This window comes from Amycolatopsis sp. NPDC049691 (assembly GCF_040675005.1).
Taxonomy (GTDB): Bacteria; Actinomycetota; Actinomycetes; order Mycobacteriales; family Pseudonocardiaceae; genus Amycolatopsis.
In genome coordinates, this window is the sequence record NZ_JBFANX010000014.1 from 166859 (window position 1) to 222987 (window position 56129).

The 56129-nt window shown below is 72.3% G+C and carries 54 protein-coding genes, 1 pseudogene and 1 riboswitch (2 of these 56 running past the window's edge); of the genes and pseudogenes, 10 read left to right on the forward strand and 45 right to left on the reverse strand.

The features are described 5' to 3' along the window. Positions 1–872 carry the 3' end of a glycosyl hydrolase family 65 protein gene (locus tag AB0J40_RS29485; protein WP_364458984.1) on the forward strand. The gene continues 1537 nt to the left of window position 1, outside the view, so 872 of the gene's 2409 nt are visible here — the last part of the coding sequence; its start codon lies off the left edge, out of view; its stop codon occupies positions 870–872. Between the two features lie 4 nt (positions 873–876). On the opposite strand, the gene AB0J40_RS29490 is transcribed toward AB0J40_RS29485, so the two are convergent. Both AB0J40_RS29490 and AB0J40_RS29495 read right to left on the reverse strand, forming a co-directional pair. Then, on the reverse strand, positions 877–1059 hold the full coding sequence (locus AB0J40_RS29490; protein ID WP_364458987.1) for a hypothetical protein: 183 nt from the start codon (positions 1057–1059) through the stop codon (positions 877–879). Between the two features lie 40 nt (positions 1060–1099). Then, positions 1100–2044 carry an exopolyphosphatase gene (locus tag AB0J40_RS29495; RefSeq protein WP_364458989.1) on the reverse strand — a complete coding sequence of 315 codons (945 nt, stop codon included), beginning with the start codon at positions 2042–2044 and terminating at the stop codon, positions 1100–1102. 225 nt (positions 2045–2269) lie between these two features. Between AB0J40_RS29495 and AB0J40_RS29500 the strand changes: the two genes are divergently transcribed. Next, entirely contained in the window at positions 2270–2854 is a 585-nt protein-coding gene (locus AB0J40_RS29500; protein ID WP_364458992.1) for a class F sortase, read from the forward strand. Positions 2855–2869: 15 nt separating this feature from the next. Here the strand turns inward: AB0J40_RS29500 and AB0J40_RS29505 are convergent, their stop codons facing one another. The 3 genes from AB0J40_RS29505 to AB0J40_RS29515 all read right to left on the reverse strand — a co-directional run bounded on the left by AB0J40_RS29505 (position 2870) and on the right by AB0J40_RS29515 (position 5931). Then, a complete protein-coding gene (locus AB0J40_RS29505) occupies positions 2870–3910 on the reverse strand; it encodes an LLM class F420-dependent oxidoreductase (protein WP_364458995.1) in 1041 nt (346 codons plus the stop codon). Between the two features lie 102 nt (positions 3911–4012). Next, positions 4013–5002, reverse strand: a complete 990-nt coding sequence (locus AB0J40_RS29510; RefSeq protein ID WP_364458998.1) for an LLM class flavin-dependent oxidoreductase — start codon at positions 5000–5002, stop codon at positions 4013–4015. A 26-nt stretch (positions 5003–5028) separates the two neighbouring features. Beyond that, the gene (locus tag AB0J40_RS29515; protein WP_364459000.1) at positions 5029–5931 is read right to left on the reverse strand and encodes an SMP-30/gluconolactonase/LRE family protein; all 903 of its coding nucleotides are present in this window, start codon (positions 5929–5931) and stop codon (positions 5029–5031) included. 120 nt (positions 5932–6051) lie between these two features. On the opposite strand from AB0J40_RS29515, the gene AB0J40_RS29520 reads away from it, so the two are divergent. Further along, on the forward strand, positions 6052–6738 hold the full coding sequence (locus AB0J40_RS29520) for a TetR/AcrR family transcriptional regulator (RefSeq protein ID WP_364459003.1): 687 nt from the start codon (positions 6052–6054) through the stop codon (positions 6736–6738). 96 nt (positions 6739–6834) lie between these two features. Here the strand turns inward: AB0J40_RS29520 and AB0J40_RS29525 are convergent, their stop codons facing one another. From AB0J40_RS29525 to AB0J40_RS29535, 3 genes are all read right to left on the reverse strand, one after another. Then, positions 6835–7767 (reverse strand): YhjD/YihY/BrkB family envelope integrity protein, encoded by a 933-nt coding sequence (locus AB0J40_RS29525; protein WP_364459005.1) that lies wholly within the window; start codon positions 7765–7767, stop codon positions 6835–6837. Between the two features lie 67 nt (positions 7768–7834). After that, positions 7835–9031, reverse strand: coding sequence for a fumarylacetoacetase (fahA, locus tag AB0J40_RS29530; protein ID WP_364459008.1), 1197 nt, complete (start codon positions 9029–9031; stop codon positions 7835–7837). A 172-nt stretch (positions 9032–9203) separates the two neighbouring features. Beyond that, positions 9204–14159, reverse strand: coding sequence for a DUF885 domain-containing protein (locus tag AB0J40_RS29535; RefSeq protein ID WP_364459011.1), 4956 nt, complete (start codon positions 14157–14159; stop codon positions 9204–9206). A gap of 123 nt (positions 14160–14282) precedes the next feature. Between AB0J40_RS29535 and AB0J40_RS29540 the strand changes: the two genes are divergently transcribed. Further along, positions 14283–15275: an AsnC family protein gene (locus AB0J40_RS29540; protein ID WP_364459013.1), complete on the forward strand. Its 993-nt coding sequence runs from the start codon at positions 14283–14285 to the stop codon at positions 15273–15275. On the opposite strand, the gene AB0J40_RS29545 is transcribed toward AB0J40_RS29540, so the two are convergent. The 11 genes from AB0J40_RS29545 to AB0J40_RS29595 all read right to left on the reverse strand — a co-directional run bounded on the left by AB0J40_RS29545 (position 15272) and on the right by AB0J40_RS29595 (position 29518). After that, complete coding sequence (locus tag AB0J40_RS29545; protein WP_364459016.1) at positions 15272–16201, reverse strand: RluA family pseudouridine synthase; 930 nt, start codon at positions 16199–16201, stop codon at positions 15272–15274. The genes AB0J40_RS29540 and AB0J40_RS29545 overlap by 4 nt on opposite strands. Continuing rightward, entirely contained in the window at positions 16198–16797 is a 600-nt protein-coding gene (gene lspA / locus AB0J40_RS29550; protein WP_364459231.1) for a signal peptidase II, read from the reverse strand. Before lspA ends, AB0J40_RS29545 begins: the two co-directional genes overlap by 4 nt. A 74-nt stretch (positions 16798–16871) precedes the next feature. Next, positions 16872–17501, reverse strand: a complete 630-nt coding sequence (locus tag AB0J40_RS29555; RefSeq protein WP_364459018.1) for a hypothetical protein — start codon at positions 17499–17501, stop codon at positions 16872–16874. Continuing rightward, positions 17501–18109 carry a hypothetical protein gene (locus AB0J40_RS29560; RefSeq protein WP_364459021.1) on the reverse strand — a complete coding sequence of 203 codons (609 nt, stop codon included), beginning with the start codon at positions 18107–18109 and terminating at the stop codon, positions 17501–17503. Before AB0J40_RS29560 ends, AB0J40_RS29555 begins: the two co-directional genes overlap by 1 nt. Positions 18110–18125: 16 nt before the next feature. Then, complete coding sequence (locus AB0J40_RS29565) at positions 18126–19505, reverse strand: aminotransferase class V-fold PLP-dependent enzyme (protein WP_364459023.1); 1380 nt, start codon at positions 19503–19505, stop codon at positions 18126–18128. Between the two features lie 37 nt (positions 19506–19542). After that, positions 19543–19657, reverse strand: a riboswitch (SAM riboswitch). Between the two features lie 82 nt (positions 19658–19739). Further along, the gene (locus tag AB0J40_RS29570; protein ID WP_364459024.1) at positions 19740–20339 is read right to left on the reverse strand and encodes a M23 family metallopeptidase; all 600 of its coding nucleotides are present in this window, start codon (positions 20337–20339) and stop codon (positions 19740–19742) included. A gap of 455 nt (positions 20340–20794) precedes the next feature. Continuing rightward, entirely contained in the window at positions 20795–22273 is a 1479-nt protein-coding gene (locus AB0J40_RS29575; RefSeq protein WP_364459027.1) for a potassium/proton antiporter, read from the reverse strand. A gap of 95 nt (positions 22274–22368) precedes the next feature. Beyond that, positions 22369–23052 (reverse strand): metalloregulator ArsR/SmtB family transcription factor, encoded by a 684-nt coding sequence (locus AB0J40_RS29580; RefSeq protein WP_364459030.1) that lies wholly within the window; start codon positions 23050–23052, stop codon positions 22369–22371. Positions 23053–23095: 43 nt separating this feature from the next. Further along, entirely contained in the window at positions 23096–24712 is a 1617-nt protein-coding gene (locus tag AB0J40_RS29585) for a penicillin-binding transpeptidase domain-containing protein (RefSeq protein ID WP_364459033.1), read from the reverse strand. Between the two features lie 86 nt (positions 24713–24798). Further along, positions 24799–27960 (reverse strand): isoleucine--tRNA ligase, encoded by a 3162-nt coding sequence (gene ileS, locus AB0J40_RS29590; RefSeq protein ID WP_364459036.1) that lies wholly within the window; start codon positions 27958–27960, stop codon positions 24799–24801. A 247-nt stretch (positions 27961–28207) separates the two neighbouring features. Further along, positions 28208–29518: an MFS transporter gene (locus AB0J40_RS29595; RefSeq protein ID WP_364459038.1), complete on the reverse strand. Its 1311-nt coding sequence runs from the start codon at positions 29516–29518 to the stop codon at positions 28208–28210. Between the two features lie 64 nt (positions 29519–29582). On the opposite strand from AB0J40_RS29595, the gene AB0J40_RS29600 reads away from it, so the two are divergent. Continuing rightward, positions 29583–30329 (forward strand): metalloregulator ArsR/SmtB family transcription factor, encoded by a 747-nt coding sequence (locus AB0J40_RS29600; RefSeq protein ID WP_364459041.1) that lies wholly within the window; start codon positions 29583–29585, stop codon positions 30327–30329. On the opposite strand, the gene AB0J40_RS29605 is transcribed toward AB0J40_RS29600, so the two are convergent. From AB0J40_RS29605 to AB0J40_RS29655, 11 genes are all read right to left on the reverse strand, one after another. After that, entirely contained in the window at positions 30326–30925 is a 600-nt protein-coding gene (locus tag AB0J40_RS29605; protein ID WP_364459044.1) for a hypothetical protein, read from the reverse strand. The two genes, AB0J40_RS29600 and AB0J40_RS29605, sit on opposite strands and share 4 nt — an antisense overlap. Before the next feature lie 122 nt (positions 30926–31047). Further along, entirely contained in the window at positions 31048–31902 is an 855-nt protein-coding gene (locus AB0J40_RS29610) for a DivIVA domain-containing protein (protein WP_364459047.1), read from the reverse strand. A 52-nt stretch (positions 31903–31954) separates the two neighbouring features. Then, positions 31955–32230, reverse strand: coding sequence for a YggT family protein (locus AB0J40_RS29615; protein ID WP_072477845.1), 276 nt, complete (start codon positions 32228–32230; stop codon positions 31955–31957). A 116-nt stretch (positions 32231–32346) separates the two neighbouring features. Then, on the reverse strand, positions 32347–32943 hold the full coding sequence (gene sepF / locus AB0J40_RS29620) for a cell division protein SepF (protein WP_364459050.1): 597 nt from the start codon (positions 32941–32943) through the stop codon (positions 32347–32349). A 97-nt stretch (positions 32944–33040) separates the two neighbouring features. Continuing rightward, entirely contained in the window at positions 33041–33751 is a 711-nt protein-coding gene (locus AB0J40_RS29625; protein ID WP_364459053.1) for a YggS family pyridoxal phosphate-dependent enzyme, read from the reverse strand. Beyond that, positions 33748–34452 (reverse strand): peptidoglycan editing factor PgeF, encoded by a 705-nt coding sequence (gene pgeF, locus AB0J40_RS29630; RefSeq protein ID WP_364459056.1) that lies wholly within the window; start codon positions 34450–34452, stop codon positions 33748–33750. Before pgeF ends, AB0J40_RS29625 begins: the two co-directional genes overlap by 4 nt. Before the next feature lie 75 nt (positions 34453–34527). Continuing rightward, positions 34528–35829 carry a cell division protein FtsZ gene (gene ftsZ / locus AB0J40_RS29635; RefSeq protein WP_364459059.1) on the reverse strand — a complete coding sequence of 434 codons (1302 nt, stop codon included), beginning with the start codon at positions 35827–35829 and terminating at the stop codon, positions 34528–34530. A 243-nt stretch (positions 35830–36072) separates the two neighbouring features. Then, entirely contained in the window at positions 36073–36828 is a 756-nt protein-coding gene (locus AB0J40_RS29640; RefSeq protein WP_364459234.1) for an anti-sigma factor, read from the reverse strand. 11 nt (positions 36829–36839) lie between these two features. Then, positions 36840–37445, reverse strand: a complete 606-nt coding sequence (gene sigK / locus AB0J40_RS29645; protein ID WP_364459062.1) for an ECF RNA polymerase sigma factor SigK — start codon at positions 37443–37445, stop codon at positions 36840–36842. Beyond that, on the reverse strand, positions 37438–38172 hold the full coding sequence (locus AB0J40_RS29650) for a DUF1365 domain-containing protein (protein WP_364459065.1): 735 nt from the start codon (positions 38170–38172) through the stop codon (positions 37438–37440). Before AB0J40_RS29650 ends, sigK begins: the two co-directional genes overlap by 8 nt. Beyond that, the gene (locus AB0J40_RS29655; protein WP_364459068.1) at positions 38166–39434 is read right to left on the reverse strand and encodes an FAD-dependent oxidoreductase; all 1269 of its coding nucleotides are present in this window, start codon (positions 39432–39434) and stop codon (positions 38166–38168) included. The genes AB0J40_RS29650 and AB0J40_RS29655 overlap by 7 nt, the downstream gene beginning before the upstream one ends. A gap of 82 nt (positions 39435–39516) precedes the next feature. Here AB0J40_RS29655 and AB0J40_RS29660 point away from each other — a divergent pair, with 82 nt between their 5' ends. Together AB0J40_RS29660 and AB0J40_RS29665 are read left to right on the forward strand one after the other, a co-directional pair. After that, on the forward strand, positions 39517–40782 hold the full coding sequence (locus AB0J40_RS29660) for a cyclopropane-fatty-acyl-phospholipid synthase family protein (protein WP_364459070.1): 1266 nt from the start codon (positions 39517–39519) through the stop codon (positions 40780–40782). Further along, positions 40782–41543: a DUF1295 domain-containing protein gene (locus AB0J40_RS29665; RefSeq protein ID WP_364459073.1), complete on the forward strand. Its 762-nt coding sequence runs from the start codon at positions 40782–40784 to the stop codon at positions 41541–41543. The genes AB0J40_RS29660 and AB0J40_RS29665 overlap by 1 nt, the downstream gene beginning before the upstream one ends. Here AB0J40_RS29665 and AB0J40_RS29670 read toward each other — a convergent pair. Next, complete coding sequence (locus AB0J40_RS29670; protein ID WP_364459076.1) at positions 41530–42033, reverse strand: DinB family protein; 504 nt, start codon at positions 42031–42033, stop codon at positions 41530–41532. The two genes, AB0J40_RS29665 and AB0J40_RS29670, sit on opposite strands and share 14 nt — an antisense overlap. Positions 42034–42109: 76 nt before the next feature. Between AB0J40_RS29670 and AB0J40_RS29675 the strand changes: the two genes are divergently transcribed. Together AB0J40_RS29675 and AB0J40_RS29680 are read left to right on the forward strand one after the other, a co-directional pair. Continuing rightward, the gene (locus AB0J40_RS29675) at positions 42110–42568 is read left to right on the forward strand and encodes a MarR family transcriptional regulator (protein WP_364459079.1); all 459 of its coding nucleotides are present in this window, start codon (positions 42110–42112) and stop codon (positions 42566–42568) included. Next, complete coding sequence (locus AB0J40_RS29680) at positions 42555–42989, forward strand: OsmC family peroxiredoxin (protein WP_364459082.1); 435 nt, start codon at positions 42555–42557, stop codon at positions 42987–42989. Before AB0J40_RS29675 ends, AB0J40_RS29680 begins: the two co-directional genes overlap by 14 nt. A 43-nt stretch (positions 42990–43032) precedes the next feature. Here the strand turns inward: AB0J40_RS29680 and AB0J40_RS29685 are convergent, their stop codons facing one another. The 6 genes and pseudogenes from AB0J40_RS29685 to AB0J40_RS29710 form a co-directional block, all read right to left on the reverse strand. After that, positions 43033–43392, reverse strand: coding sequence for a hypothetical protein (locus tag AB0J40_RS29685; protein ID WP_364459085.1), 360 nt, complete (start codon positions 43390–43392; stop codon positions 43033–43035). A gap of 95 nt (positions 43393–43487) precedes the next feature. Then, a complete protein-coding gene (locus AB0J40_RS29690) occupies positions 43488–43646 on the reverse strand; it encodes a hypothetical protein (RefSeq protein ID WP_364459088.1) in 159 nt (52 codons plus the stop codon). A gap of 35 nt (positions 43647–43681) precedes the next feature. Beyond that, positions 43682–44289: pseudogene (locus AB0J40_RS29695) on the reverse strand (Scr1 family TA system antitoxin-like transcriptional regulator). Then, entirely contained in the window at positions 44276–44791 is a 516-nt protein-coding gene (locus AB0J40_RS29700; protein WP_364459091.1) for a DUF6879 family protein, read from the reverse strand. The pseudogene AB0J40_RS29695 and the gene AB0J40_RS29700 overlap by 14 nt, the downstream one beginning before the upstream one ends. Continuing rightward, complete coding sequence (locus tag AB0J40_RS29705; protein ID WP_364459094.1) at positions 44775–44969, reverse strand: hypothetical protein; 195 nt, start codon at positions 44967–44969, stop codon at positions 44775–44777. Before AB0J40_RS29705 ends, AB0J40_RS29700 begins: the two co-directional genes overlap by 17 nt. Positions 44970–45045: 76 nt before the next feature. Continuing rightward, the gene (locus AB0J40_RS29710) at positions 45046–45582 is read right to left on the reverse strand and encodes an ABATE domain-containing protein (RefSeq protein WP_364459097.1); all 537 of its coding nucleotides are present in this window, start codon (positions 45580–45582) and stop codon (positions 45046–45048) included. Between the two features lie 74 nt (positions 45583–45656). Here AB0J40_RS29710 and AB0J40_RS29715 point away from each other — a divergent pair, with 74 nt between their 5' ends. Continuing rightward, positions 45657–46826, forward strand: a complete 1170-nt coding sequence (locus AB0J40_RS29715) for an MFS transporter (protein ID WP_364459100.1) — start codon at positions 45657–45659, stop codon at positions 46824–46826. Between the two features lie 244 nt (positions 46827–47070). Here AB0J40_RS29715 and AB0J40_RS29720 read toward each other — a convergent pair whose 3' ends face one another. From AB0J40_RS29720 to mraY, 8 genes are all read right to left on the reverse strand, one after another. Next, the gene (locus AB0J40_RS29720; RefSeq protein ID WP_364459103.1) at positions 47071–48039 is read right to left on the reverse strand and encodes an IS481 family transposase; all 969 of its coding nucleotides are present in this window, start codon (positions 48037–48039) and stop codon (positions 47071–47073) included. A gap of 116 nt (positions 48040–48155) precedes the next feature. Continuing rightward, a complete protein-coding gene (locus AB0J40_RS29725) occupies positions 48156–48980 on the reverse strand; it encodes an NAD(P)H-binding protein (protein WP_364459106.1) in 825 nt (274 codons plus the stop codon). 77 nt (positions 48981–49057) lie between these two features. After that, a complete protein-coding gene (locus AB0J40_RS29730; protein ID WP_364459109.1) occupies positions 49058–49891 on the reverse strand; it encodes an FtsQ-type POTRA domain-containing protein in 834 nt (277 codons plus the stop codon). A 4-nt stretch (positions 49892–49895) separates the two neighbouring features. Further along, positions 49896–51284, reverse strand: a complete 1389-nt coding sequence (murC, locus tag AB0J40_RS29735; RefSeq protein ID WP_364459112.1) for a UDP-N-acetylmuramate--L-alanine ligase — start codon at positions 51282–51284, stop codon at positions 49896–49898. Then, positions 51277–52401, reverse strand: coding sequence for an undecaprenyldiphospho-muramoylpentapeptide beta-N-acetylglucosaminyltransferase (murG, locus tag AB0J40_RS29740; RefSeq protein ID WP_364459115.1), 1125 nt, complete (start codon positions 52399–52401; stop codon positions 51277–51279). The genes murC and murG overlap by 8 nt, the downstream gene beginning before the upstream one ends. Then, complete coding sequence (ftsW, locus tag AB0J40_RS29745; RefSeq protein ID WP_364459118.1) at positions 52398–53900, reverse strand: putative lipid II flippase FtsW; 1503 nt, start codon at positions 53898–53900, stop codon at positions 52398–52400. The genes murG and ftsW overlap by 4 nt, the downstream gene beginning before the upstream one ends. Continuing rightward, the gene (gene murD, locus AB0J40_RS29750) at positions 53887–55293 is read right to left on the reverse strand and encodes a UDP-N-acetylmuramoyl-L-alanine--D-glutamate ligase (protein ID WP_364459121.1); all 1407 of its coding nucleotides are present in this window, start codon (positions 55291–55293) and stop codon (positions 53887–53889) included. The genes ftsW and murD overlap by 14 nt, the downstream gene beginning before the upstream one ends. 3 nt (positions 55294–55296) lie before the next feature. Next, on the reverse strand, positions 55297–56129 hold the 3' portion of the coding sequence (gene mraY / locus AB0J40_RS29755; RefSeq protein WP_072477827.1) for a phospho-N-acetylmuramoyl-pentapeptide-transferase. 250 nt of this gene lie beyond the right edge of the window; 833 of the gene's 1083 nt are visible here — the last part of the coding sequence; its start codon lies beyond the right edge, outside the window — the gene reads right to left on this strand; the stop codon is at positions 55297–55299.

The window sequence follows — 56129 nt, forward strand, 5'->3', positions numbered from 1 at the left end:
CGGACTCGTGCGAGCGGCACCCGGACGTGGCCGCGCACTTCGGCGTCGACACCGTCGAGCTGGACTCGTGGCGCGCGGCCGCCGCGGCGATGTACCTGCCCTACGACGAAGAGCTCGGCGTGCACCCGCAGTCGGAGGGGTTCCTCGACCACGACGAGTGGGACTACGAGAACACCGACCTCGCGCACTACCCGCTGCTGCTGCACTACCCGTACTTCGACCTCTACCGCAAGCAGGTCGTGAAGCAGGCGGACCTGGTGCTGGCACTGCACCTGTGCGGCGACTCGTTCAGCCCCGCGGAAAAGGCCCGCGACTTCGCCTACTACGAGGCGAGGACCGTGCGCGACTCCTCGCTGTCGGCGGGGACGCAGGCGGTGGTGGCGGCCGAGGTCGGGCACCTCGACCTGGCCTACGACTACCTCGCCGAGGCGGCGCTGACCGACCTGCACGACGTGCACAACAACGTCCGCAACGGCCTGCACATGGCGTCGCTGGCCGGGGCGTGGCAGGGCGCGGTCGCGGGCTTCGGCGGGCTGCGCGACCACGGCGGCACGCTGGCCTTCGCGCCACGGCTGCCGACGCAGCTGGACCGGATCACCTTCCGGCTGATGTTCCGCGGCACGCGGTTCCAGGTCGAGATCGACCGCGACCAGGCGACCTACCACGTGCTGGACGGCGATCCGCTGGAAGTGCTGCACCACGGCGAGCGCATCACGCTCACCGCGGAGCCGCAGCGCTTCACGATCCCGAAGATCGACGCGGGCGACCCGCCGGTGCAGCCGCCGGGTCGCGCTCCGATGCGGCGCGACTCGGAGAAGGTGCGCCAGTACGCGGAGCCGGCGAACCCGATCAGCGAGGTCTACTACGTCTGAACCGTCACTGCGGGAGGTCGCTCGCGGCCTCCCGCCCGGGTGGGGCCGGGACCTCCTCGGTCCCGCCCGGGCTGACGTCGGGGTCCGGCGCGGTCGGCACGTCGTGCGTCAGCTGGCCGGGTGTCGGCAGCTTGGGGAGTTCCTCGTCTTCGTCGTCCAGGGCGTGGATGCGCTGCTGCTCGCTCATGCTCTCCGGGATACCCGGTTTTCCCGGTCGCGGCCAGAGGTCAGGCGGCGACGCCGTCGCCCGCTTTTTGCCGCGCGCGGTCCTGCAGGGTGAGCAGCAGGCCGTCGCGGGTCGACCACGGGCAGATCGCGACCTTGCCGCCGGCGACCGTCAGCAGCGCCTCCGCCACGATCGCGCCCGCCAGGGCCTGGTGCGCGCGGCTGCGGGAGATGCCGGGCAGCTTCGCGCGCTTCGACGGCGGCAGCGCGGCGAGCCGCGGGATCCAGGCGCGCAGGTCTTCGAGCCGCAGCTCCTTGCACTTGTTCGGCCGCGCCCCGGCCAGCCGCGCGAGCTGCTGCAGCACCTTCGAGCAGCCGACGACCGTCGGGTCGTCGACGTCGGCGGCGCCGAGCGTGGTGGTCACGACGTCGAGGGCGTGCGCGCGCAGTGCCTTGACCTGCTTGGTCGACACGCGCTCGCCCGGCAGCCAGTCACGGGTCATCGAGCGCGCGCCCAGCGGCAGCGACCGCGCGAAGGTGGCCTTGTCGCCGCGGCCCGCGGCCAGCTCGACGGTGCCCCCGCCGATGTCGAGCACCAGCAGCGGGCCCGCCTCCGCGCCGTACCAGCGGCGGGTGGCCAGGTAGGTCAGCTCGGCCTCGCGGCGGCCGGAGAGGAACCGCAGCTCGACCCCGGTTTCGCCGGCGACGTGCCGGACGACGTCGGCCGCGTTGGCGGCGTCGCGGATCGAGGACGTCGCGAACGGGAAGACGTCGTGCACGCCGTGGCGGTAGGCGGCCGTCATGCCCGCGGCGACGGCGGCCGTGACGTCGGCGATCCCGCGGTCGGTGAGCCGGCCGCGGGCGTCGAGCGCGCGGTCGAGGCGCAGCCGCGTCTGGTGGTTCAGCACCGGCTCGCGCGGCGAGCCGTCCACCGGGACCACGACCAGGCGGGCGCTGAACGATCCGACGTCCAGTACGCCCACCGCGGGTTCTTCGATTCTTCGCACGACTCGGCGCACCTCACTTCCGCCCGGTGGATATCCCCCGTTCGACAGGTCGAAACCGGCAATCATGCCGCAGTTCGCGGCGGTTCGCCGGGAATTGTCGGATTTACCTCCTCCGGACGGACCTTCTTGACGCGAAGGTCACAGCGGGATAACCCAATTGAGTGAACCCCGCCACGTCTGGACACGATTCGGTAACGCCCACTCCCGTGGCCCCGACTTACCGGCGTGCGGCAGGGAAAGCTCGTCGGGCCGGCCGCCGCCGTGCTCGCGGTGGTGGCCGGGCTCGGCTGCGTCCTGCTCGGAGTCACGACGGTGCTCGCGCCGGCCGCCTCGACGACCCCGGGCGCGGCGGCCGGGGAGCGGCCCGCGACCGGTCTCCTGCCCACCGCGCTGGTGATCCCCGACCTGGGACTCGCGCTGAACCACGTCGTCGAGCTCGGCCACATCGCCGGCCGCCGCGAGCAGCCCGGCACCGCGCTGGGCGTCGGCTGGTTCGCCGACGGGCCGGCGCCAGGAGCGCCCGGCGTGGCGGTGCTGTCCGGGCACGCGGGGTTCGGGTTCTCGCGGGGCGCGTTCGCCCGCCTCGGCACGCTGCAGCCGGGCGCGGCGGTCGTGGTCCGCGACGACGAAGGCCGCGAGGCCCGGTTCACGGTCCGCCGGACCGAGACCTTCGCACCGGACGAGCCGGACAGCACGCTGGTCGCCCCCGACGGGCCGGGGCCGGAACTGCGGCTCATCACCAGCGACGGGACCCACGACTTCGCCGGGACGGATTCGCCGCGGGTCGCCGTGTACGCGACGCCGGTCTGACCCCGGCGCGAGTTGTCAGCCGAGCAGTTCGCGCAGCCGGGCCACCGCCGACACCCGCGCCTCGCGGCCGGGCAGCATCGGGTTGACCACCAGCGTCGTCGCGCCCGCTTCCTCGAACGCCGCCAAGCGCTCCTTCACGTACCCGGCCGGGCCGACCAGCGAGATCGAGCGCAGCAGCTCGACCGGCACCGCCGCCGCGGCCTCCTCCTTCTTGCCGTCGAGGTACAGGTCCTGGATCAGCTTCGCCTCGGCCTCGTAGCCGTAGCGGCAGGCGAGGTCGTTGTAGAAGTTCTTGCCGCGCGCGCCCATGCCGCCGACGTACAGCGCCACGATCGGGCGCAGATGGTCGAGCAGCGGCTCGACGTCGTCGCCGATCGCCAGTGCCGCGCTGACGAACGTGTCCAGCTCGCCCAGCGCCGGGTCGCGCTTCGCCTTGCCCGCCGCGAGGGACTCGCCCCAGACGTCGGCCGCCTTCTCCGGGTGGAAGAAGATCGGCTGCCAGCCTTCGGCGATTTCCGCGGTGAGCGCGACGTTCTTCGGCCCGAGCGAGGCCAGCAGCACCGGGATCCGCTCGCGCACCGGGTGGTTGATCAGCTTGAGCGGCTTGCCGAGGCCGGTGCCCTGCTCCGGCGGCAGCGGGATCGTGTAGTGCCTGCCGTCGTGGACCACGCGTTCGCGGCGCCACACCTGGCGGCAGATTTCGACGATCTCGCGGGTACGGGCCAGCGGCGCGTCGTACTTCACGCCGTGGAAGCCTTCGATGACCTGCGGTCCGGAGGCGCCGAGCCCGAGGATGAACCGCCCGTCGGAGACGAAGTCGAGCCCGGCCGCGGTCATCGCGGTCAGCGTCGGCGTGCGCGTGTAGATCTGGAAGATGCCCGACGCGAGCTGGACGCGCTCGGTCTTCGCCGCCAGGTAGCCGAGCTGGCTGACGGCGTCGAAGGAGTAGGCCTCGGGAACGAACGCGACGTCGAGTCCCACCTTCTCCAGCTCGACGATGTCCGCCACGCTGTCGGCGAAGCCGCCGGCGTAGTTGATCGCGGTCCCGATCCGCATGTCCACCTCCGTTGCTGAGCAAGCGCTTAGCCAGAGAGCGTACTGGGACCGGGCCCCGCGCGCGGGGACGATGTGCGCGCCGCCACTAAGCGCTTGCCGGCGTCACGCGGTGGCGGCGTCGTGGAAGCGCTCGAGCTCGGCCCGGACGTCGGGCCCGCAGGGCTGGAACACGATCTCGGTGACGCCCCGGGCGGCGACGTCGGCCAGCCGTTCCCGGATCTCTTCGCGCGTGCCGGTCATCGTCACCTCCCGCAGCATCGCGTGGCCACCGGCCCGCCACGCCGCCCGGTCGGCCTCCCCCAGCTCCACGCAGTGTCCACTGTGGACCGCGAGGTGCCGGTGCTCCGGCGGGGTCCGCTCGACCACCGCCAGCCATTCCGGGCCACCCGGCAGTTCCCGCACGGCCGGCGGGCCGCCGAACTCATAGGCGCCGTGGTAGGCCAGCGCCCACCCGGGGCCGGCGGCCCGGCGCGCGTGCTCGGTGCCGGTGGGCTCTCCCGGGTCGAGCACCGTGCCCCAAACCAGGTAGGGCACCCAGGAGTACTCGCTCGCGAACTCGGGCAGCTGCAGAGTCACGTACAGCCCGTCGCCGAGCTCCTTGGCCACCCGGTGCCCCTTCGGCCCCAGGGCCCCGATCAGGACGGGAACCTCGATCGGCCGGGCGGGAGCGTGGCCGTCGGGGTGCAGCATCCGCATCCGCGCCCCTTCCCACTCGACGACGTCGCCGCGCAGCAGGCCGCGGTAGGCGCGGACGTAGGACGCCATGAACGACCAGGTGAGCGCGCGGTAGCCCATGGCGCGGCGGCCGGTGAACCCGGTGCCGAAGGAGACCGCTACGCGGCCGGGCGCCAGCGCGGCGAGGGCGGCGGTCGCGGCGGCGTTGACCATCGGGTGCCGCAGGCTGGGCACCAGCACCCCGGGGCCGAGCCCGATCCGCTCGGTCCGCTCGGCGGCCAGCGCGAGGGTCATCCACACGTCGGGGCTCTGCTGCGGGGTGTCGTAGACCCAGGCCCGCGCGTAGCCCAGCTCTTCGGCCAGTGCGATGTGCTCCGGGGAGTCCAGTGCGGTGGGAAAAGCGCAGGAGACGTCCATGCGGCTCTCCGTTTCGACGGGTCGGTTCAGGGCAGGCCGGCGTGCGGGACCTCGACCTCGACGGCGAGCAGCCGGGCCTCGCGGACCGGACGGCGTTCGTGCTCGGCGAAGGACGGTGCCGCGCACAGGAACAGCGTCCGGCCGTCGTCGCCGCCGAGCATGCAGGCGAAGACCCCGGTGCCGGCGTCGATCTCCTCGAGGATCCGGCCGCCCTCCTCGACGCGCAGGACGCGGTTGTGCACGGCGTCGGCCACCCAGATCGCGCCCTCGGCGTCGGCGCAGATGCCGTCGGGAGCCACTTCGAGGGCCTGCACCGCTTCTCCGACGTCGTCGGTCAGCGGGGTCTTCCCGAACTGGGCCCAGACGCGCCGCCCGCTCAGCTCGCCGCCCTCGCCGATGTCGAAGGCGGTCAGCCGTCCGGCGAAGGTCTCGGCGACGACCAGCACCCCGCCGGGCAGGATCACCATGCCGTTGGGGAACCCGAGGTCCTCGGCGGCGACGGCCACGCTCCCGTCCGCGTCGACGCGGGTGAGCGTCGTGTAGCGCAGCGGCGCGCCGCCCATGAGGTCGAACCCGAAGTTGCCGACCCAGGCGCGGCCGAGTTCGTCGACGACCATGTCGTTGAGCACCCCGGACACCACGCCGGACAGATCGGCGTGCTCGGTCAGGCTCCCGCTCTCGTCGCGCACGAGGACGCGGTGGTCCCGCATCGACACGACGAGCAGGCGCCCGTCGGGCAGGAACCCGAGCCCCGACGGCTGGCCCGGCACCTCGGCGACGACCTCGCTGCCACCGCGGCCGTCGATCGCCACGACCTTCTCGGTGTAGAAGTCCGACACCCACAGCCGGCCGTCGTGCCACCTCGGGCACTCGAGGTAGGAGAAGCCGTCGAGGACGACGGCCGGTTGCCTGGACGCGGTCTGTCCCATCGCGACTCTCCTCGTGTCCTCGTCGACGTTCCGCGGATCTGCGGTCGAGTAACTGAGCGCCCAGTTACCATGACTCCGGCACACGGAAGGTGTCAAGGGGCCCGAACGGGGAGGTCGGCGATGCCGGGGAACGAGCGCCGTCGCGGCGGCGGACCGCATCCGGCGGCCGAGCTCACGACCAGGCTCGGTCCCGAAGCCGTCCCGGACGAGTTCTGGGGGGAGCGCACCTCCCCGGTGGCCCGCGCGCTGCTGTCCTCGGCCGTGCAGTGCTTCGCCCGCCAGGGTTTCCACGCCACCACCACCCGCGACATCACCGCCGCCGTCGGCCTGAGCCCCGGTTCGCTGTACGTGCACTTCACGTCCAAAGAGGCCGTGCTGTTCCACATCGCACGGACCGGTCACGAGCGCGCCCTCGCGGCGTTGCCCGCCCGGTCCGGCGACGGCGGCACCCGCGACCACGTCCGCCGGCTGGTGGCCGCGCACGTGGCTTGGCACGCGCGCCACCACACGGTGGCGAGGGTCTGCCAGTACGAACTGGCGGCACTCGAGCCGGCGCACTTCGGCGAGATCCTCGACCTCCGGCAGCGGTTCTCGGCGGTGCTGCGGACCGCCGTGGAGCGGGGAGCCCGGGAAGGCGTCTTCGACGTCCCGGACATCGACCGGACGGTGCGCGCGATCCTGTCGCTCGGCGTGGACCTGGTGCGCTGGTACCGCCTCGACGGCGCGGACTCGCCCGAGGTGCTGGGCGAGTCCTACGCCGAGCTGGCCGACCGGATGCTCGGCCGCAGACCGTCCACAGCGGACTGATCCGCGGGCCGCGCCGGCCGTGGGCGGGCGGCTCCTTCCCGCCCGTGCAGATCGGCGACGTCGCGGACGCGATCACACCCGATCCGGGGCCGCCGGTCAGCGGCCGGTCAGGGTGCGGACCACCAGCTCCGCCGAGGCGCCGGCCCCGAGCGTCGTCCCGGCGTAGCGGACGTCGGCGGCGAGCGTGCCGGCCGGTGGCTCGTCCCGGACCGTGAGCCACACCGTCACCATCAGCAGCCAGCGGACCACCAGGTAGACGAACAGCAGCACGCCGACGAGCGTGCCGAACGCCGCGACCGCGGGCGACCGACCGAGCAGGTGCAGGTACAGCCCCCCGGCCTGCTGGAGGGCGGCGAGCCCGACGGCGGCGGCCCCGGCCGGGCGCAGCGTCGACCGCAGCGGCAGCGGCCGGCGTGGCAGGCGGGCCAGGCACCACGCGATGACCAGCCAGTTCGCCACGAGGCCGAGCAGCAGCGAACCCGCGACGAGGACGAAGTGCGCGAACCCGCCGGTCAGCCCGGTCAGGCCGAGCAGCCACGTGCCGGCCGCGCCGGTGAGCGCCGCCGGCCCGAACGACACGGCCATCGCGAGCCCGACCCCGATCAGCGCGAGGACGTCCGCGGCGATCCCGCGCAGCAGCGGCCGCGTGGTCCGCTCCTGGCCGAGCATCGCGGTGACGGCGTCGCGGACGTTGCTGATCCAGCTCCAGCCCGAGTACGCGGCGACGGTCAGCGCGAGCAGCCCGATCCGCCCGCGTTCCCCGACGACGGTGTGCACGACGTCGGTGACCCGGCCGGCGATCTCGGGCGGCAGCGCGCCGTCGATGACGCGGTCGAGCTCGGTCGCGAGGAGCCGGTCACCGGCCAGCACGAACCCGGCCACCGAGACGGCGACCATGACCAGCGGCACCAGCGCGAGCAGGCTGAAGAACGTGACAGCGGCGGCGTAGTGGTCGCCGTCGCGTTCGCGGTACCGGGCGAGTGTGGCCCCGGCCCGCCGCAGCGGCTTCCGCACGACGTCTTTCCCCACCGGCCGACCCTCTCATCCACGCGTGTCCTTCGCAGTCCGGACCCGGGAGCGGGCGGATCGTCACGCGTCAGCCGGGGACGACGGTGCCGCGCACCTCCCCGAACCCGATCCGCGCACCACCCGGCCCGGGGGCCGTCGCGGTGATCACGACCTCGTCGCCGTCCTCCAGGAACGTGCGGGTCCGACCGTCCGGGAGCTCCAGGGGTTCCCGGCCGCCCCAGGACAGTTCGAGGAACGAGCCGCGCTGGTCGCGGTCCGGGCCGGTGACGGTGCCCGAGGCGAACAGGTCGCCGGTGCGCAGGGTCGCGCCGTTGACCGTGAGGTGGGCGAGCTGCTGGGGCGCGGTCCAGTACTGCGTCGCGAACGGCGGGCGGGACACGAGGTGGCCGTTGAGCCGGATCTCGATCGCCAGGTCGAGTCCCCAGTTTTCGGTGGTGCGCAGGTACTCGAGCGGCTCCGGGTCCTGCGGCGGGCCGCCGACCCGCGCATGGTCGAGCGCGGCGAGGGGGACGATCCACGGCGACACCGACGTCGCGAACGACTTGCCGAGGAACGGGCCCAGCGGCTGGGACTCCCAGGCCTGGATGTCGCGGGCCGACCAGTCGTTGACCAGGCAGACGCCGAAGACGTGGTCCGCGAAGTCCGCGGTGGACACCCGTGTGCCCGGGACCCCGACCACGAACCCGACTTCCGCCTCGATGTCCAGCCGCCGCGACGGGCCGAAGGAGGGAGCGTCGGCGTTGCGCGGCTTGCGTTGCCCGTGCGGGCGGACGACGGGAGTGCCGGACGCGACGACCGTGCCCGCCCGGCCGTGGTAGCCGATGGGCAGGTGCTTCCAGTTGGGCGGCAGCTCGGCCGCGTCGGGCCGGAAGATCCGGCCGGCGTTGAGGGCGTGCTGCTCGCTGGAGTAGAAGTCGACGTAGTCCGCGACCTCGAAGGGGAGGTGCGTGGTGACTTCGGTCAGCGGGTGCAGGTGCGGGCGGAGCTGGTCGGCGTACCGGGGTTCGGTGAGCCGGTCCCGGAGGGTTTCGCGCACCTCCCGCCAGGTGACGGGCCCGGCGGCGAGCAGGGGGTTGAGGACACCCGCGGTGAGCAGCGGCGCGAAAGGGGCGGCGGTCTCTTCGGCCGCGGCGGTGAGGTCGAGGACGTGCTCGCCGACGGGCACGCCGATGCGCCGTTCGGGCGCGCCGCCGACCGAGAAGACGCCGTAGGGCAGGTTGTCCAGGCCGAACGGGCTGTCGTCGGCGAGGTCGAGCCAGGTCACGAGTGCTCCTCAGGTCGAATGTCCGCAAGGGACGGCGAGCGGCCGGTGGGCCGTGTCACGCTCGCGCCGGCCGGCCGGCCGAGCCGCCCCGGCCCGGCTGCGGCCGGGGTGCCGGACCACCACCGCCGCCCGGCGGCGGGAAGCCAGCTCCCGGCCGCCGGGCCCGGCCGCTTCACTTCGCGCGGGCCGCCACCCACTCCGCCACCACGTCCGCCAGCACCGGGAGCGGCACGGTTCCGCTGCCCAGCACCGTGTCGTGGAACTCGCGGATGTCGAACTCCTCGCCCAGGGCCCGCTCCGCCTCCGCCCGCAGCCGCTCGATCTCCAGGCGGCCCACCATGTAGCCCAGCGCCTGGCCCGGGTGACCCGCGTACCGGTCGATCTCCGCCTCGATCTCGATCCGGGCCATCGGCGTGTTCTCGACCAGGTAGTCCACCGCCCGCTGCCGGCTCCAGCCCAGCGCGTGCAGGCCCGTGTCGACCACCAGGCGCGCCGCGCGCATCGAATCCTGCGTCAGCAGGCCGATCCGCGCCACGTCGTCCGAATACAGCCCCATCTCGTCGGCCAGCCGCTCCGCGTACAGCCCCCAGCCTTCGGCGTAGGCGTTGAACATGCCGATCCGGCGCAGCAGCGGCACTCCGGTCAGCTGCTGGGCGAGCGTCAGCTGGAAGTGGTGCCCCGGCACGGCTTCGTGGAACGCCACCGCCTCCCCGAGCGTCCGCTGCCGCTGGTCGGCCTCGTGCGTGTTCGCGTAGTACGTGCCCGGCCGCGAACCGTCCAGTGACGGGTCGATGTAGTACGCGATCGAGCCGCTTTCCGCCTCGGCGGCCGGCACCGGCGCGACCTCGCACTTCTGCTCCGGAACGCGCAGGAACCACTGCGGCGCCACGGCTTCCGCCCGCGCGATCGTCGCGCGGGCCGCGTCCAGCAGCTCCTCGCCGTCGCGCCAGCGCAACGCCGGGTCCGTGCGGATCCGGTCGAAGATCTCCGCGAGGTCGGTGGTACCGAACACCTTCGCGCCCAGCTCGCGGTACTCCCCCGCCAGCCGCTCGATGATCGCCAGCCCGGTGTCGTGCAGGTCCTGGGCCGTGCGCTCGGTCGTCGTCTCCGCCCGGATCAGCGCCGCGTAGCGCTCCGCGCCGCCCGGCAGGTCGCCGATGCCCGGCGACGTCTCCGGCCGCGCGACCGGCACCACCTCGTCGGCCAGGAAGTCCCGGTAGCGCGCGTACGCGGGCCGCACGACCTCGGCCAGCAACCGGTCACGCTCGGCCTCCAGCCCGTGGACCGGCACCTTCAGCGGGTCATTGTCCGGTGCCGCGAGGTAGCGCTCGACGTAGCCGATCCCGATGCGCGCCAGGAACTCCGGCGGCGTCAAGCCCTCGGCGAGCGCGGCCCGCTGCCGCTCGATCAGCTGGTCCAGGTACGTGCCGATCGCGGCGAGCCTGCTCAGGTAGCCACGGGACTTGGCCTCGTCGTCGAGCACCGTCTGCGGCAGCTCCATCAGCAGCTCCAGCGCCGGCGCGGCCAGCCCATCGCTCACCGCGATGTCGGCGCGGCCCGAGTCCAGCACGTCGATCTGCGTGCGGGCCTGCCAGATCACGACGTCCCGCGTGACGCGCTCGGCGGGCGGCAGCTCGCCGAGCGCCTCGGCCCGCGCGATGAGCGCGGCGAACCCGGCGCGCTGCCGGGCGATCGCTTCGGCGGACTGGTCGGCGAGCTTGTCGTGCGTGCCCGGCAGCCCGTAGAGCGACGGCAGCAGCGGCTGCGCCTCGAACATCAGCTCCAGGCACTCGTCGGCCAGCCGGTCGGCGGTGTCGCCCTGCGCCGCCACCCAGTCCGTGACGACCTTGGCCAGCGCCGGCAGCGGCAGCATGCCGTGGCCCAGCACGACTTCGTGGAACGCGCGGATGTCGAAGCGGTCGCCGAGCGCCTCCTCGGCCTCGGCCCGCAGCCGCTGGATCTCCAGCCGACCCACCATGTACCCGAGGGCCTGGGCCGGCCAACCGGCGTACCGGTCGATCTCCGCCTCGATCTCCAGCCGCGCCATCGGCGTGTTGTCGACGAGGTAGTCGATCGCCTGCTGCCGGCTCCAGCCCAGCGCGTGCATCCCGGTGTCGACGACCAGCCGGCCCGCCCGCATCGAATCCTGCGTCAGCATGCCCAGCCGGGCCACGTCGTCGGAGTACAGGCCCATCTCGTCGGCGAGCCGCTCCGCGTAGAGGCCCCAGCCTTCGGCGTAGGCGTTGAACATGCCGATCCGCCGCAGCAGCGGCAGGTCCGTCAGCTCCTGGGCGAGGCTGAGCTGGAAGTGGTGCCCCGGCACGGCTTCGTGGAACGCGATCGCCTCGCTCGTGAAACGCGGGCGCTTGTCGGCCTCGTACGTGTTGGCGTAGTAGGTCCCCGGCCGCGTGCCGTCGAGCGACGGCTGCAGGTAGTACGCGATCGTGCCGCTCGCCGCGTCGGCCTCGGGCACCGGCGCGACCTCGCACTTCTCGGCCGGAATGCTCTTGAACCACCGCGGTGCCACGGCTTCGGCGCGCGCGATGGCGTCGCGGGCCGCGGCCAGCAGCTCCTCGCCGTCGCGCCAGCGCAACGCCGGATCGGTGCGCAGCCGCTCGAAGATCTCGGCGAGCTCGCCGGTGCCGAACACCTTCTGCCCCAGCTCGCGGTATTCGTCCGCGAGCTTCGCGATCAGCGCCAGGCCGGTGTCGTGCAGGTCCTGGGCCGTGCGCTCGGTCGTCGTCTCCGCGCGGATCAGCGCCGCGTACCGCTCGGCGCCGCCCGGCACGTGGCCGATGCCGGGTTCGGTGTCGGGCCGCCCGACCGGCTCGACCTCGGTGCGCAGGAAGTCGCGGTAGCGGGCGTACGCCGGGTGCACGACCTCGGCGAGCAGCCGGTCGCGCTCGGCTTCGAAGCCCTCGACGTCCGCCGTCGTGCCCACCTTCAGCGGGTCGCTGTCCGGCGCCGCCAGGTACCGCTCGATGTACTCGATGCCGACACGGGCGAGGTAGGCCGCCGGCACGAGCCCCTCGGCCAGGCTCTCGCGCTGCCGCTCGGCCAGCTGCTCGAGGAACGTGCCCGCCGCCGCGAGCCGGGCCAGGTAGCCGCACGCCTTCTTCTCGTCGTCCAGCTTGTAGTACGGCAGGTACAGCAGCAGTCCCAGCGCGGGGGCGGTCAGCCCGTCGCTGACCGCGATGTCGGCGCTGCGGGCGCCGAGCCGGTCGGCTTCCACCTCGGCGGAGGCGATCACGACCTCGCGCGTCACGGCCTCTTCCGCGCTCAGGCCGTCCACGGGCAGCGCCCGGGCGCGGGCGGCGAGCTCCCGGTAGGCGACGCGGAACCGCTCCTGCGCCGCCCGGGTCTGGTCGGCGAGCCGGTCGTGGTCGCCGGGCAGCCCGAACACCGACGGATAGAGCGGCTCGTGCTCGAAGGACAGCTCGACCAGCTCGGCGGCCAGGCCGTTGGCCGTGTCGCCGTGCCCGGCCACCCACTCGTCGACGGCGGCGGCGAGCGCCGACAGCGGCAGGGCGCCCCCGGCGAGCACCAGGTCGTGGAACGCGCGGATGTCGAACCGCGAGCCCAGCCGCTCCTCGGCGCGGGCGCGGATCCGCTGGATCTCCAGCCGCCCCACCATGTACGCCAGCGCCTGGCCCGGCCACGCGATGTACCGGTCGATCTCGGCCTCGATCTCCACCCGGGCCATCGGCGTGTTCTCGGCCAGGTAGTCGACGGCCTGCTGCCGGCTCCAGCCCAGCGCGTGCATCCCGGTGTCGACGACCAGCCGGCCCGCGCGCATCGAGTCGGCGGTCAGCATGCCCAGCCGCGCGACGTCGCCGGAGTACAGGCCCATCTCGTCGGCGAGGCGCTCGCTGTAGAGGCCCCAGCCCTCGGTGTAGGCGGTGAAGCTGCCGATGCGGCGCAGCAGCGGCAGGTCGGTCAGGCCGGTCGCGACGCTCAGCTGGAAGTGGTGCCCCGGCACGGCTTCGTGGAACGCGGTCGACTCGGCGGAGTGCCGGAAGCGTTCGGTGGCCTCGTAGGTGTTCGCGAAGTAGATGCCCGGACGGGAGCCGTCGGCGGCCGGGCGCAGGTAGTACGCCGGGGGCGCGCCGGGCGCGGCTTCCTCCGGCACCGCCTCGACCAGGCACGGCTGCGACGGCACGTGACCGAACCACTTCGGGGCTTCGGCGGTCGCGCGGGCGACGGCGGTGCGCGCGGTGTCCAGCAGCTCTTCGGCGTCGGTCCAGCGCAGGGCCGGGTCGGTGCGCAGCCGCTCGAAGATCTCGGCGAGGTCGTCGGTGCCGAAGACCTTCTGCCCCAGCTCGCGGTACTCGGCGGCCAGCGAGTCGATGACGTCGAGGCCGGTCCGGTGCAGTTCCTCGGGCGTGCGGTCGGTGGTCGTGTGCACCTTCGCCAGCCGCGCGTACGCCTCTTCCCCGCCCGGCAGCCACTTCAGCCCGGGCCGGTCGGCGGGCCGGCCGTGCGGCCGCACCTCCGTGTCGAGGAACGCGCGGTACTCGGCGAAGGCCGGGCGGACGACGTCGGCCAGCAGCTCGTCCCGCCGCCGGCCGAACTCCTCGTCGGGCGCGGGCTGGCGGCGCAGCGGGTCGGCGTCCGGGGCGGCGAGGTAGCGGTCGAGGTGCGCGATCGCGGCCTCGACCAGGTGCGCCACCGGGGTGCGCCCGGCGGCGATGCCCTCGGCGTGCCGCCGGGCGGCCTGGCGCAGGTACTCCGGGACGGCGGCCAGCCTGCCGAGCTGGGCCTCCGCGGCTTCGCCCGCGGTCACGGTCGTCATCGGCAGCACCATCAGCAGCGACGCCGCGGGCGCGACCATGACGTCGGTGACGGTGAACTCGGCCATCCGGCTGTCGATCGCCGCCACGCGGTCTTCCGCCGTGGCGATGAGGACGTCCCGGGTGACGCGGTCCTCGGCCGACAGCTCCCCGGCCTCCAGCGCGCGGGCCCGCTCGGCGAACCCCGCGAGCGTGGCCCGGTGCGCCTGCTCGGCCTCGGCGGACAGGTCCGGCAGGCCGGGCTCGGCCGGCCGGACGCCCAGGATGGCGGGCGTCAGCGGATCGGCGGCGAACAGCGCTTCGACGAACTCCTCGGCGAGTTCGGTGACCGCGGTCATGGGCAGGACCCCCAGCTTCGGTGTTGTGCTCCCGTCCGACCCTAACGGAGATCACCGACAAGAACGGTGGACCGCCGGACGGGCCCGGCACGGGAGGATCGGCGAGGCGGTAGCGTTCTGCGGGTGGCCGTGACCGATCCCGTGGACATCCGCCTGCTCGCCGCGCTCGCCGACCTCGGCAAGACCGCGGTGCACGAGCTGGCGGCCAAGGTCGGCATGGATCCCCGCGAGGTCGCCTACCGGCTGGTCGCGCTGTCCGGCAGCGGGCTGCCGCTGCTCGTCGGCGTCGAGAGCGACCCGCAGGGGTTGCGCGCGGCGATCGCGGGCGCGCCGCCGTCGTGGGCGAACCGGCCGCCGCAGCAGCAGTTTCCGGCGCCGCAGCAGTTCGCGCCGCCGTCGCACCCGGTACCCCAGCAGCCCGCGCCGCCGATGCCGCCCGGCCCGGGTCCGCAGGGCGTCCCGTCGGGGCCGTACAACGTGCAGGGCGCGCCTTCGGGGCCGTACACCGTCCAAGGCGCGCCCTCGGGCCCCTACACCGTCCAGGGCACGCCGTCCGGGCGCTACCCCGGCCCGCCGCCGCGCCCCCAGTTCGCCCCGCCGCCGGTGCCGATCGACCCCGCCGTCAGCACGTGGGGCCTGCCGCAGACGGCGTCGTGGGCCCGCGGCGACGAGCCGGCCCGCCCGGCGGCCACCGGCAAGCGGGGCAAGCTCGGCGAGGTCATGGAGACCCAGGGCCTGGAGGGCGAGCAGCTGTCCGTGCAGCTGCTGGAGGTCCAGGACCCGGCGGACTACCTGTTCGGCGCGGCGGGCTACCGGCTGGAGGCCGGTGAACGCGCGGTCGTCGTGCACACCGAGATCACCAACCGCGGGTCGATCCCGTTCGCGTCGCTGCCGGACAACTACCTCGAGCTGCTCGCGGCCGACGGCACCGCGATCGGCAAGGCGCCGGTGTCGCTGACGTCCCGGCCGCCGCACAAGATCGGCGTCAAGCCGGGCGAAACCCTGGGCGGCCACACGGTGTACGTCCTGCCGGACGCGACACGCGTGGTTTCGGTCCGCTGGAGCCCGCGGCCGGAGCCGGACGAACGCACGCTCACCTGGTCGATCGAGGACTAGTAGCTTTCCTCGCGCAGGATTTCGAGAGCCTTCGCCAGGTCGTCCGGGTACTCGGACTCGAACTCGACCCAGCGGCCGTCCGCCGGGTGCGCGAACGCCAGGGTCTTCGCGTGCAGCCACTGGCGGCTCAGGCCGAGGTGGCGGGCCAGCACCGGATCCGCGCCGTACGTCAGGTCGCCGACGCAGGGGTGGCGCAGCGCCGAGAAGTGCACGCGGATCTGGTGCGTCCGCCCGGTTTCCAGCTTGATGTGCGCCAGCGACGCCGCCCGGAACGCCTCGACGACCTCGTAGTGCGTGACGCTCGGGCGGCCGCCCTGGACGACCGCGAACTTGTAGTCGTGGCGCGGGTGGCGGTCGATCGGGGCGTCGATCGTGCCGCGCGTCGGGTCGGGGTGGCCCTGGACGATCGCGTGGTAGCCCTTGTCCACCGTGCGTTCCTTGAACGCGCGCTTCAGGACCGTGTACGCGTGCTCGCTCTTGGCCACCACCATCACGCCGGTGGTGCCGGCGTCGAGCCGGTGCACGACACCCTGCCGCTCGGCCGCGCCCGACGTCGCGATCCGCAGGCCGGCCGCGGCGAGGCCGCCGACGACCGTCGGGCCGGTCCAGCCCGGGCTGGGGTGCACGGCGACGCCGACCGGCTTGGAGATCACGACGATGTCGTCGTCGTCGTGCAGGATCCGCATGCCCTCGACCGGCTCGGCGACGACCTCGACGGGGTTCGCCGGCTCCGGCAGCGTGATCTCCAGCAGACCGCCGCCGGAAAGCCGGTCGGACTTGCCCGCCGGACGGCCGTCGAGCAGCACGTCGCCGGCTTCGGCCAGCTCCGCGACGACGGTCCGCGAGAGGCCGAGCAGCTTGGCGAGGCCGGCGTCGACCCGCATCCCGTCGAGCCCGTCGGGCACCGGGAGCATCCGCGAGCTCACGCCTGCTCCTCCTGTGCCTTCTCGACTGCCTTCTCGACTTTCTTCTTGTCCTTGGTCGACGTGCCGTCGTAGTCCTTGCCCAGCAGGGACAGCAGCACGATCAGCGCGCCGCCGACGCAGATGGCCGAGTCGGCGATGTTGAAGATCGCGAAGCCCTTGCCATTCGGGGCGAACGCCGAGATGAAGTCGACGACGTGCCCCTGCAACCCGCCGGGCGCCCGGAAGATGCGGTCGGTGAGGTTGCCCGTGGCGCCGGCGAGCACGAGGCCGAGGCCGATGGCCCAGCCGATCGAGCGCAGCCGCCGGGACAGCCAGATGATCGCGATGACGACGGCGAGGGCGACCAGCGCGAGCACCCACGTCATGCCGGTGGCCATCGAGAACGCGGCGCCGGGGTTGCGGATCACCTGCAGGTAGATCAGCCCGCCGAGGATCCGGACCGGCTCCTTGCCCTCCAGGTTGGCGGCGACCAGGTTCTTCGTGACCAGGTCGATCGCCCAGAACACGACGGCGACGGCGAACACCCAGCCCACGCGCCGCTTCGGCAGCGGCTTCGCCGGCTCTTCCGGCGTCTCCTGCACGGTCTCGGGCGCCACTTCGGCGTCGGTGTCGATGTCGGGTTCGGAGTGGCTGGGCTCGGTGCTCACCGCTCCATTCTCCACGGTGCTGGTCAGGCGGTGTCGGCGGCGGTGACCGGCCCGCGCAGGAGCACCGCGAACGCGGCGGCGAACAGCAGGCCCGCCGCCACCAGCGCCCCGGCCGCCAGGGCCGGGAAGACCACCGTGACCAGGACGAACACGACTGGGACGGCCGCCAGGAACCAGCTGCGCTCGTACGCGGCCAGCAGCAGGAGGCCGAGCGCGGCCAGCAGCGCGCCGCGCACGTCCCCGGGCAGCCGCAGCTCCAGCGCGCCGACCAGGTCGAGCAGCGGGACGGCCGCCAGCGCGCCCAGGGTGCCGAGCACGAACCGGACGGGCCGCGGCGCTGTGCCGGCCCGGCGCAGGGACAGCCAGTACCAGCCGGCCACGGCGAGCACGACGCAGGCGAGGCCGGCGAGCCAGCCGAGCGTCGCCGACGGGACGACGTCGGTGGCCGTGGCGAAGGCGATCCCCGAAAGCTCGTTGTCGGGCCGGCCGGTGCCGCCCAGCCCGCCGGTGCCGAGACTCCGGACCGGCTGGTACTCCGGTCCGGCCACGGTTCCGAAGGTGCGGTCCCCGGGCAGCAGCTCGACCGCCACCATGACCAGCAAGGCGAACCCGAGCGCCGCCAACGGGAACCAGGACCGCCGCGAACTCCCCATCACCGCAGGGCCTCGGACGCCGGGCGAAGGAGGGCCGCGAAAGCCGCGGTGAGCAGAACGGCCGCCGAGCCGAGCACCCCCACCAGGTCCGCCGACAGCAGCACGGCGATCACCCCGAACCCGGCCGTGGCGAGCAGGACGAGTTTGCTGCGCTCGTACGCGGAGAGGACAAGCAGGCCGAGGGTGGCCAGCAGCGGGCCGCGCAGGCCGTCGCCGAGCCGGAACTGCCACGACCCGACCAGGTCGAGGAGCGGAAGGGCGACGAGCGCCCCGACCGCCCCGAGGACGAACCAGTCGAGTCGGGCGGGGCGCAGGACGGCCGCGTACCAGATCGCCGTGCCGAGCAGCACCACGCCGAGCGCGATCAGCCAGACCGGACCGGCCGGCAAGCCCGCGCCCGGTGCGTGATAAGGGTCCTGCGTGAGAAACTGCCCGCGGCCGACGTCGGCGGTGGCGCGAAGGTTCTCCTGGCTCATCGGGAGCGACACGATGTTCACGAATTCGCCCTCGGCCGGGCTGCGGCGGGACAGCAGCTGCACCGCCGCCATGCCGATCTGCGTGAGCCCGAGCAGTGCCAACGGAAACCAGAAACGCCGCCCTCTCCCCATCGGGCCAGGTTAGCGCTCAGCAGAACGGCGGCAGCTCCCGCGGGTCGCCGACCGGGGCCCACCGGCCGTCCACCTTCGCGTACTCCCAGCGGGCCCCGCGCGCGACGATCTGGCGCAGCGCGCGGACCACGCGGTCGACGTGCTCCTCGGTGCTGCCCAGGCCGAGGCTGACGCGGATCGCCTGCTGCCCGTCGCCGCCGGTGAGGCCGATCAGGCGCTTGACCGCGATGTGCGCGCAGAAGGCGCCGTCGCGGACGCCGATGCCGTACTCGGCCGACAGCACCGCGGCGAGCCAGCCCGGGTCGAAGCCGTCGACGACGAAGCCGACCGTGCCGACGCGGTCGACCGGCGCGTCGAACAGCCGCAGCTCGGCGCAGCCCGGGATGCCTTCGAGTCCCTTGCGCAGCCGGGCGAGCAGGGCCTGCTCGTGCTCTTCGATCGCGGCCCAGTTCCCGGCCAGGGTCTCGCACGCGACGCCGAGCGCGTACACCCCGACGGTGTTGGGCGAGCCGGCTTCGTGGCGCTCGGGCCCGGTGCTCCAGACGACGGCGTCCTCGGTGACGAGCTTGGTCGCGCCGCCGCCGGCGAGGTACGGCCGGGCGGCACGCAGCCAGTCGGCGCGGCCGATCAGCGCGCCCGCGCCGAAAGGCGCGTAGAGCTTGTGGCCGGACAGCGCGACGTAGTCGACGTCCAGCTCCTTGATGGAGATCCGGCGGTGCGGGGCGAGCTGGGCGGCGTCGAGCGCGACGCGGGCGCCGTGCTTGCGCGCGACGGCGGCGATCTCGGCGACGGGGAGCAGCTCACCGGTCACATTGGACGCTCCGGTGACGACGACCAGTCGCGGTCCCTGCGGGGCGTCCGCGAGTGCTTCGTCCACAGCGGACACCGCGGCGAGGCGGGTGCGCGGGGTCGGGATCCGCCGGACGTTCGAGCCCTGCCACGGCAGCAGCGCGGCGTGGTGCTCGGTGTCGAAGACGATCACGGTCGTGTGCCGGGGCAGGCTGCGGGCGAGCAGGTTGAAGGAATCGGTGGTGTTGCGGGTGAACACGACGGTGTCGGTCTGCCGGGCGTCGACGAAGCGGCGCAGGACGTCGCGCGTGCGCTCGTAGAGCTTGGTGGAGACCTGGGAGGCGAAGCCGGCGCCGCGGTGGACGCTGGCGTACCAGGGCAGGAACTCGTCGACCTTGGCCCGGACGGTGTCGAGACAGGGGGCGCTCGCGGCGTGGTCGAGGTTGGCGTAGCCGATCGTCTCACCCGTGACGAGCGGGACCCGCAGAGCGGCGCCGGCGACGGCCGGGATGTCCTGCGCGGCAACGGTTTCCTCGGCGGTGCGGGCGGCCGGGACGAGTGTGCCCGCTTCGGCCAGGGTGGTGGTGCGGTCGACGGCGAAAGTCATCGGTGCCTCCTCGGCGGTCCGGGGGACCCCGGCGAGGGGCCCGCGCTTGCCGGTCGCACGGCGCGACCAGCCCGGTCTTCACCCGGGGCACCCCACCGCGGTAGGAGGGTTGCCGGTCAGCAAGCCGGGGCTTTGCGCTGACACTCATGACCTGATTAAGAAAGTAACCGAGAACGCGGCGGGCGGCCAAGCTTCTCCGCAACATCTGAGACCCCGCTCACACACCGTGAGGGCTCAGAGCTTCGCGCGGAAGCGCCCCGGGAGCTGCGTCACGGCGTTGTCCGCGAGGTGGGTCGCGGTGCCCGTGTACTGCCCGGCTCCGGCGGTGAAGCGCCAGCCGCCGATGGACTTGCCGTCGACGGGCTCGGCGACCGGCCTGCCGTCCCCGCTGACGGTCCAGAGCGTGAAGTGCACGTGGGCGCCGGTGCTGCTGCCACCGCACGGGAGCGCGTTGCCGGTCGACCCGAGGACAGCGCCGGCCTCGACGTGTTCGCCGTCGGTGACCGCGATGCCCTCCAGGTGGTAGTAGCCGGTCCGCCAGCCACCGTCGTGGTCGACGGTCACCCAGTCACCGCCCGCGCAGTGCTGCAGGCGGACGGTCCCGGCCAGCGGCGCGCGCACGGTCCGGTCGGCCGGGCTGAAGTCGATGGCGTTCTCGACGCCGGTGCTGCCGTCGTCGGAGTGGATGCCGGCCGAGTAGACCTGCTGGCCGGCCGTGAACGGCAGGGCGAGGGCGGGGAACCCTCCGGCGGTCGCGGCCGGCGCACCGAGGAAGCCGAGGACCGCGGTCATCGCGACGGCGAGGGCCGTCCTGCGGACGTGCGGAATTGTCACCGTGCGTGCTCCTTTGGCGTCGCGCTCACCCGTTCGAAGTAACCGGATCGGGCGCAGAGTAGGCCAAAGGGTGGATCATGGGGAAGATTTCGGACGGGGAAGATCACCCTCGCGGGAAAAGATCACCAGGTCGGCGCGGAGAGTGGACAGGCGCCGGACAACGCGCGGCTAGGGCGACGCGCGTTTGAAGGGCTCGCGCCTGGCGTCGCGCGCACGCTCCGCGGCCCGAATAAGCGCGCCGACGCGGGGGCAGAGCATCACGCGCAGGCGCGGCGAGGCCGCCTCGCAGATCAGGCGGACCGGCTCGCAGGCCTCCCCGCCGGACAGGCCCTCCCGACCGCGCACCGGCGCGCCGAGGCATCTCTCTCGCGATCCAAGCCGGCTCGCGCGCCTGCCATGCCGGCCCTCCTGGTTCACCGAACCATCGGATCGGGCCCGCCACGGCCACGAGCGGGTTACCGCCCCGACTCGCCCCGCCAGCGGGCCAGCCGGCCCGCCCGGTCCACCGCTCGCAACCGGCGCTCGACCGCGTCGCGGACCGCCGTCGTCGTCACCACCAGCAGCTGGTCGTTCTCCTGCAGCCGGCTCGTCTTCTGGGGGGTGAAGCCCGCGCCCTCGCGGACCACCAGGCTCACCGTTGCCCCCGTGGGCAGCCGCAGCTCCGACAGGTACACGCCGTGCAGCTTCGATCCCGGCTGGATGCGGACCTGCAGCAGCTCGGCGCCCAGCTCGTCCAGTGGCGCCGAGTCGACCTCGACCTCGTGCGCCTCGGACTTCTTCGCCAGCCCGAGCCTGCGCCCGAGCGGGCCGAGCGTCGCGCCCTGGACCAGCGTCAGCACGATCACCAGCACGAACACCGCGTCGACCAGCCGTTGCGCGCCCGGCAGGCCCTGCGACAGCGGGATCATCGCGAGCACGATCGGCACCGCGCCGCGCAGCCCGGCCCACGACAGGAACGCCTGCTCCCGCCACGGCAGCCGGAACGGCAGCACCGAGAGCACCACCGAGATCGGCCGGGCCAGCAGCAGCACGACGGCGCCCGCGACCAGGCCCGGAATCAGCGTCTCGAACAGCCGGCTCGGCGACGCGAACAGCCCGAGCAGCACGAACAGCCCGATCTGCGCCAGCCAGCCGAGCCCCTCGGCGAACGACAATGTGTCCGACCGGTGCGGCAGCCGCGAATTGCCCAGCACCAGCGCGGCGACGTAGGTCGCGAGCAGCCCGGACGCGTGCGCCAGCTGGCCGGACGAGTACGCGACCACGCAGACCGCGACCGTCGCGAGCGGGTAGAGCCCGGTCGCCGGCAGCGCGGCCCGGCGCAGCGCGAGCCCGCCGAGCCAGCCGAAGCCGAGCCCGATCGCCAGGCCGGCCCCCAGCTCGTAGACCACCAGCAGCGGCAGCGTCCAGTCCACAGTGGTGCCTTCGGCCAGCACGACGACGGCGATGTACGCCGGCGCGTCGTTGATGCCGGACTCCAGCTCCAGCGCCCCGACCAGGCGCTTGCCGATCCCGGCCGTGCGCAGCACCGAGAACACCGCCGCCGCGTCGGTCGAGGCGAGCACCGCGCCCCACAGCAGGGCGAACCGCCAGTCGAGGCCGAGCAGGAAGTGCAGCGCCGCACCGGTGACCGCGACGCTCACCACAACGGCCACTGTGGACAGTACGATTCCCAGGCCCAGCGCGGGTTTCACGGCGGACCAGCGCGTTGTCAGCCCGCCTTCGGCGAGGATCATGACGAGGGCGGCGAGGCCCAGCGACTGGGTCAGCCCGGGGTTGTCGAACCGGATGCCGAAGCCGGCTTCGCCCAGCAGCACGCCGATCCCGAGGTACAGCAGCAGCGAAGGCAGGCCGAGCCGGATGGAGACGCGCACGGCGAGCACGGACGCGAGCAGCACGACGCCGCCGACGCCGAGCAACACGGGGAGCTGGTCCATGCCGCCTCCCTCCGAGTGCCGTGGGCACTCAGAATAGTGAAGCGGGTGGGTTAACTCGTTCGTGTACCGTCGGCCCGAGCCGGACACTTGGTGTGTTAAGGAGCACCGAGCGCAGCGAGATCGACACCGAGCGCCGCGAACGGCTTGACAGCGCTCGGATGCACCTTCACGGCGCGGTGGCCGTCCCGGCCGACCCAGCCCGCCTCGACCGCCCGGTCGAGCAGCGCCGCGGGCAGCGCGCCGGCGAGGTGGTCGCGGCGCTCCGTCCAATCCAGACAGTCGCGCAGCAGCGGCCGCCGCCCGGCGGCGACCGGCACGCCGAGCCCGGCCAGCACCTCGCGGCCGCGGGCGGTCAGCGTCAGCCCGTCGGCGGTGTCGAGCAGGCCGGTGGCGAGCATCCCGTCGCGGACGGCGACACCCAGCACGCCGGCGAGGTGGTCGTAGCAGGTGCGCGCGAAGCCGAGCCGCTGCACCCGCAGCGACGACTTCAGCCCGGTCACCGGGCGGTGCTCGGCGTGCTGGGCCAGGTGCTCGATCAGCTCGGCGACGCGCGGGTCGGCGATCCGGACGTAGCTGGCGCGGCCCTGCTTGACCCGGACGACGAACCCGGCGTCGACCAGCCGGGTGACGTGCTCACTGGCCGTGGAGAGCGCGATCCCGGCCGCCTTGGCCAGCTCGCCGACGGTCCAGGCCCGCCCGTCGAGCAGGGCGAGGCACATGGTGGCCCGACTCGGGTCGGCGAGCACCGCGGCGACCTCGGCGAGGGCGATCGTCTCCATGCCCCCACGCTACGACCCGCGCCCTTCGGCCGCGGCCGAAGCGTCAGATCCCCTTCAGGAACTTCGCCGCCAGGGTGACCGCCGGGCCCGAGTCGTTCGAGTTCTCCAGGAGCACCGCGAACGCCACGTTCCCGCGGTACCCGACGAACCAGCCCGTGGCGTTCGAGCCGTCGCCGAACTGGGCCGTGCCGGTCTTGCCGTAGACCTCGCCCGCGCCCGCGGCGCCGCGCCCGGTGCCGCTGGTCACGACGGCTCGCATCATCTTCCGCACCTGGGCGAGCACTGCCGCGGGCGGCGGCGAGTAGCCCTTGACGACCGTGGTGTCCAGGTCGTGCCACAGCCGCGGCGTGAGGGCCTTGCCGGACGCGACCGTGGCCGCCATCAGCGCGCCACCGAGGCAGCTCGCCTGGATCCGGCCCTGGCCGAACCCGTCCTCGACCTGCTCGTCCTTGCTCGCCGCCGGCTCGACCTTGCCCAGCTCGGTGTCGATCCCCGGGATCTCGTAGTCGGCGTTGAGGCCCAGCTCGTTCGCGGCCTTCACCAGCCCGTCGGCCGGCAGGTCCAACGCCAGCTGCCCGAACGTCGTGTTGCAGGAGCGGGCGAACGCCGTCTGCAGGTTCGTCGCGCCCAGCTCGAAGCCCTCGTTCTTGACCGTCCGCGTGCCGACCGTCGCGACGCCGGGGCAATCGACCGGCGACTGCGCGTTCAGGCCGCTCTGCTGGACCGCGGCGACCGAGGTCGCGATCTTGAACGACGAGCCCGGCTCGTACAGACCGTGCAGCGCCTTCGGGTCCTTCCCGGCGGCCGCGTTCTGCGCGACGGCCAGGATGTCGCCCGAGCCGGTGTCGAGCGCGACCATCATCGCCGAGCCCTGGTAGCCGTCGACCGCGGCCTGCGCGGACTTCTGCGCGGTCAGGCTCAGGCTCGACGTCAGCGTCTTCCCTTCGCCGTCGGCCTTCCCGAACAGCGTCTCCACGCTCTTCCCGCTCGTGTCGACGCGCTGGACGGCGAAGCCGCTCCCGCTCGCCGCCGTGACCTGCCCGCCGAGCGCGGACCGCAGCAGCGGCGCCGGGTCGCCGTCGACCGCGCGCAGGCCGCCGGACCCGTTGATCAGCAGCGGCTTGCCGTCACGGTCGGCGACGGCCGTCGTGTCCTGCACCGCCGTGCTGATCACCAGCCGCTGCCCCGCCTCGAGCTTCGGGTGCAGCAGCGCCGGCGCCCAGTGCACGAGCCACTTGCCGCCGGCCTGGGCCAGCTCGAACGGCACGTCGTAGGTCCAGTTGCCCGGCTTCAGCGCCCACGACATGCTGAACGTCCCGCTGGTCCGCTTGGCGCCGGCCGGCGTCGGCTGGAGCACGGTCAGCTTGGCGACGACCGACCGCGGGCTCAGCGTGTTGCGCGCGTCCCGCAGGGCCACCGCGGCGGCGGGCGCGGCGTCGGTCAGCTTGGCCGCCGCGTCCGGGTTGTTCTCGGCCACGTCCTGCAGGTACTCCGTGATCGCCGTGTGCGGGTCGGCCGCGCCCGGGCTCTCCACGCTCGTCGCCCCGGCCTCCGCCTCGGGTGCCGAACCGCCGTTCAGCACGAAGAACGCCGCCACCACGACCACGACGACGAGCAGCGCGCCGCCGATCAGGATGCCGCGTCTCTTCGCAGGACTCATTTCGCGATCCCCTCCCCCAAGGAAGCCGCCCACGAAGCGTCGGGGTGGCCGGTCAGGCGCTCACCTTACCGGCCACCCCCGACAGTTCAGGCCTTTTCGACCGCGACCGTGACCTTCGTGCCGTCGCCGACCGTGCCGGCGGAGCCGTCGGCCACCGCGCCGTGGGTCACCGACGTCGCCAGGGTCTCCGACGCCAGGAACTCCTCGTGCACCCGAGCCGCCTCGACGACGTCGGCGGGCGCGTCCACGGTGAGCGCGATCCGGTCGGCGACGTCCAGCCCGGCGTCGCGGCGGGCCTGCTGCACGACCCGGATCAGGTCGCGGACCACGCCCTCGGCCGCCAGCTCCGGCGTCACCTCGGTGTCGATGAGGACCAGCCCGGACCCGCCGGGCAGCTCCGCCGCCGCGCCGCCGCCCTTGGCGACCAGCCGCCGGTCGAACTCGCCCTCCCGCAGCGTGATGCCGGCCGCGACCACCGCGCCGCCCTGGAACGACCAGTCGCCCGCCTTGACGGCCTTGATCACGGTCTGGACGTCCTTGCCCAGCCGCGGGCCCGCCGCCCGGGCGTTGACCGCGACCTCGAACCCGCCGTGCGCGGCGACGTCGGTGGTCAGCTCGACCGCCTTGACGTTCACCTCGTCGCGCAGGATGTCGGCGAACGGCGCCATCGACTCGGCGTCGTCGGCCGCGACGACCAGCGACGACAGCGGCAGCCGCACGCGCAGCTTGTTCGCCTTGCGCAGCGACAGCGCCGAGGACGCCACCTGCCGCACCCGGTCCATCGCGGTGACCAGCGCCGCGTCCGCGGGCAGGTCGTTCGCGTTCGGCCAGTCGGTCAGGTGCACCGAGCGGCCGCCGGTGAGGCCGCGCCAGACCACCTCGGTGGTGAGCGGCAGCAGCGGCGCCGCGACCCGCGACGTCACCTCCAGCACGGTGTGCAGCGTGTCGATCGCGTCCTTGTCGCCCGCCCAGAAGCGGTCGCGCGAGCGCCGCACGTACCAGTTCGTCAGGACCTCGAGGAAGTCCCGGACGGTCTGGCACGCGCCGGCGACGTCGTAGTGGTCCATCGCGTACTCGACGTCGGTGACGAGCTCGTGCGTCTTCGCCAGGACGTACCGGTCGAGCACGTTCGGCGAATCCGTGCGCCACTTGCCTTCCACGCCTTCGGCGTTCGCGTACAGCGCGAGGAAGTAGTACGAGTTCCACAGCGGCAGCACGGCCTGGCGGACGGCGTCGCGGATGCCCTTGTCGGTGACGACGAGGTTGCCGCCGCGCAGGATCGGGCTCGCCATCAGGTACCAGCGCATGGCGTCGGAGCCGTCGCGCTCGAAGACCTCGTTGACGTCCGGGTAGTTGCGCAGCGACTTCGACATCTTCGCGCCGTCCGAGCCCAGCACGATGCCGTGCGAGACGCAGGTGCGGAACGCCGGCCGGTCGAACAGCGCCGTCGCGAGCACGTGCAGCAGGTAGAACCAGCCGCGGGTCTGCCCGATGTACTCGACGATGAAGTCGCTCGGGTAGTGGTGCTCGAACCAGTCGGCGTTCTCGAACGGGTAGTGCACCTGGGCGTAGGGCATCGAGCCGGAGTCGAACCAGACGTCGAGGACGTCCGGGACGCGGCGCATGGTCGACCTGCCCGTCGGGTCGTCCGGGTTCGGCCGGGTCAGCTCGTCGATGTAGGGCCGGTGCAGGTTGTCCAGCCGCACGCCGAAGTCCGCCTCCAGCTCGTCGAGCGAGCCGTAGACGTCGGTGCGCGGGTACGCCGGGTCGTCGGACTGCCACACCGGGATCGGCGTGCCGAAGTACCGGTTGCGGGAGATCGACCAGTCGATGGCGTTCTCCAGCCACTTCCCGAACTGGCCGTCCTTGACGTTCTCCGGGTACCAGGTGATCTGCTGGTTGAGCTCGACCATCCGGTCCTTGAACTGCGTCACCGCGACGAACCACGACGAGACCGCGCGGTAGATCAGCGGATTCCGGCAGCGCCAGCAGTGCGGGTAGCTGTGGTCGTAGGTTTCGTGCCGCAGCAGGACCGCACCCTGCTGCGCCGCGGATCCGGTGCCGTTCTTGAGGTCCCGCACGATGTTCGGGTTGGCGTCGAAGACCTGCTGGCCCTCGTAGTCCGGCACGGTCGCGTCGAACTTGCCGTGCGCGTCGACCGGCGTGACCGGCGGGATGCCGGCGGCGTCGGTGACGACCTTGTCGTCGGCGCCGTAGGCCGGCGCGATGTGCACGATCCCGGTGCCGTCGTCGGTCGTGACGTAGTCCGCGGCCAGCACCTGGTGGGCGTTCTCGGTGCCGGTGAAGTAGGGGAACGGTGGCGCGTACCGGGTTCCGAGCAGCTGCGTGCCGGTGTAGCGCGCGACGACGGTCGGCTCCTCGCCGAGTTCACGCGCGTACGCGGCAACCCGCGCTTCGGCGAGCAGGAACCGCTTGCCGTCGTGCTCCACGACGACGTACTGCACGTCCGGGTGCACGGCCGTGGCGAGGTTCGACGGCAGCGTCCACGGCGTCGTCGTCCAGATGAGCAGGTAGGCACCGTCGAGGTCGTTCCCGTTGCCCTCCAGGCGGAAACCGACGGTGACGGCCGGGTCCTGGCGGTTGCGGTAGACGTCGGAGTCCATGCCCAGCTCGTGGTTGGACAGCGGCGTCGCGTCGCGCCAGCAGTACGGCAGGACGCGGTAGCCCTCGTACACGAGTCCCTTGTCCCACAGGCGTTTGAACGCCCACAGCACCGACTCCATGTAGGTGACGTCGAGGGTCTTGTAGTCGTTGTCGAAGTCGACCCAGCGCGCCTGGCGGGTGACGTACTCGCGCCACTCGTCGGTGTAGCGGAGGACGGACTCCTGCGAAGCCGCGTTGAACTTCGCGATGCCCATCTCTTCGATCTCGGACGTCTCGGTGATGCCGAGCTGGCGCATCGCTTCGAGCTCGGCGGGCAGGCCGTGGGTGTCCCAGCCGAAGCGGCGCTCGACCTTGCGGCCCTTCATGGTCTGGTAGCGCGGCACCAGGTCCTTGACGTACCCGGTGAGCAGGTGGCCGTAGTGCGGCAGGCCGTTGGCGAAGGGCGGGCCGTCGTAGAAGACGTACTCGTTGTCGCCGTGCTCGCCGGCCGGGCGGGCGTCGATGGTCGCCTGGAACGTCCGGTCCGTCTCCCAGTAGGCGAGGACCTGCTTCTCCAGCGCGGGGAAGGACGGCTGCGACGGAACGCCTGTCGCGCCGTCGTCCAGCTGGGCCTGGGGGTACATCCCGGTGCTCCTCGGTTCGTCGCTCTCGTACGGACGACCGGTTCCCGGTCACCCACACGGGGACGAAACGCCTGGCGGCGCACCGCGGTACCACCCCGCTTGCCTGCCGCGTGGACCGAACCCCGCCGCAGACCGCTTCGTTGACGGCTGTCACGGGCCGCACCCGTCCGGTTCTACTGAGAGCTCGCGCCCCGTTCTTCCGGAGGCTCCCCGGTGATGGCCGGATCGACGCCTTGCTGGTACCAGGTTAACCGGCCTGCGCAACCGGGTTGTCACGAGGGGCACGTATCCCGGCGACCGTCACGCCGATCGCGGCCAGCCACAGTGCGCTCGCGATCAGGCCCACCGCGTGGAGGCCGCCGGCGAAGTCGCCACCCGTCACGGCGCCGAGCACCGCGACGCCGAGCGCGCCGCCGGCCTGGCGGGCGGTGTTGTTGACGCCGCTGGCGACGCCGGCGCGGCCGGGCGGGATGCCGCCGACGGCGGCGGTCACCACCGCCGTCGTCAGCAGGCCCATCCCCACGCCGAGGCCGAGCAGCGTCGGCAGCAGCGCCGGGTAGCCGCTGTTTTCGTTGACCAGCACCAGGTTCAGCGTCCCGAGCGCGCCCAGCGCCAGCCCGGCGACCATGAGCGGCCGCGGCCCGAACCGGCCGGTCAGCCGGCCCGCGACCGGCGCCAGCACGGAGAGCGGGAGGAACAGCGGCAGCACTTCCAGCCCGGCTCGCAGCGGTCCGGCGTGCCGCACGCCCTGCAGGTACAGCGTCAGCACGAGGATGGTGCCGATGCCGACGAAGTTCATCGCCGCCGCGACGAAGTTCGCGGCCGCCGTCCGCCGGGCGATGTCCGGCGGCAGCATCGGGTGCGCCGACCGGTGTTCGACGACCAGGAACGCCGCCAGCAGGACGATCGCGAGCACCCCGGCGAGCACACTCCCGCCGATCACCGCGTAGACGCCCGCCCCGAGCGCGGGCGCCGCCGTCGCGATGCCGCCGAGGTCGACCCGCCCGGGCCCGCGGTCGCCGCGCGGCACGAGCCGCCGGGTCGCGAAGGCGGCCGCCAGCACGATCGGGACGTTGAGCCAGAACACCGGCCGCCAGCCCGCCGCCGCGACGATCGTGCCGCCGAGGACCGGGCCGGCCGCCAGCGCCAGCGCCGACACCCCCGCCCAGATCCCGAGGGCCCGCGCGCGCTCGGCGTGTCCCGGGTGGGCGTTCGTGATCACGGCGAGCGTGCCCGGCAGCAGCAGCGCGGCACCCAGGCCCTGGCCGGCCCGCGCGGCGACGAGCCACGGTGCCGACCCGGCGAGCCCGCACGCGGCCGAGGCCGCGCCGAAGAGCGTGAAGCCCGCGACGACGACCCGGCGGTGCCCGAAGACGTCGCCGAGGGCGCCGCCGGTGAGCAGGAACGCGGCCAGGGCGACCGCGTAGCCGTCGACCACCCACTGCTGCGCGGCGAGACCGCCGTGCAGGTCCGCGCCGATGGTGGGCAGGGCGACGTTGACGACCGTGACGTCCAGCTGCACCAGGAACATCCCGGCGCACATGGTCAGCAGGAGCATGTCCCCAGTGGACCGCGCGGACGCTTCCGTCGCGGTGGAAGTGTGCCGGGGGCATCCTGGAGGCATGGAAGGCGACGCCGACATCGCCCGCACCGCGGCGCTGTTCGCGGACCCGGCGCGGGTCCGCGTGCTGCTGGCGCTGGCCGACGGCCGGGCGCTGGCGGCGTCCGTGCTGGCGGCCGAGGCCCGGCTGTCCGCGCAAGGCGTCAGCGCGCACCTGGCGAAGCTGCGGGACGCGGGGCTGGTCGTCGCGGAGAAGTCGGGGCGGCACCGGTTCTACCGGCTGGCCGGGCCGGACACCGCGGAGCTGCTGGAGACGCTGGCGCGGTTCTCGCCCGCGCAGCCGGTGTCGTCGCTGCGCGAGGGGACGCGGGCGGAGGCGTTGCGGACGGCCCGGACGTGCTACGACCACCTGGCCGGCCGGCTCGGGGTGGCGGTGACGTCGGCGTTGCTCGATCGGCGGGCGCTGTCCGGGGCCGCGGACACGCGACGGCGTCCGGGTGACCGGATTTCGGCTCCGCTGCGCGAACACCCGTACGCGCTGGGTCCGGCGGCGGAGGAGGTGTTCGGCGAGCTGGGGGTGGACCTGGCCGCGGTGGCGGCGGGACGCCGGCCGCTGCTGAGGTTCTGCCTGGACTGGAGCGAGCAGCGCCACCACCTGGCGGGCGCACTGGGCGCGGCGGTCGCGACGCGGTTCGTGGACGCCGGCTGGGTGCGCCGGCGCGGGCAGGCGCACCGCGCCTTGAAGCTGACACCGGAAGGGGCGCTCGCCTTGGCGACTCACCTCGGCGTGGGCGACCTCGCCGCTTAGCGGTGCGCGGCCACCAGCGTCGCGTCGGGGCTACAGCGGTCACACGGGGTGAAGCCGAGCTGGCGGGCTTCGCCGACGCCGATCGGGATGGTGTCGCGGCTGCCCAGCCAGATGCACGTTCTCAGGTGGTAGCGGGGGTGTTCGTCCACCACGACGACCTCGTCTTCAAGGTCGGCCAGGACGGCGATGTCGGCCTCCGACGTCTCCTCTTCGCCCGGCTCACCTTCGGCACCGGTTTCCGCTTCGACCGGCTCCTCCACCGAAGCCGAAGCCGGAGCCGCTTCGGGCTCGGGTTCGGGAGTGTCGGCGGGATCGCCCAGGTCACCGGCCGCCGGGATGAGGACGGTCTGCTCTTCCTCGGCCGGCTTCTCGGCGGGTTCGGCCGGGGCGGGTTCCTCGGCGGGAACCGGCTCGGCCGCGGCCGGGGTCGGTGCCGCGGCCCGGCGACGGCGGCGCAGCCAGTCGAAGACGAGGATCAGCCCCGCCAGCACCGAGAGGCCGATGGAAACCCACGCCCACAGCGACGACGCGGTGATGAGCGCGGTGACGAGCAACCCCAGAGCCGCCAGTACCAGTACCAGGACGATGTAAAGCACGCTGAATTACAGCACGAACAGGGGAAGATCGTCCGCCGACCCGCCCACGTGCGGTACCGGATCGACTCCGAACCGTGGCCTGCCCCGCCGACCGGGTCGGCGGGGCAGGCCCGGGACGAAACTCAGCCGGCCTCGGCCCGCGGGCCGAACGAGTAGCCCTGGCCGCCGCTGGACGATCCCGACGACTGGCCGGAGCCCGACGAGGCCGACGCGGGTGCGGCGGAGCCGCGGTCGTCGAGCTCGCGCAGCTGGGACTCGAGGAACCCGCGCAACCGCGTGCGGTACTCCCGCTCGATCGTGCGCAGCTCTTCGATCTTCTTGCCCAGCCCGCTCTTCTCGGCGTTGAGGCTGTTCATCGTCTCGGTGTACTTCCGCTGGGACTCGCGCTCCAGCGTGGTCGCCTTGTCGCGCGCCTGGCGCTCCAGGGTCTCGGCCCGGGTCCGCGCGTCGTTCAGCATCGTGTCGACGCGGGTACGGGCCTCGTTGACCATCGAGTCGGACTTCGCCCGCGCGTCCGAGAGCAGCTGCTCGGACTTGGTGCGGGCCTCGGCCAGCATCCCGTCGGACTCGGTCTTCGCCTCGGCGGTCAGCCGGTCGGCCATCTCCTGGGCCAGGCCCAGGACCTTGGCGGCCTGCACGTTCGGCTCGGCGCTGTCGCCGACCATCGAGTGCGCCTGGGTCTGCTCCATGGCGGACTGCGGCGGCGGCACCGGCGCGAGGCGCCGCGACGGCTCTTCACGCATCGGGGGCGCGCCGACGTTCGCCTTGGCGTTCTCGAGCTCGGAACGAGTCGATTCGAGCTCGGCGTCGAGCTGCTCCATCTGCTGGCGCAGCTCGTTGTTGTCCTCGATCAAGCGGGCCAGCTCGGTCTCCACCAGGTCGAGGAACGCGTCCACCTCGTCCTCGTTGTAGCCCCTCTTGCCGATGGGCGGCTTGCTGAACGCGACGTTATGCACGTCAGCGGGGGTCAACGACATCAGATCACCTCACGCACTCCATGGCCTGCAGGGTCCACCCAAGTCTCCCCGATCAACTTGGAGTCGCCAGTTGCATCGCGAAGAACACAACCAACAGCAGCACCATAATCGACAAGTCCAGTCCGACGCCGCCGATTCGAACCATCGGAATGATTCGTCTGAACAGACGAACCGGCGGGTCCGTCACTGTGTAGATGGTCTCGAGCGTCACCGCAACCCCCCCGGCCGGATGCCACTCACGCGCGAAGGTCCGGACGAGTTCGATCACGATCCGCGCCGTCAGCAGCAGCCAGAAGGCGAACAGCACGTACCAGACGACCAGCCACACAGCTTCCACGTACCTACTCTAACCATGCGCCTCCGGTGAAGACGCTGCCTGAGGGGGTCGACGCCGCATCGGGTCGACAAAATCACGTCTGCTTGCGCTCAGCGGTAACCGCGACTTCAGCCGCGCAGGAACAATCCGCCCTCGGCAATCCGCCGGCGGTCTTCCGCCGTCACGTCCACATCGGGCGGTGAGAGAAGGAACACCTTGTTGGTGACCTTGTCCATCGACCCTCTGAGCGCGAACGCGAGCCCGGCGGCGAAGTCGACGAGCCGCTTGGCGTCCGCGTTCTCCATCTCGGTGAGGTTGATGATCACCGGGATGCCCTCGCGGTAGTGCTCGCCGATCGCCCGCGCCTCGACGTAGCTCGTCGGGTGCAGCGTCGTGATCCGGCTGAGCGGATCCCGCAGCGGCGGCCGGACGGGCTCGGTGACCGGGCGCAGGCGCGCGACGGGCTCCGGCTGCCGGTCGACCGCAAGCGCGCCGTGGACGGCGGGCTCGACGGTGGCCACGGAGCGTGACCGGCTGCGGCTGACGGGCTCGTCGTACGTGTCGTCGACGTCGCGGTACCGTGAGCGGGACGACCGCGGCGCCGGCTCCTCGTAGGAGTCGTAGTCGTCGTCGTAACCGCGACGGTAGTCGTCCCCGTCGTCGTAGCCGTCGTCGTCCGCGGGCACCATCCCGAAGTAGGCCTTCAGCTTCTGCAGCGCGCTCATGCCTCTCCCTAGCCCTAGCCGCTCCCGCACTGACTGTGTTCCACGCCGTCAGTGCCCCGCACGGGCGACCACTAAACGTGACGACCGCGCGAGCTCCCTACGGCGAGGCTAAACCGCGTCCACCGAGCAACGCGGTTCCGACACGCACACAGGTCGAGCCGTGCGTGATCGCCTGCTCGAGATCATGGCTCATCCCGGCGGACACGTCTGCGGCATTCGGGTGATCTTTGCGGAGGGCCTCACCCGCGCGGGCGAGCCGTTCGAAAGCGGCCGCGGGGTCGGCGCCGAGCGGCGCGACGGCCATCAGGCCGCGAAGCCGCAGTTCGCCCGTGTGAGTGACATGCTCGGCGAGCGCGCCGAGCTCGGCCAGCGGGCAGCCGCCGCGGTCCGGGTCGTCGTCGAGGCTGGCCTGGATCAGCACGTCGAGGGGTTCGTCACGTATCTGGGCGTCCCTCGCCGCACGCACCGCCTTCGCGAGCGCGTCGGCGAGCCGGGCGGAATCCAGGGACTGCACTTCCTGCGCCCAGCCGACCACGGACCGTGCCTTGTTCCGCTGCAGCCGGCCGACCATGTGCCAGCGCAGCCCGGGGACCTCGGCGGCTTTCGGGCCGGCCTCCTGGTCGCGGTTCTCGCCGACGTTCGTGACGCCCAGCTCGGCCAGCAGCGCGACGTCGGACGCGGGGAACGTCTTGGTGATCGCGATCAGCTTGACCTCGTCGCGGGCGCGCCCGGCGGCGCGGCACGCGGCGGCGATCCGCGCTTCGACCTCGGCGAGGTTCGCGGCCAGCTCGGCCTTGCGGCCGGTCACGCTTCGATCCAGGTGATGCCCGCGATCCGCCCGGTGGTCCCGTCGCGGCGGTAGCTGAAGAGCGTCTTGTCCTCGTTCGTGCAGCGCGGGTCGACGCCGATCTTGCCGACGCCGAGGTCGGCGAGCTGCCGCCAGAGGCCGGCGCGCAGGTCGAGGCCGGGCGTCCCCGTGCGGGTCTTGCAGGCGCTGCCGGGCACGTGCTTCTCGACGTCGGCGGCCATCGCGGCCGGGACCTCGTAGCAGTCGCCGCAGATGGCCGGGCCCAGCAGCGCTTCGATGCGGCCCACCTCGGCGCCGGCCGCCCGCATGGCTTCGACGGCGGCGGGGACGACGCCGACCCGCGCGCCGACGCGGCCGGCGTGCACCGCCGAGACCACCCCGGCCTCGGCGTCGGCCAGCAGGATCGGGACGCAGTCGGCGACCAGCACCACCAGCGCCACGCCCGGGGTGGCGGTCACCAGCGCGTCGGTCGCCTCGGCCGCCCGGGTCTGGGAGCCGTCCACTGTGGTCGCCGTGCGGCCGTGGACCTGTTCCATCCAGGCGAGCTTGTCCTCGGCCAGCCCCAGCTCGGCCGCGAGCCGCTTGCGGTTGGCGAAGACGTTCCCCTCGTCGTCGCCGACGTGGTCCGCCAGGTTGAACGTGTCGTACGGCGGCCGCGACGCGCCGCCCGCCCTGGTCGTGACCACTCGCCGAACCCGCACGAATCCTCCTGAGCATCGATGAAGGCCACCGCCCACCGACTCTAGTCAGCGGGCGATGGCCTCCATCAAGTGTGGCTAGCGCCGCATGAACGGCGGGACGTCGACCTCGTCGTCGGACGGGTCGTCGTGCACCGGCATCGCGCGCCCGGGCAGGCTGCCCTGGGTCGCGTTGGACCCGAGCGGCGAGTAGCCGCGCGAGCCGCCGCCGGGCTGCGGGAGCCCGCCCGCGGGCTGGTTGCCCGTGGCCGAGGGCAGCGGCGAGTGCGACCGCGGCGGCGCCACCGGGTAGCCGGAGCTGCCGGCCGACGGCACCGGGGTGGCCCCCGACGGCGGCGTCGGCGGGTTCGAGACCTGGCCGGCCGAAGCCGACGCGGTGGTCCCCGACGTCCGCGAGCCGAACGCCGGCGGGTCGAGCTTCTTGTGCGTCGGCGCGCCCGCGTCGAACCCGGCCGCGATCACCGTGACGCGGACCTCGTCGCCGAGCGAGTCGTCGATGATCGTGCCGAAGATGATGTTGGCGTCCGGGTGCGCGGACTCCTGCACCAGCGACGCGGCCTCGTTGATCTCGAACAGGCCCAGGTCGGAGCCGCCGGCGATGGACAGCAGCGCGCCGTGGGCGCCGTCCATCGACGCCTCCAGCAGCGGCGAGTTGATCGCCTTCTCCGCGGCCTGGATGGCCCGGCCCTCGCCGCGCGCCGAGCCGATGCCCATCAGCGCGGAGCCCGCGCCGGACATGACGCTCTTGACGTCGGCGAAGTCCAGGTTGATCAGGCCCGGCGTGGTGATCAGGTCGGTGATGCCCTGGACACCGGACAGCAGCACCTCGTCCGCGGAGCGGAACGCGTCCATCAGCGACACGCCGATGTCGCCGAGCTGCAGCAGCCGGTCGTTCGGGATCACGATCAGCGTGTCGCACTCGTTGCGCAGCTGCTGGATGCCGTCCTCGGCCTGCTTGCCGCGGCGCTTGCCCTCGAAGGTGAACGGGCGGGTCACGACGCCGATGGTCAGCGCGCCCAGCTTGCGGGCGATCTGCGCCACGACGGGCGCGCCACCGGTCCCCGTGCCGCCGCCTTCACCGGCGGTCACGAACACCATGTCGGCGCCCTTGATGACCTCTTCGATCTCTTCGCGGTGGTCTTCGGCGGCCTTCTGGCCGACCTCGGGGGCGGCGCCCGCGCCGAGGCCGCGGGTCAGTTCCCGGCCGATGTCGAGCTTGACGTCGGCGTCGGACATGAGCAGTGCCTGCGCGTCGGTGTTCACCGCGATGAACTCGACACCCTTGAGGCCGACCTCGATCATGCGGTTCACGGCGTTCACGCCGCCACCGCCGATGCCGACCACCTTGATCACCGCAAGGTAGTTGTGCGGGGGCGTCATCGAAGTCCGCCTTCCTGATCGTTGTGCCCGTACAGCCCGCCGGCCGGTGATCGACTCTCAACCTCAACCCCAGATCGAGAGTTATGTCAACTGCCGACGTTAGGCAGGACGGTAGGCACCAGGCAGGCTCTAATCCAGTAGGCACGCCGTGTGTCGCAAAGGTGTTTTGCCACAACACGTTCGAGCGCGCAAGAGCGAGGAGCCGCGAACACCGCCCCGGCCCGATCTGCTATGGCGGTCCGGTCAGGCCGGCGCGGGCATGCTCATGAGCACGTCGGTGGGCGCCCCGCTGGGCGATCCGCCTGCCGGTTCGACGCTCACCGCCAGGTGGTCGGCGTTCCCGATCCCCTGGGCCACGACCAGGCCACCGTCGTCGGCGGGGGCGATCACCCCGGCCGACCGCGGCGCGCCGGTACCGGTGATCAGCCAGGCCTCGTAGACCTTCCCGCCCGGCTGCGCCGGCAGGCCGGCGTCCATCACCATCACGCGGTCCAGCGACTTCGACAGGATGACCGTCACCCCGCCGCCGCCGGGTGCCTCGCCGTGCGCGGTCTTCGCGTCCGGCGCGGCGAGCAGCGCCGCCACCGGCTCGTAGCGGTCCCGCGCCTGGTCGAGCCGGGTCTGCGCGGCCTGCAGCTCCTGCTGCTGGGTCAGCGCGATGCCGCCGAAGACGCCGCCCGCGGCGAGCCCGACGACGGCGGCCGCGGCTGCTACGACGACCGCCCAGCGCGGCGCCCGCGCCGACCGGCGGGACCGCTCGGGCGAGCCGGGCCGGGTCCGCGGCGGCAGCTGGCGGGTGGCGTGCATGGCCGCCAGCACGCGGTCCTTGAACTCCGGCGGCGGCTCCTCGGCCATCGCCGCGCCGAGCCGGGCCGCGGTCGCGCGCAGCTCGGCCACCTCCTGCGCGCAGGAGTCGCACTGTTCGAGGTGGCGGGCGAACTCCGCGCGCTCGACGTCGTTGACCGCGTCGAGGGCGAAGGCGCCGGCCAGGGTGTGCATTTCGGGCGTGCTCAAGCGGTCACCCCCAGGCAGTCCCGCAGGCGGATCAGCCCGTCCCGCAGCCGCGTCTTGATGGTTCCCTGCGGCGTCGACAGCACTTCGGCCACCTCGCGATACGTATAGCCCTGGTAGTAGGCGAGCAGCACGGACTCGCGCTGCAGATCGGTCAGGAAGGACAGGCACCGGCGCACCTGCGAGCGTTCGAGCCGCGCGGTGACGGACTCGGCGACCTCGTCGAACGGGCGGCCGCGGGCGGCCTCGAAGGTCGCCTTCTGCTCGCGCTCGGTGCTGGCGCGCGCCGAGCGGACGCGGTCGACCGCGCGGCGGTGCGCCAGTGTCATCGCCCAGTTCAGCGCCGAGCCCTTGTCGGGGGCGTACCGCGTCGCGGTGCGCCACAGCTCGACGAGGACCTCCTGGGCGACCTCTTCGGACTGCGCCGCGTCGCGCACGATCCGCCGGACGAGCCCGAAGATCGGCCCGGCGAGCTGGTCGTAGAGCAGCTCGAAGGCGCGCTCGTCGCCCTTCGCGACGCGCACCATCAGCTCTTCGGCCGTCGGACCGGCCGGCGTGGTTTCGGGCACCGGCGCCAGGGAACGCCGGCGGGCCTGCTCATCCATGCAGCTGTCCTCCGGCGGTCTGCGGGGTGCGCGGCACGACCGCGGCCTTGCGCAGCCACAACGCGACGCCGTGGCGGCGGATCAGCGCGGACACCCGCTGCGGGAGCAGCGGCCGGGCCAGCACGAGCCGGGCCAGCCACCGCGGGTTCACCGGGCGGCGAACTCCCCGCAGCGTAGCGACCAACGGCGTCGAGGTCCCGCGGCGCAACGCGACGGTGAGGTCGAGCAGCGCTTCCGGGCGGGGCAGGCGCATCCGGTACTCGCCGTCCATCTCCTGGAACGGCGAGACGTAGAACTCCTTGGCCGCGCGGGCGAGCCCGGCTTCGTCGGGGCGCAGCAGGTAGGCGTGCCGGCCGCCGTAGGTGTTGTGCACCTCGGCGACGACGCACTCGAGGCGGCCCGCCGGGTCGTGGCACCAGTAGACGCTGATCGGGTTGAACACGTACCCGAGCACGCGCGCGGCGGCGAGCATGACGACCTGCCCGCCGCCCAGGTCGACCCCGCGCCCGGCCAGCCACGCGTCCAGCTTTTCCCGGATCCCGCGCGGGTCTCCCGCGACGAAGTGGTCGCGGGCGTCGAAGCGGGCGAACGGGCGCAGCCACCACGGCAGCCGCGGCAGGTCGTCCAGGTCGACCCGCCACAGGTAGACGCGGTGGGCGAAGGCGTGCGGCGGGTCGATCCGCCGCACGTGCGCGACCGTGGCGTCGTAGAGCGCGTTCGTCACCACACGACTCCCAAGCTTTCGGCGGCGCGGGCCCCCGAAGCGCAGCCGTCTTCGTGGAAGCCCCAGCCGTGGTAGGCCCCGGCGTAGGCGAGCACGCCGTCGTTCAGCTCGGGCAGCCGTCGTTGCGCCGCAACGGATTCCGGCGTGTAGACGGGGTGCTCGTACTGCATCTTCGCGACGAGGCGGTCCGGGCCGGGGCCGTCGCCGGGGTTGAGCGTGACGACGTAGCCGGTCGGCTCGTCGAGGCGCATCAGGCGGTTCATGTCGTAGCTGACCTGGACCGCGCCGGTCGGCGCGCCGCACACCGGGGCGCGGTAGTTCCACCCCGCGCGCGCGTCGGCCAGCGAAGGCAGGACGCTCGTGTCGGTGTGCAGCCAGGCTTCGTTGGCGGAGTAGCGGAACGCGCCGAGCACCTCGCGCTCGGCTCCGGTCGGGTTGGCGAGCAGGGCCAGGGCCTGGTCGGCGTGCGTGGCGACGACGGCCTTGGCGACCCGGTGCGGCGTGTCGGCGTCGTCGCGGATCTCGAGGCCGCCCGCGGTCCGCAGCACCGAGCGCACCGGCGTCGACAGGTGGACGGCGGTGAGCTGCTTCGCCGCGCGTTCGACGTATTCGCGCGACCCGCCGGCGACCGTCCGCCAGGTCGGCGAATTCTTGACGCTCAGCATGCCGTGGTTGCGCAGGAACTCGAACAGGTACCGCGCCGGGTAGCGGAGGGTGTCGCTGCGGTCGGCCGACCAGACCGTCGACACCAGCGGCAGCATGAAGTGGTCGACGAAGTAGCGGGTGTAGCCGCCGATGGCCAGGAACGCGCCGAGCGTGACGTCGCCGGCGTCCGTCGCCGCCAGCAGCCGCTTCGCGTGCCGGTGGAACCGCTTCACCTCCCCCAGCATCCGCAGGTAGCGCGGCCGCGCGAGGTTGCCGCGCTGGGCGAACAGCCCGGCCAGCCCCTTCGCGCCGGCGTACTGCAGGCCGCAGCCGTCGCACCGGATGCTCATCGACATCTCGGTGTCGCGCGTGCGCACCCCGAGCTCGCCGAACAGCCGCAGCAACGTCGGGTAGGTGCGCTCGTTGTGGACGATGAAGCCGGAGTCCACGCCGATCGTGCCGCCGTGCGAGCTCGGCACGTCGTGCGTGTGCGCGTGCCCGCCGAGGCGGTCGTCCGCCTCGAAGAGCAGCACCTCGTACTTGCGTTGCAGCAGGTATGCCGCCGTCAGCCCGGCCACCCCGCTGCCGATGACGGCGATGCGTTCTCCCGTGATCTCCACACCGGTCCTTCGCGGCCGCCTCGCGTTCGGATTGGCTCGGGGCCGGACCAATCCACCGCGCCGCGGAGAGCGAATCCCGGACATGCCGAACAGCACCGCGCACCGCCTCGCCTCGTTCGCCGAAAAGCTCCTCGGCGGGCAGCTCCCCGTCGGCCTGCGGACCTGGGACGGAACCCGCGCCGGCCCAGTGGACGCGCCCACGGTGGTGCTGCGCAACCGCCGTGCCCTGCGCCGCCTCCTCTACGCGCCCGGCGAGCTGGGGCTCGCCCGCGCCTACGTCACCGGCGACCTCGATGTCGAGGGAGACCTGACGGACGGCTTCCGCCGGATCTGGGCCCTCACCCGCTCGGGGGAGCTGAAGCGGGCGAAGCTCGGCCCGCGGGAGTGGGCCGAAGCCGTCCGGCTCGCCGCCCGGCTGGGCGTCGCCGGGCCGCCGCCGAAGCCGCCCGCCGAGGAGGCCCGGCTGACGGGCAAGCTGCACAGCCTGCTGCGCGACAAGTCCGCGATCGCCCACCACTACGACCTCGGCAACGCCTTCTACCAGCTGCTGCTGGACGAGTCGATGGCCTACTCGAGCGCGTACTTCACCACCGAGTCGCAGAGCCTCGACCAGGCGCAGCACGACAAGCTGGAGCTGATCTGCCGCAAGCTGGGCCTGCGGCCGGGGATGCGGCTGCTGGACATCGGCTGCGGGTGGGGCTCGCTGCTCGTCCACGCGGCCAAGCACCACGGCGTCGAGGCCGTCGGCATCACGCTGTCGGCCGAGCAGCTGCAGCACATCCGCGGCCGGCTCGCCCAGCACGACCTCGAAGACCGCGTCGAGGTGCGCCGCCAGGACTACCGCGAGCTGCCGGACGCGCCGTTCGACGCGGTCGCGTCCATCGAGATGGGCGAGCACGTCGGCGAGATCAACTACCCGGCGTACGCGGCGACGCTGCACAAGATGGTCAAGCCCGGCGGCCGGGTGCTGCTCCAGCAGATGTCCCGCGGGAACGTCGCGCCCGGCGGCGGCGCGTTCATCGAGCGGTACATCGCCCCGGACATGACGATGCGGCCGGTCGGCCGGACGGTCGACCACCTCGAGACCGCGGGCCTCGAGGTGCGGGACGTGCACGCGATGCGCGAGCACTACGTCTGGACGGTCCGGGCCTGGGCCGCCACCCTGGAGGAGAACTGGGCCGACGTCGTCGCGCTGATCGGCGAGACGGGCGCGCGGGTCTGGCGGCTGTACCTGGTGGGTGGGGCGCTGGCGTTCGAGGAGAACCGGATGGGTGTGGACCAGATCCTTTCCGTGCGGCCCGACGAGCACGGCCGCTCCGGGATGCCGGCGACGCGGGAGTGGTGCTGATGCCGCAGCTGCTCGTCACGGCCGCCGTCACGCTCGTGGCGGTGGTGGTGACCTTCGGGATCGCGCGGGCGCGCAAGCGCTACGACACCATCGACACGTTCTGGGGACTGGGGTTCGCGCTCGTCGCGGTCACCGCGTTCCCGTTCGGCGACGGCCCGCTCTCGTTGCGGCTCGTGGTGGTGCTCCTGACGGTCGTCTGGGGCGTGCGGCTGTCGGTGCACCTGCACCTGCGCAACCACAAGCTGCCCGAGGATCCGCGGTACGCGCGGATGGGCTACGGGCCGCTGAAGATGTTCGTGCGGATCTACCTGTTCCAGGCCGTGGTGTTGTACTTCGTCTCCCTCCCGGTGCAGTTCGCGGTGGACGGCACGGGGATCGGCGTCCTTGGCTGGCTGGGCATCGTGGTGTGGGTGGTCGGCTTCGGGTTCGAGACGGTCGGCGACGAGCAGCTGCGCCGCTTCAAGGCGGACCCGGCTTCGAAGGGCAAGGTGCTCGACACCGGGTTGTGGCGCTACACGCGGCACCCGAACTACTTCGGCGACGCGTGCGTGTGGTGGGGCCTGTACCTGCTGGCGTGCTCGACGTGGCCGGGCGCGCTGACGATCCTCTCCCCCGTGGCGATGACGTTCACCCTGGCCCGCGGGACCGGGAAACCCATGCTGGAGAAGGGAATGGCGCGCACGCGCCCGGCGTACGCGCAGTACGTCGAGCGCACCAGCGGGTTCTTCCCGTTGCCGCCGAAGAAGGTCACTCCCCGGTGAGCCCGTCGGTGAGCTCGCGCAGCACGTCGAGGTGCCCGACGTGCCGCGCGGTCTCCTCGATCATGTGCGTGAGGACCCAGCGGACGTTGAAGGTCTCGTCCTTGTGGGTCACTTCGTCGTCGAGGCTGTGTTTCGCAACGATCTCCCGGCTGCGGGCGCACTGCTTCTCGTAGCCGGCGAGCAGGGTTTCGAGGTTGGTGCCGGGCGAGACCCGGAACTCCGCGTCCGGGTCCTGCTCGAGCTTTTCCGCCCAGGTGTCCTCCTCGCCGTCGACGACCACGGCGAACCAGAACCACTCGTTGAGCGTCAGGTGGGCCACCAGGCCGGCGACGGTCGTCAGTTCGCTCGGCAGGTGCACCTGACGGGCCTGGTCTTCGGTGAGCCCGCCGGACTTCCAAGCGACGGTCGCGCGGTGGTAGTCGAGCAGGGTGGTCAGGATCTCGCGCTCGCCACCGGTGAGCGGGACCTGCGGGCGGTCGGGTCCGGTCATGCCGGGCACTGTGCCAGAGGGGTCCGACACTTCCGATACCTTGCGCACGATGTAATCGTGGGCTAGGTTTACGGACGTGCCGGATGAGTTCCTCTTGGACGAGCAAGCCTGCTTCGCGCTGTACGCGGCGTCGCGCGCGGTGACGGACGCCTACCGTCCCCTGCTCGGCGAACTGGGGCTCACCTACCCGCAGTACCTGGTGCTGCTGGTGCTGTGGGAGTCCGACGCCCGGCCGGTCAAGGAGATCGGCGAGGCGCTGCACCTGGACTACGGCACGCTTTCCCCGCTGCTCAAGCGGCTCGAGGCCAACGGGCTGGTGACCCGGGCGCGACTGCCCGAGGACGAACGCACGGTGGTGGTCAGCCTGACCGAGGAGGGCCGTTCGACGCGCACGCGCGCGGCGGGCGTCCCGTCGGCCATCGGCTGCGCACTGGGTCTCGACGACGCCACCCGGCGGGACCTGATAGCGACCCTGCGGCGGCTGACGGCGTCGGCCACCGCCTACACACATGGAGGCCCTGATGCCCAGCCGTGACGCGACCACCCACTGGGTCGGCGGACTGCAGAACGGGAAGGGCGAGGTCACGCTGGACTCGTCCAACGCCGGCACGTTCAGCGTGTCGTTCCCGACCCGGGCGGGCAACCCGGACGGCCAGACGAGCCCGGAAGAACTCATCGCGGCGGCGCACTCGTCGTGCCTGGCGATGAACCTGTCCGGCGTGCTGGAAGCGGCGAAGCTCACCGCGGATTCGATCGACGTGAGCGCGGAGGTGACACTGGGCCCGGCCTCCGGCGGCGGCTTCGAGATCAGCGGCATCGCGATCACGCTGCGGGCGTCTGTGCCGGGTGTTTCGGCGGAGCAGTTCGCGGAGTACGCGGAGACGGCGGAGAAGACGTGCCCGGTGTCGAAGGCCCTGGCGGGCACGACGATCACCATGGACGCGGCGCTCAACTGAGGTTTCGGTTGACGGTCCCCTCGGGTTTCCCGAGGGGGCCGTTTCACTTGGCGAACTTCGCAAGGTGCTTGCTCACCCAGTCGCGACCGAAGTCCGCCAGGACGGCGCCGGACCAACTCCCGGCGATCCGGACGTCGGTCCACAGGCTCATTTTCGAGCCCGCCAGCGTCCCGTGACCTATGTGGACCGAAGACGCGCCCTCCGACCATTGGAAAACGAAATGGGCGTACATGTACATCCACATCCGGCGCCCCGAGGCATCCTTCGCTTCTACCGGTCCTTCGGCCGGATAGGGTGCCTTGTAGAAGATTTGGCTTCGTGCGCCGAACTGGAATTCCTCGGGCACGAAACCCGGGCGCAGCAGCGGGTCAGTCTTCGACAATGGTGATCGTGCCGGTGCCATCGCAGCTCCCGCAGCCCTTTCCCTTGCAGTCGCCGCACGTGCGAGTGATGTTCTCCATGGCAAACCCTAGAATTGCACAACAATAACGTCGAGCGCTATTCGCCTTCTCGCAAGAACTCCTGCGCGATCATCCGCAACAACCGCGTGGCGTCGTCGCCGCGCACCGCTCGCTTTTTGAAGAACTCGAAGAGTTCGAGGTGGTAAGCGACGTCACGCGGATCGCGGAGGACGACCTCTCCGGCGAACATCTCCACGGTGACCAGACGCTCGTCTTAGACCACGAACACGTTCATCGGCACTTCGGGATGACCGTATCCTTTCGCAAAATGGCCATCTCGACGTTCTCAAGCGTCGACAGGTTCGTGAGGTGGGCGACTTGAGCGGCCATCAGAGCGGCATCGGCCACGCGCCAGGTGACCGCGCTCTCGGTCAGCACGAAGGAGAACCGGCGGGACGAGTCCAGCAGTGCCCGCTGGCGACCGTCGGAGCGAGGACGACACGAGCGTATTCGGGGGTCTGCAGGAGCCCGGTCGGGACACCCGGCAAGAAGTGACGCATGACCTCGGAGTCCCGTTCCATGGCTCGCAGGTCGTTCTGCTTCTGCCAGAAACCGAGCCTGGCGGAGGTCCGGCGCGAGGCGTACCCGACGGCGGCCAACCGCGCCAAGGCGAGCACCGGCTCAGCCTCGGCACGGCTGATCTCGAGAGCTCGGAGGATGCGCTCCACGTCAACCACAGTCGGAAGGGTTTTCCCGGTTTCGATCCGGCTGATCTTCGCTTGGCTCATGGCGCACCGGACGGCCAGCCTCTCACCGGAGAGCCCGGCCGCCGTGCGCAATTCGCGGAGTACCGCGGCGAGGGACTTGCGCTTGTCGCGCTCCTGTTCAGGGTCCAGCATGCCACTCGTTGAAAGGAACCCCGAGCTGCACGGCGAGATCACGCCAGCGCAGGTACTTCGCGAGATCCGGCTGTTCGACCAGCTCACGGCCGCTCTGAGTGCCGTCGGACTCGTAGTCGAGGTGAACCACGATACGCTCGTCGAACAGCCAGAAGTCCTGCTCGGGAAGACCGGTTTCCTCGTCACCGACTTCGACGATCCGGTAGTCCTCACCCGCTCTGACGTTCTCGGGAATACCCTCGGCGAGGAGATATCGGGTGTAGTCGGTCAGGGGCCGTCGAACGACTTTTGCCCGCTGGATCGTTTTGCCCGCCGCGACGTACCCGCGAACCCGTCTGTGCCACTCGTGGTTGTCGTCCGGCGGAGCGGGCAGCCCCTTGAGGAACCGCTCGAAGTCCTCCCGCTCGTCCGGCATGGTGTAGACCTGGTGTGTCTCCAGCCGGAACGCCGACTTCGAGAAGCTGCGGAAGACTTCGCGCCACCGGTCACGATCCAAGAGCATGCAGCGCCTCCCTGACCAAGCCGATCGACACCTCTACGACCTGTTCTCCGGGGCACACGGCAGGCCGATCGTCCGCACCCACGATAAAGCCGACGATGACGAGTGAGCCCCGATCGGTGAGGTGGACAGCCGGGCAGTCATCGCTTTTGCAGTCGCCGGCGATCTTCTTGAGCTTCATCGCGATCACGTTAGCCAGCACGCTGAGTGCACATAATACTACCCAGTGTTCAGTCGCGTTCTCGCATAACCTCGCTTCAGGAGGCCGTCACCTTGGCTCGATAAGTCGACTTCTTCGCCTGGTTGCCACAGGTCTCCATCGAGCACCAGCGCCGCGTGCCCGGTCTCGACGTGTCCAGGAACAGTGCTCCGCAGCGCTTGCCCGCGCAGCTGCGGACCCGGGCGAACTCCGGGGACGTCACCAGCTCCAGCGCGTCCCGGGCCAGCAGCGCCAGCATCGCCTCCGCCGGATCGCCCGCCTGCCAGCGGAGTTCTCCCGAAGTCGTCAAGGAAGGCGCGGGTACCGGCTGCGCCGCGAACCGGTTCACCCGGCGTCGCACCCCCTCGCGCACTTCGCCGGTCAGCAGCTCGTGGATTGCCTCCCGCAGCGACCGCGCCTCTTCGGCCGAGGCGGGGTGCACCGGCGCCGGGAACGGGCCCAGCTGGTCGATCCACGCTCCCCACGCTTCGGCATCCGGCAGTTCCTCGCACTCCGCGGGCGTGCCGCGGTAGCGCAACGTGCGGACGAAGTCGAGGCACAGCCTGCCCGCGCCGCTGCGGAATCGGTCCGTCATAAGGGTCACAGTACGCTGGAACCGGTTTGACTGGTACCGTCGGGAACCGATCAAACCGGTTCCAGGGGGTAATGATGACCGAGACCGAGCAGAAGGCCCCGCCCGGGTGGCTCGTGCTGCTGCTGGCCGTCTCCTGTGGACTGACCGTCGCGAACCTCTACTACGCCCAGCCGCTGCTCGCGGAGCTGCGGCACACCTTCGGCGTCGGCGAGGCCGCCGCCGGCGGGGTCGTCACCGCCACCCAGCTCGGCTACGCCGCCGGGATGCTGCTGCTCGTCCCGCTCGGTGACCGGCTCGAGAACCGCGGGCTCGTCGCGACGCTGCTCGCGGTCGCCTGCGCCGGCCTCGTCGTCACCGGCGTCGCACCCGGGTTCGCCGTGCTGCTGATCGCCTCGCTGGCCGTCGGGGCGGCGTCGGTCGTCGTGCAGATCCTCATCCCGTTCGCCGCCGACATCTCCCCCGACGCCATCCGCGGCCGGATCGTCGGGCGCGTGGTGAGCGGGTTGCTCTTCGGCATCCTGCTCTCCCGCGTCGTCGCCAGCCTGCTGGCCGAGGTGACCAGCTGGCGCGTCGTCTTCCTCATCTCGGCGGCCGCGATGGCCGCGCTCGCCGTCGTCCTGCGGTTCATCCTGCCGGCGCGGGCACCCAAGACGGACGTCCACTATGGACAGCTGTGGCGCTCGACCCTCGCCATGGCGAAGAAACACCCCGCGCTGCGCCACCGCGCGCTGTACCAGTCGGCGATGTTCGGGGCGTTCAGCGCGTTCTGGACGACGATCGCGTTCGTGCTGATGGCACCACCCTTCAACTACACCCAGCTCGGCGTCGGCCTCTTCGCGCTGGCGGGCGCGGCCGGCGCCCTGGTGGCCCCGCTGGCCGGCCGGTGGTCCGACCACGGCCACGGGCGGCGGCTCACCGCGGGCGCGTTCGTGCTGTGCGCGGCGGCGTTCGCGCTGGCCGGGTTCGGCGCGCACAGCGTCATCCTGCTGGCGATCGCCGCGATCGCGGTGGACATGGCGGTCCAGGCGACGCTGGTGACCGGCCAGCACGTGATCTACCAGCTGGACCCGTCGGCCCGCGCCCGCGTCAACAGCGTCTACCTGGGCACGTTCTTCATCGGCGGCGCGATCGGTTCGCAGGCGGGCTCGATCGCCTACCACCTGGGCGGGTGGACGGCGGTGGTCGTCTTCGCGGGCGCCCTCCCGCTGCTCGGGCTGGCCGGCATGACCCGCACGCGGGTCTGACCTTCGCGCCCTGCACGCGAAGCGCGGCACCGGAACGCCCACGATCGAACACATCAGGGCGCTCATCGCGAAGCAGCTGGCGGCGACGACGGGGATCGCCCTGCTGCCGATCCGGCGGCGCGCCGAAGGCGACTTCATCGGCTACTGCGGACTGAGCGTCGCCGCCGCGCCGTGCTCGACGCCGCGGCGGCGACCGGCCGGAACCGGCTCTGGGCGACCGTCGGCTCACCCGCGCAGTGCGCGGCTAGGTGTAGTGCCCTGTGAGGTTGTTGACGCGGGTGATGGGTGGTTTGCCGCCGAGTGAGGTGTGGCCGCGGTGGTGGTTGTAGCGGTGCAGGAACTCGGGTAGTGCTTCGGCGCGGTGGTGTGAGCTGGTGAAAGGCTGGGCGTAGGTCCATTCTTCGGCGAGGGTGCGGTTGAACCGTTCGGCTTTTCCGTTGGTTTGCGGCCGATAACGGCGGGTGAACCGGGCCTCGGCGCCGATGTCGGCGAGGGCTTCACGCCAGGCGTGGGAGCGGCGGTAGGCCAGGGCGTTGTCGGTCATCACGCGTTCGATCCGGTCGATGCCCATCTCGGCCAGAGCGGTGGCGGCGCGGCGGAGGAACGCGGCGCAGGTGGCAGCGGTCTCGTCGGGGTGGATTTCGGCGTAGGCGATGCGGGTGTGGTCGTCGATGGCGCAGTGGACGTACTCGTAGCCCACGCGGGTGCCGTAGCGGGCGCGTCGGCGTTCGAGGCTGTCGCGGCCGTGGGCTCGCCAGCCGCCGCCGTCGCGGAGCCGGCCGAGTTTCTTCACGTCGACGTGCAGCAGTTCGCCGGGTCGGGTGCGTTCGTAGCGGCGGATCGGTTGTCCGGTGGGGCGGTCCAGCCAGGCCAGTTTCGGCATGTGGTGGCGGGTCAGGACGCGGTGCACGGTGGAGGCGTGCATCCCGAGGATCCCGGCGATGCGGGCTGGTCCGAGCCGCCGTTTCCGGCGCAGGTCGAGGATCTGCTGCTCGATCTCCTCGGGAACTCGGCGGGGTGAGTGCTGCGGCCTGGAGCAGCGGTCGAGCAGGCCGGCTTCGCCGTGCTTGCGGTAGCGGCGGACCCATTTGTGGCCGGTCGCGCGGGAGATCCCCAGCTCGGCGGCGACGTGGGCGACTGGGCGGCCGGAGGTGACGCGGTCGATCAGCAGCCTGCGGCCGTGCAGGGTCAACCGGGCATTACGGTGGGACACGAAGACCTCCGTTGTGTTCGGTGATGGCGTCAGACACCAGCACCACACACGGAGGTCTTCGTCATGATCAACCCGACGCGCCGCTCAACCGTCAACAACGTCCATGGTCACTACAGCTAGGCGAACACATCCCGGTTGGCTTCGACCCACGACGCGTACGTCGTTCCCTTACGTCCCAACAACTCCTCGACCACACCGGTCGGCACCTGCGGATGACGCAGGGTTTCCTCGAAACCGTCGAGGAGCCAGTCGACAGCTTGCTCCGGGACGCCGTACCCGATCCACTGCGCGCGCTGCTCGTCCCTGGTCAGCTCGCGGAAGCGGATTTCCTTTCCCAGCACCGATCCCAGCGTCGCGACCTGCCCGCGCAGGCTGATCGCCTCCGGTCCACTGAGGACGTACGTCGCCCCGACGTGGCCGTCCGAAAGCAGCACCCGGGCCGCCACCGCCGCGATGTCGCCCAGGTCGATCGGGGTCTGCGTCGCGTCGCCGTAGGCCACGGCCACCTCGCCCGCGCGGACCATGTCCGCCCAGTCGAGGGTGTTGTTCATGAACACCCCCGGCCGCAGGAACGTCCAGGCGAACCCCGCTTCCCGGACGGCGGCCTCCACCGCGCCGTACTCGTTGCCGCTGGAACCTTCGTGGCCGTCGCCGACGCTGCTGCCCGACAGCGCGACGACCCGCGAAATCCCCGCCTCCGAGGCCAGCTCGCAGAACCGCCGGACGGTCCGCGCCATGGGCGCCAGGTAGACCGCGGAAACACCGTCCAGGGGCAGTGTCGACGGCCGCGCCAGCGACCCGACCACCACCTCCGCCTCGGCCGGCAGCGACGCCCGCGCCGGATCCACCGTCAGCGCTCGCACCGACGCCCCCGCCGACAGCAGCTCGTCGACCACCAGCCGGCCGACGCTGCCGGTCGCGCCCGTCACCAAGATCGTCATGACACCCTCCTCGTTTCCGTATGCCATACGAGATCGTACGGCATACGGAAACGAGGGCGCACATGATCGGGAAGAGTTCAGGAAGTGATCGTCGGCAGCTCGGGCGCCGCGACGTCGTAGACCTTGCCCTCCTGGGTCAGCAGCGCCGCCAGGACCTTGGCCTTCCGGTCCGTCTGCTCGGCCGTCCCCCAGCGGACGATCTTGCCGCTCGACAGCGTGAACTCCACGCTCGCCGGGGTCTTGGCCGTCGCCGTGGTCACCTGCTTCAGCAGCTGCTCCGGGATCACCCCGAGCACCGCCGTCACCGCGCGGGTCACCGGGTCGTCCGCCGACACCTTCGGCAGCTTGAGCTCCGGCAGCCCCGCAGGCCGCGACGGCACCGTCTTGAACACCACGCCGCCGCCGTCGACCAGGTGGACCCCGTCGCCGCCCGGGCCGCTGTCGAAGAACGCGATCGCCGTCCGCTCGGTCACCGTGATCTCGACCGTGTTCGGCCACGACCGCGACACCTCGACCGTCGCGATGCCCGGCATCGCCGCCACCCGGTCGCGGATCTCGTCCGTGCTCAGCCGCAGCATCGGCTTGTCCATCGGCACCGCCGCCACCGCGCGGATCGCGTCGGCGGGAACGGTACGGGAACCGCTGACCGAGACCTCCTGCGCGCCCAGCATCGAGCTGAAGAACAGCAAGTACACCAAGGCGATCACGGTCAGCACCGACAGCAGCGCCACCCACCGGCGGCGGATCTCGGCTCGCCGGTTGGGCCGGTTCCGCGGCGCCGTGCGCGCGACCCGCGTGCGGCGGCGCTCCTCCTCGGAACGCCGCCCACGCCGTTGCCGGGCCAGGGCGGCGCGGTCCGGCGTCTCCTCGTCGGAGGCGGACGGGCGGCGGCGTTCCCTGGTCGGGCTCATGGGCTCAGCGCTTGTCCAGCTCGGCGAGGATCTCCGGCCCCAGCTGCGTCACGTCTCCCGCGCCCATGGTGACGACGAGGTCGCCCGCCCGGGCGAGGCCCGCCACCAGCGGCGCGGCCACGTCGAACGCCGGCTCGTAGTGCACCGGCGCCGTCACCTGGTCGGCGATCAGCGCGCCCGTGACGCCCGGCTCGGGCTCTTCACGAGCGCCGTAGACGTCGAGCACCACGACCTCGTCCGCCAGCGACAACGCCTCGGCGAACTCCGCCGAGAACAGCTTCGTGCGCGAGTACAGGTGCGGCTGGAACACGACGACGACCCGGCCGGCCCCGGCCGCGGTCCGCACCGCGCGCAGCTGCGCGGCCACCTCGGTCGGGTGGTGGGCGTAGTCGTCGTAGACGCGGACGTCGCCCGCCCGGCCCTTGAACTCGAACCGGCGCCGGACACCGCCGAACGCCGCCAGCCCCTCGGCCAGCTCGACAGCCGGTGCGCCCAGCTCGATCCCGGCGAGCAGCGCCGCGACGGCGTTCAACGCCATGTGCTCACCCGGCACCGCGACCCGCACCGACAGCTCCGAGCCGTCCAGCAGGAGCCGCACGACGCCGCCGTCCGGCGCCGGGGTGTAGTCCAGGACCCGGGCATCCGTCGCCGTGCGGCCGTACCGGCGCACGCGCACGCCCATCTCCTCGGCCTGCGACCCGAGCTCGTCCGCCGCCGCGTCGTCACCGCAGACGATCAGCAGCCCGCCCGGCACGATCCGGCCGACGAACTCGGTGAACACCTTCGTGTAGGCCTCGGCGGTGCCGTGGTGGTCCAGGTGGTCCGGCTCGACGTTCGTCACGACCGCGACCGACGGCGAATACGTCAGGAACGAGCCGTCGCTCTCGTCGGCCTCCGCGACGAAGATGCCGCCCTCACCGTGGTGGGCATTGGCGCCGGACTCGTTGAGGTCGCCGCCGATGGCGAACGACGGGTCGAGCCGGCAGTGCTGCAGCGCCACGGTCAGCATCGACGTCGTCGACGTCTTGCCGTGCGTACCCGCGATGCAGGCGACGCGGTGGCCTTCCATCAGCCCGGCCAGCGCCTGGGCCCGGTGCAGCACCGGGATCCCGGCTTCGCGGGCCGCGGCCAGCTCGGGGTTGGTCTCCTTGATCGCCGTCGAGACGACGACCGCGGACGGCGGTTCCGGGAGCGAGGAGATGTTCGAAGCGGCCTGGCCGACGAACAGCTCGGCGCCCTGGGCGCGCAGCGACAGCAGCGCGCGCGACTCCTTGGCGTCCGAACCCGACACGAAGGCCCCGCGAGCCAGCAGGATCCGCGCGATGCCGGACATGCCGGCGCCGCCGATCCCGATCAGGTGCGCCCGGCGCAGTTCTTCAGGCAGTTCAAGCACCAGCGGCCTCCAGAACGATGCGGGCGAGGGTCTCGTCGGCTTCGCGGTGGCCCATGCCGACCGCCGCCGCGCCCATCTTCGCGACGCGGTCGGCGTCGGTGACCAGCGGGACGACCAGTTCGGCGACCTTGGCCGGGGACAGGTCGCCGTCGGAAACCATCAGCGCGGCCCCGGCGTCGACGGCGGGCCGGGCGTTGGAGGCCTGCTCGCCGTTGCCGATCGGCAGCGGGACGAACACCGCGGGGAGCCCGACCGAGGTCACCTCCGCGACCGTCATCGCGCCCGAGCGGCAGATCGCGACGTCGGCGGCCGCGTAGGCCAGGTCCATCCGCTCCAGGTACGGCACCGGCACGTACGCCGGCCGGCCGGGGAACTCCTGCACGACCAGGGTGTTCTTCGGGCCGTGCGCGTGCAGCACGCCGACACCGGCGTCCGCGAGGTCCTTCGCCGCGCCGGACACCGCGGCGTTGATCGACTGGGCGCCCTGCGAGCCGCCGAACACCAGCAGCGTCGGCGCGTCCGGGTCCAGCCCGAAGTGCTCGCGGGCCTCGGCGCGCAGCGCAGCACGGTCGAGCGACGTGATCGACCGCCGCAGCGGGATCCCGACGACCTCCGCCTTCGGCAGCGGCGTGCCGGGGACGGCGACGGCCACGCGCGCGGCGAACCGCGCACCGACCTTGTTGGCCAGGCCGGCCGACTTGTTGGCCTCGTGCACGACGATCGGGACGCGCCCGCGCGCGGCCAGGTAGGCGGGCAGGGCGACGTAGCCGCCGAAGCCGACGACGACGTCCGCGCCGACCCGGTCGAGCACCTCGCGGGTCTTGCGGACCGAGTCGCGGACCTTCAGGGGCAGCCGCAGCAGCTCCGGCGTCGGCTTGCGCGGCAGCGGCACCGGCGGGATCAGCTCCAGCTCGTACCCGCGGGCCGGGACGAGCTTGTTCTCCAGGCCGCGCTCGGTGCCCAGCGCCACGACCGTCGCGTCCGGGCGCAGCCGCTTGACGGCGTCGGCCAGGGCGAGGGCGGGTTCGATGTGTCCTGCGGTGCCACCTCCGGCGACCACCACCACGGGCGCTTTGCCCGCGGCCGACCGCTCGGTTCCCTTGACGGGCTTACTCACCAATGACCTCTCCGGTTCGCGGTACTCCGGGTACCACGGCTCGCTGTTGTCCGCGCGGCCCCGCCGCGAGACGTGGCCGTGCTCGTCCGTGCCGCGCTGCGGCGCACCGGTTCGCGGACCGACCTGCGTCGTTCCTGTGCCGGGGCGGGCCGGGCCGCACGGGGCGCCGGCCGGGCCGCCTTCGCCCCACTGCGCCCCGCCGCCTTGCGCGTGGCGGGCGGGCGGTACGGGTCGGGCGCGGGCAGCCGCAGCAGACGCCCGAATTTACCCGGCCCCTGTGTGCGCAGTGCGGCCACCGCCTCCGGTTCGTGCCGGGCGGCGTTCGCGAGCACGCCCATGATGAGCATGGTGATCACCAGCGAGGTGCCGCCGTAGGAGATCAGCGGCAGCGTGACGCCGGTGACCGGCAGCAGGCCGACGACGTAGCCGATGTTGATGCCGGCCTGCGCCACGAGGAACACGGTGAGCGTGCCGGAGACGATCCGGATCCACGGGTCGATGTTGCGGGTGGCGATCCGCAGGCCGACGATCGCGACCCCGGCGAACAGGGCGAGCACGACGACGCAGCCGATCAGCCCGAGTTCCTCGCCGATCAGGGCGAAGATGAAGTCGTTCTGCACGTTCGGCAGGTAGCCCCAGTTGGACGCGCCCTGGCCGAGGCCCTTGCCGAGGAACCCGCCGTCGGCCAGCGCGAGCTTGGCCTGGTTGGCCTGGAAACCCTCGGCGGTCGTGTCGGCGTCCGGCGAGAGGAACGACATGACCCGGGCGAGCCGGTAGGGCGCGATGAGGGCGAGCACGAGCACGCCGGCCAGGCCGCCCGCGAGGATGACGCCGAACAGCCGTTTCGGGGCACCGGCGAACCACAGCAGGGCGAGCAGGACGACGGCGAGGGTGACCGTGCCGCCGAGGTCGGGCTGCAGCATGACCAGGGCGAACATCAGCAGCGCGATCGGCACCACCGGCACCAGCAGGTGCCGCCACTGGTGGATCACGTTGTACTTGATCACCAGGATGTGGGCGCCCCAGAAGGCCAGCGCGACCTTCGCGGCCTCGACCGGCTGGAAGGTGAAGTCGCCGAGCTTGAACCAGCCCTGCGAACCGTTGACCGTCGAGCCGAGCGGGGTCAGCACGAGCACCAGCAGGCCGAGGCAGATCACCGTCGCGGTGGCCGACATCGCCCGGATCCGCTCCAGCTTGACCCGCAGGCCCAGCCAGAACACCACCGAGCCGATGGCGACGAACACCAGGTGCTTGACGAACAGCGAGTACACGCCGCTGCCGGTCTTCGGGTTGTAGGACGCGACCGACGACGCCGAGAGCACCATGACGGCGCCGATCACGGTGAGCACGCCGGTGAGGGCGAGCACGAGGTGGAACGACGCCAGCGGGCGCGAGAGCCACGCGGTCAGCGCGGTCCGGAAGGCGACGAAGCCGCTCTCCTTGCGCTCCCGGCGGGGCCGCTTCGGCGGTGTTTCGCGGTTGGGCTCAGTGACCGTCACTCGGCTCCCCCGCTGCGTCGTCGCGGAGGACGTGCACCGCCGCGGTGAACGCGTCGCCGCGTTCGCCGTAGCTGCGGAACATGTCCAACGACGCCGCGGCGGGTGCCAGCAGCACCACGTCACCTGGCCGGGCCATCGCGCTGGCCGCACTCACCGCCGCAGTCATGGGTTCATGGTCACCCGGACGGAGGCTGTTCACCGGGACATCCGGCGCGTGTCGCGCGACCGCGGCGGCGATCACGGGTGAATCGACGCCGAGTAGCACAACCCCGCGCAAGCGGCCGGCGATGCTGCTCACGAGTTCGTCGACCGACGCGCCCTTGAGCTGACCGCCGGCGATCCACACGATCGACTCGTGCGCCCGCAGCGACCCGGCGGCCGCGTGCGGGTTGGTCGCCTTGGAGTCGTTGACGTACCGGACGCCGGCGACCTCGGCCACCTCGACGGCCCGGTGCGGGGCCGGCTGGTACTCGCGCAGGCCCTTGAGCACGGCCTCCGGCGAGACGCCGTGGGCGCGGGCCAGCGCGGCCGCGGCCAGGGCGTTCGAGACGTTGTGGGGACCCGCCGGGCGGACGTCCGAGAGCGTGGCCAGTTCCTCGGCGCTGGTCGCCGGGTCGGCGACGAAAGCGCGGTCGACCAGCAGGTCTTCGACGATTCCCAGCTCGCCCGCGCGCGGGGTGTCGAGCTGGAAGCCGATGCGGCGGGCGCTCTCCGGCGCATGCGCTTCGGCGATCCGGGTGGACCACTCGTCGTCGGCGTTGTGCACCACGACCTTGGCGCGGGTGTAGACCTGGCCCTTGGCGGCCGCGTAGGCGTCCATCGAGCCGTGCCAGTCGATGTGGTCCTCGGCCAGGTTGAGCACCACGGCCGCGTCCGGCGCGAGGGTCGAGGACCAGTGCAGCTGGAAGCTCGACAGCTCCACGGCCAGCACGTCGTAGCCCGCGCGGACCGCGTCGAGGGCGGCGTAGCCGATGTTCCCGCAGGCCACCGCGTGGGAACCGGCCGCCTTGAGGATCGACTCGAGCATGCCGACGGTGGTCGTCTTGCCGTTGGTGCCGGTGACCACCAGCCACGCCGGCGGGTGCTCGCGCAGCTGCCCGACCCGCCAGGCCAGCTCGACGTCGCCGATCACCTCGACCCCCGCCTCGGCGGCGGCGACCAGCAGCGGCGACGTCGGGCGCCAGCCGGGGCTGGTGACGACGAGGACGACGCCTTCCGGCGGTTCGGTCAGCCCGGGCGCCAGCTCCGCGCCCAGGCCGTCCAGCTCGGCCAGGCGCTCCGCGTTGCCGTCGGTGACGGTCACGCGCGCACCCAGTTCGACCAGCACCGGGACCACGGACTTCCCCGTGACCCCGGCCCCCGCGACGAGAACGTGACGACCGGCGATGTCCACGTCTCAGCCTCCGAAGCCCAGCTGTTCGCTGTAGAACAGGCCCAGACCGAACATGCAGCAGATCGCCGACAACAGCCAGAACCGGATGATGACCGTGGTTTCGGCCCACCCGGCCAGCTCGAAGTGGTGGTGGAACGGCGCCATCCGGAAGAGCCTTCGCCGGGTCGTCCGGAACACCGCGATCTGCGCGACCACCGAGATCATCTCGACCATGAACAGGCCGCCGATGACGATGGCGAGCAGCTCGGTGCGGGTCGTCATCGACAGGCCCGCGACCAGGCCGCCGAGGGCCAGCGAGCCGGTGTCGCCCATGAAGATCTTCGCCGGGGCCGCGTTCCACCAGAGGAAGCCGACGCAGGCGCCGGTGGCCGCGGCGGCGACCACCGCCAGGTCGAGCGGGTCGCGGACGTCGTAGCAGGCGGGCGCCGGGCCGTTGGCGCAGTTGAGCCGCTCCTGCCAGAACGCGATGACGACGTAGGTCGCCAGCACCATCGCCGCCGAGCCGCCGGCCAGGCCGTCGAGGCCGTCGGTGAAGTTCACCGCGTTCGACCAGCCGGAGATCACGATGTAGCAGAAGATCACGAAGAACACCGCGGGGAACGTGATCAGCGCGAGGTCGCGGACGTAGGAGAGGCTCTCCGACGCCGGCGTGATGCCGCGCGAGTCCGCGAAGTTCAGCGCCAGCACCGCGAACGCGACCGTGACGACCAGCTGGCCGACGAGCTTCGCGGTCTTGTTCAGGCCCAGGTTGCGCTGCTTGCGGATCTTGATGAAGTCGTCGAGGAACCCGACGATCCCCAGGCCCACGGCGAGCATCAGCACGAGCAGCCCGGAGG

Excerpts from the sequence above, each read along its gene's own strand:
- AB0J40_RS29490 (WP_364458987.1), bottom strand. The coding sequence starts at position 1,059 with ATGAGCGAGCAGCAGCGCATCCACGCCCTGGACGACGAAGACGAGGAA.
- AB0J40_RS29505 (WP_364458995.1), bottom strand. The coding sequence starts at position 3,910 with ATGCGGATCGGGACCGCGATCAACTACGCCGGCGGCTTCGCCGACAGC.
- AB0J40_RS29510 (WP_364458998.1), bottom strand. The coding sequence starts at position 5,002 with ATGGACGTCTCCTGCGCTTTTCCCACCGCACTGGACTCCCCGGAGCAC.
- AB0J40_RS29515 (WP_364459000.1), bottom strand. The coding sequence starts at position 5,931 with ATGGGACAGACCGCGTCCAGGCAACCGGCCGTCGTCCTCGACGGCTTC.
- AB0J40_RS29520 (WP_364459003.1), top strand. The coding sequence starts at position 6,052 with ATGCCGGGGAACGAGCGCCGTCGCGGCGGCGGACCGCATCCGGCGGCC.
- AB0J40_RS29535 (WP_364459011.1), bottom strand. The coding sequence starts at position 14,159 with ATGACCGCGGTCACCGAACTCGCCGAGGAGTTCGTCGAAGCGCTGTTC.
- AB0J40_RS29555 (WP_364459018.1), bottom strand. The coding sequence starts at position 17,501 with ATGGGGAGTTCGCGGCGGTCCTGGTTCCCGTTGGCGGCGCTCGGGTTC.
- AB0J40_RS29560 (WP_364459021.1), bottom strand. The coding sequence starts at position 18,109 with ATGGGGAGAGGGCGGCGTTTCTGGTTTCCGTTGGCACTGCTCGGGCTC.
- AB0J40_RS29565 (WP_364459023.1), bottom strand. The coding sequence starts at position 19,505 with ATGACTTTCGCCGTCGACCGCACCACCACCCTGGCCGAAGCGGGCACA.
- AB0J40_RS29575 (WP_364459027.1), bottom strand. The coding sequence starts at position 22,273 with ATGGACCAGCTCCCCGTGTTGCTCGGCGTCGGCGGCGTCGTGCTGCTC.
- AB0J40_RS29580 (WP_364459030.1), bottom strand. The coding sequence starts at position 23,052 with ATGGAGACGATCGCCCTCGCCGAGGTCGCCGCGGTGCTCGCCGACCCG.
- AB0J40_RS29585 (WP_364459033.1), bottom strand. The coding sequence starts at position 24,712 with ATGAGTCCTGCGAAGAGACGCGGCATCCTGATCGGCGGCGCGCTGCTC.
- ileS (WP_364459036.1), bottom strand. The coding sequence starts at position 27,960 with ATGTACCCCCAGGCCCAGCTGGACGACGGCGCGACAGGCGTTCCGTCG.
- AB0J40_RS29595 (WP_364459038.1), bottom strand. The coding sequence starts at position 29,518 with ATGCTCCTGCTGACCATGTGCGCCGGGATGTTCCTGGTGCAGCTGGAC.
- AB0J40_RS29600 (WP_364459041.1), top strand. The coding sequence starts at position 29,583 with ATGGAAGGCGACGCCGACATCGCCCGCACCGCGGCGCTGTTCGCGGAC.
- AB0J40_RS29610 (WP_364459047.1), bottom strand. The coding sequence starts at position 31,902 with ATGTCGTTGACCCCCGCTGACGTGCATAACGTCGCGTTCAGCAAGCCG.
- sepF (WP_364459050.1), bottom strand. The coding sequence starts at position 32,943 with ATGAGCGCGCTGCAGAAGCTGAAGGCCTACTTCGGGATGGTGCCCGCG.
- ftsZ (WP_364459059.1), bottom strand. The coding sequence starts at position 35,829 with ATGACGCCCCCGCACAACTACCTTGCGGTGATCAAGGTGGTCGGCATC.
- AB0J40_RS29640 (WP_364459234.1), bottom strand. The coding sequence starts at position 36,828 with ATGCACACCCTGGCCGGCGCCTTCGCCCTCGACGCGGTCAACGACGTC.
- sigK (WP_364459062.1), bottom strand. The coding sequence starts at position 37,445 with ATGGATGAGCAGGCCCGCCGGCGTTCCCTGGCGCCGGTGCCCGAAACC.
- AB0J40_RS29660 (WP_364459070.1), top strand. The coding sequence starts at position 39,517 with ATGCCGAACAGCACCGCGCACCGCCTCGCCTCGTTCGCCGAAAAGCTC.
- AB0J40_RS29665 (WP_364459073.1), top strand. The coding sequence starts at position 40,782 with ATGCCGCAGCTGCTCGTCACGGCCGCCGTCACGCTCGTGGCGGTGGTG.
- AB0J40_RS29670 (WP_364459076.1), bottom strand. The coding sequence starts at position 42,033 with ATGACCGGACCCGACCGCCCGCAGGTCCCGCTCACCGGTGGCGAGCGC.
- AB0J40_RS29680 (WP_364459082.1), top strand. The coding sequence starts at position 42,555 with ATGCCCAGCCGTGACGCGACCACCCACTGGGTCGGCGGACTGCAGAAC.
- AB0J40_RS29685 (WP_364459085.1), bottom strand. The coding sequence starts at position 43,392 with ATGGCACCGGCACGATCACCATTGTCGAAGACTGACCCGCTGCTGCGC.
- AB0J40_RS29700 (WP_364459091.1), bottom strand. The coding sequence starts at position 44,791 with ATGCTCTTGGATCGTGACCGGTGGCGCGAAGTCTTCCGCAGCTTCTCG.
- AB0J40_RS29705 (WP_364459094.1), bottom strand. The coding sequence starts at position 44,969 with ATGAAGCTCAAGAAGATCGCCGGCGACTGCAAAAGCGATGACTGCCCG.
- AB0J40_RS29710 (WP_364459097.1), bottom strand. The coding sequence starts at position 45,582 with ATGACGGACCGATTCCGCAGCGGCGCGGGCAGGCTGTGCCTCGACTTC.
- AB0J40_RS29715 (WP_364459100.1), top strand. The coding sequence starts at position 45,657 with ATGACCGAGACCGAGCAGAAGGCCCCGCCCGGGTGGCTCGTGCTGCTG.
- AB0J40_RS29725 (WP_364459106.1), bottom strand. The coding sequence starts at position 48,980 with ATGACGATCTTGGTGACGGGCGCGACCGGCAGCGTCGGCCGGCTGGTG.
- AB0J40_RS29730 (WP_364459109.1), bottom strand. The coding sequence starts at position 49,891 with ATGAGCCCGACCAGGGAACGCCGCCGCCCGTCCGCCTCCGACGAGGAG.